The following is a 56,988-nucleotide window of genomic DNA, read 5'->3' as shown; positions in this document are numbered from 1 at the left end:
CCTCAAGCCCACAGGAGCATTGGGAAAGGGAAGGCGTTTATGAGAACAGCGATCGCTCGCACCTTTGGCGTCCATGCCCGCTGGCCGGCGCTGGCCCTAGCGGCTTTCATGGCCAGGCCCGTCTATGCCAACGACACATCCATTCTTTCTCAGATCCAGGCCGTGGACCTTAGTAGTCGCGTAGCCCACCAGGTGCCAGGAGTGACCGATCCGGTTGCGGCCGCCAAGGCGAGCGACGAAGCAAAGCTGCGCCCGCCACCGGACCTTGAAGACCTGTGGCTCACGATCCTGCTCAAGATGGCGCCAAACAGCACGCCTGCTCCACGAAGCTACGGAAGCACCTGGTACGTCAGCGTCAGCACGGGGGCTGAAAAACCTGTCGATATCCCGGCAACCGCCATCGCCAAGGCACAGATTCCGGGCATCAAGATTCTTCCGGCAAGCGCCGCGCCAAGCGGAACAGTGGTAAGCGGCGCCACGCAAGGGGACTACCACATCGGCATTGGCCTCCCGCTAAAGCGCCCGGACGGAAACTACGACGTCACGTACGGTTACTACTGCGGCGTGGTCTGCGCAGCTTCGATGACAGCCGTTATGTCTCACGATCGTTGGGGCTGGCGTATCGTTTCGAGCCGGACGAACTGGGTCTCCTGACAAAAGCGCAGAGTGTGACGGCGGGTGCGACCTGTTGAACCGCTACGGGGCCGATCGCCCGTCAGAGACGTATGGCGAGTTCCTGAAGTCGGAGGAGGGCATCGCGACCAATGTCCTTGCTTAAGGACTTCTACACGCTGACCGAGAAGGGCCTGGATCTCATCCCCGTGGTGCTCAACACGTCCTTCGGAGCGCGAAGCACGATTCGAAGTCGTACGTGGGGGCGCCAAGGAGTTCCTTTCTCGACTAAGCCGAAGCCCGATGCAGACGGCCAAAAAGGGTAAAGGCGCTGGTCCGCAATGGCGGATGTCTGTTTCCTGAGAGCCGATGAAGTGTGACCCAGATCACCTTCCTTTTGCATCGCAGCGTGCGCCACCGAACAGACATCTATACAGTTTGCCGTGCTGGTTTAGATCGATCTAAATCAGCAGGAAAATACGACACGCCATCAACGGGGTAACGCGGAACATCGCTCCGACAGCGAAGGAATTCGGAGTGCGCGTTGGGTAGTGGCGTCAGCTCATAGACAACCATCGGAGCAGGTTAATGAGTCTCAAGTCTCGGTTTAAGCGCACGCGCATCACAGCTGCTTTGCTTCTCTCGATCGCCGGATTGACCGTTTCCTCCGCATCGCTCGCCGATACCACCGGTTACATAGGCATTTTCGGCGGCGGACCGATCTACAAGAACGCCAACAACAACATCAAGGAGCTGAGCCAGTCCGGCTTTACCGAAGTCATCGTGTGGAGCGTCGAGGTCAAGGCGAATGGCGATCTCAACCTCAACGGTGAATTCCCCATCGTTTCCAACGGTGCCTATATCGGCAACCAGACGTATCCCGGCTTCGTGTCCAACCTGGCTGCCCTCAAGACCGCTGGCGTCAAGCGCATCACCTTCAGCATCGGCTCGTCGAACGTCGGCGACTTCCAGGACATCAAGGCGCTTGTGAACAGTACGGGCGCCGGTGGTGGCACGGGTACGCAGAGCACGCTCTACCGCAACTTCCAGGCGCTCAAGCAGGCCATCCCTTCGATCGATGCGATCGACCTGGATGACGAGAACAGCTACGACGCCGCGTCGACCGTGGCGTTCTCCGTGATGCTCGGCAAGCTTGGCTACCACGTCATGCCGGATGCCTACACGAACGCCTCTTACTGGAAGTCCGTGGTCACGCAGATCAACAGCCAGCGTGCCGGTACGGTCGATGGCGTGCACCTGCAGGCCTACGCCGGCGGTGCGGGTAACAGCCCCTGTTCGGGTTGGGACTTCGGCGGGGTGCCGGTCTATCCGGGAATCGGCGATTCGTCGATCGGTGGCGACACGGTGTCCAGCGCCCAAACCAAGATCGCCGGTTGGGAAGGGCAGTGCGCGATTACCGGGGCCTTCCTCTGGCTTTATGACGATGTAGCCGGCAAGACGTACAACGGTAAGACGCTCTCGGCAGCGTATGCCGGCGCGATCGATGCGGGCCTGACGCCGTAAGCGATCCTCGGGCGCACGACCTCGTGGGTCGTGCGCCCTTCTCGTTTTGAGGGGGTAGAGAACACGTTCGGACCTATCGAACGTGTTCATCGGTGTCTTGGGACGTCTTCCCCCGATCACCAGCGCAGCATGGTCAGCACTTCCCCGATGGAGTTCTGCCATGAAACCTTGGATCTATGCCGCCACCCTGTGGCTCGGTGCCTCGGCGTTGTTTTCGCCGGTGGCATCGCACGCCCAGGCTGCGCCCCTCCCGCCGGCGGCCGACCAGGCCCTTGTCCATGAAGGCAAGCAGGAGGTCAACGGCGTTCGCTATCACTACCTGATCGCCCGCGGCGGTCCCCAGGTGGTCGTGCTGCTTCACGGCTGGGGCTCGACGTCCTACATGTGGCGCTATGTCATGCCGGCGCTGGCCCACCGCGGTTACACCGTCCTTGCGCCGGACCTTCGCGGCCTGGGTGACACCGGTCGTCCCGCGGGCGGTTATGAGAAGGCCAACATCGCCCAGGACATCCACGCCCTGGTGGCGGCGCTGAAGCTCGGCCCGGACGTGAGCGTGGTCGGCCACGACATGGGCGGCATGGTGGCGTATGCGTATGCCAGCCAGTTTCCGAATGAAACGCGCACGTACACCATCATGGACGTGCCGCTTCCCGGTATCGATCCCTGGGACAAACTGATCGGCACGGATCGCGTCTGGCACTTCCACTTCTTCGGCCAGCGCGATGTACCGGAGCTGCTGGTCCAGGATCACGTCGCCGAATTCCTGCCGTGGTTCCACAACAACGAGGCCGTCAACGCCGGCGCGTTCACCAAGGAAGTCGACGACTACTACGTTCGCAAGTACAGCATGCCGGGTGCCCTGCGGGCCGGCTTCGAGTACTACCGCGCCTTCGGCCAGGACGCGAAGGACAACGCCGTGTTTTCGCGTACCCCGCTGACCATGCCGGTGCTTGCCCTGGGTGGCGCCGGCAGCTTCGGTCCGCTCATCGGCGACCAGATGAAGCATGTGGCGACCAACGTTCGCACCGTGCAGATCGAGAACGCAGGGCATTGGATCGCCGAAGAACAGCCGGACCAGGTCATCGCGGCCCTCACCGGTTTCCTTCCCGCACCCCGTAAGTAATCATCACCATCCCTCTCGGAGATACGTCATGAACCGTTTTACAGGTAAGAACGTGGTCGTCACCGGTGGCACCAGTGGTATCGGCCTTGCCGTTGCCAAGGCTTTTATCGATGAAGGCGCCACCGTGCTCGTTACGGGTCGCGATGCCGCCGGCCTCGAACGCACCGCCGCCCTGCTCGGCGAGAAAGCCATCGTCATCCGCAATGACGCGGGGGTCATCGCCGATGCCCGCGCCCTCGCCGCCAAGGTCAGTGAACTGGGCCTGGGTCTGGACGCTGTATTCATCAACGCCGGGGTGGCCAAGTTCGCCGGCCTGGCCGAGGTGGACGAGTCCCTTTGGGACCTCAGCTTCAACACGAACGTCAAGGGAGCTTATTTCCAGTTGCAGGCGCTCGCGCCGCTGCTCAACAAGGGTGCGTCGATCGTGTTGAACGGCTCGATCAACGCGCACATCGGCATGCCGGGTTCGTCGGTGTATGCGGCGACCAAGGCCGCGCTCATTTCGTTTGCGCGCACCTTGTCGGCCGAACTGATCCCGCAGGGCGCTCGGGTGAACGTGGTCAGTCCCGGTCCGATCGAAACCCCGCTGTACGGCAAGCTGGGCATGGACGAGGCCACCTTGAAGGAAACGGCGGCGGGCATCCTCGCCCAGGTTCCGGTCGGCCGCTTCGGTCGTGCGGAAGAAGTCGCCGCGGCCGTGCTGCACCTGGCGTCGCCGGAGTCGGCTTTCATCGTCGGCACGGAGATCATCATCGACGGCGGCATGAGCCAGCTCTGACCCTCGCGCTAGGCGCTGATCGGTAGCCCCTGGATCAGGCGTTTGGCCAGCCGGGGCTGCCGAAACTGCTCGACCCACCAGGCCAGCGCGCGGCCTTCGGCGTCGCCGCGCCAGGCCACGTACAGGGTATTGGGCTCGCGCGGGTCGGCCACGCGCTTCTCCACAAGTTGCCCGGCGGCGATCAGTGCCTGGGCGCGTTGCCTGGGCACCCATCCCACGCCGAGTCCCTCGCGTTGGGCAAGCACCTTGGCCCGCATGCTGGGCACGGCGAGCTTGCGTTGGCCGCCGACGGTGCCGTAGCCGCGCGAGGCGTTACGGGATGAGTCGGCGACGACGATCGCGCGATGCTTCGCGATGGTGTCGGCGTGCAACGGCTCCGCGGTCTTTGCCAGCGGGTGCCGCGGGGAGACGGCGAAGACCCATTCCATGACACCCAGCTCGTGCCAGCGAAGCGTGGGAATGGCTGGCGGCTCATTGGTCGCGCCGACAACGAGGTCCGCACGACCTTCCCGTAAGGCCTCCCAGGTACCGCCCAGGACTTCGTGGGTGAGGCGCAGCTGCACGCCGGAGTCGAGGGCGTCGAAGGCACGAAGCGACGGGAACAGCAGCTCGAACTCGAGGATCTCGTCGGTCACGATCGAGAGCCGGTCCTCCCATCCGTTGGCTACCTGCTTGACGCGTTGCGTGAGCCGGGCGTGGTCCTCCAGGAGGCGGGTGGCCTCGTTGGTGAGGAGCTGCCCAGCCGGGGTGAGCTGGAGTCGATAGCGCCGCCGGTCGAAGAGCAGGGCGTCGAAGCGCTCTTCCAGTTGGCGTGCCGCGCTGGAAAGCGTCGAGGGTGCCTTTCCGAGCTTTGCCGCGGCGCGCGAGAGACTACCGGTCTCGCGGATGGCCTCGAGGAGGGCGAGTTCGTCTTCCGAGAGCATGGCCGTTCCCCAGGGCGTCTTTGGCTGAGGCATGTTACGTCACGCTCAGGCGAGCACGAAGCGGTGATTCAAACCTTCGGTTTTGCGCCCACCACTTCGCCGTCTTCCTTGGTGAAGGGAGTAGCCAGCGGCGGAATGATCTCCAGCACCACCTCGGACGGCCGGCACAGACGCGTGCCTTTCTCCGTCACGACGAAAGGCCGGTTGATCAGGATCGGATGCGCGAGCATGGCGTCGATCACTGCCTCGTCGCTGACCGAGGGATCGTTCAAGCCCAACTCGCCGAACAGGGCTTCCTTCTGACGCGCGGCCTCACGCGGGGTGAGGTCCGCATCGACCAGAAGACGCAATAACGTGGCCCGATCCGGCGGCGTCTTCAGGTACTCGATCACGGTCGGCTCAATGCCGGCATGACGAAGGATCGCCAGCGTGTTGCGCGAGGTGCCACAGCGGGGGTTGTGATAGATCGTTGCGTTCATGCTCATGAGGTCGGTTCCACGACGGCCGCCGCGGCGGCCAGGGCTCGGGCTTCGGCGGCGCCTTTGCGCTCGCTGTAGCGGTCGACAAGATAATCGCTGCGGCCACGGACGAGTAGCGTGAACTTCATCAGTTCTTCCAGCACGTCGACCACGCGATCGTAGAACGGCGAGGGCTTCATCCGGCCGGCGGCGTCGAACTCGTTCCATGCCTTGGCGACAGAGGACTGGTTGGGAATCGTCACCATGCGCATCCAGCGGCCGAGCACGCGCAGCGCGTTGACCACGTTGAACGACTGCGAGCCACCGCACACCTGCATGACGGCAAGTGTCCTGCCCTGGGTGGGCCGCACGCTGCCATCTTCCAGCGGGAGCCAGTCGATCTGGTTCTTGAACACGCCGGTGACGCTGCCGTGCCGCTCCGGGCTGATCCACACCTGACCTTCCGACCATAAGGAAAGCGCGCGTAACTCCTGCACCTTGGGATGGCTGGCCGGCACGCTGTCGAGCATGGGCAGCTCGGCGGGGTCGAAGACGCGGGTTTCGGCGCCCAGGTGTTGGAGGATGCGCTCCACTTCGAAGGCGAGCTTGCGGCTGAAGGACTGCGGGCGCAGAGAACCGTAGAGAATGAGGATGCGCGGCGGATGACCGCCGTCGCCCTCGATGGTGAGGCGCTCCCACTCGGGCCGGGGCAGGTCGCCGGTGAGGTGGGGAAGATCGACTGGCGTCACGACGCGCTCCGGGGTTGCTCGATGACAACGATTCTATCATTCTAGAAATATCGAAACCAAGCCGTGCCCGTCATGCAAACCGCCGATGCCATCAAGGTTCTTTCCGCACTCGCCCAGGAGTCGCGGCTGGCGATTTTCCGCTTGCTCATCGAACAGGGCCCGGACGGTCTGCCGGTCGGCGTCATCGGTGAGCGCCTGGGCCTGGCCAGCGCCACGCTCTCTTTTCATCTGAAGGAGTTGCTGCATGCGGGCCTGGTCACCAGCCGCCAGAGTGGTCGCTTCATCTACTACGCGCCGGTGATCGCCGCGGTGGATGGGCTGGTCGGTTATCTCACCGAGAATTGTTGTGCGGCAAGTGGCGATCGTTGCGCGCCGGTGAGGACGACGGCCGGTCTATGATTAAGGGCGGACGCGTCGTTCGCGTGCGTCCCCGTCCCCTCATTCGCCGAGCCTTTCATGCACTCAGTCCTTTTCGCCGGTCTGCCGGCTGTCACGCTTCGTAAGTTCTCGCGACTCTCCCTGGCCCTCGCCCTGGCGCTCGCCGCCGGCACGGCTACCGCGCAGCAGCTCCCTTCCGACGACGTGCCGCCGCCGCAGGACACGCCCTACGTCGGCACCGTGACGCTTCGCGTCGAGGCCAACGACACGGTGCAGGGCATCTTCCGCGTCCACGAGTCCATACCGGTGAAGCCGGGCGCCCTGACCCTGCTGTACCCGCAGTGGATTCCCGGCGATCACTCGCCGACCGGTCCGATCGCGATGCTCGCTGGCCTCAAGCTCAGCGCCAACGGCAAGCCGCTCGCGTGGAGGCGTGACAAGTACAACGTCTACGCCTTCCATCTCGACGTGCCGGCGGACGTCTCCACGATCGACGCGGACTTCCAGTACCTGTCCGAGCGCGCGGATGACGCGGACTTCGAGATCACCGACCGCATGACGTATATGGAATGGAGCAAGGTGGCGCTCTATCCGGCGGGTTATTACACGCGCGGCATCACCTTCGCGCCCAGCGTGACACTGCCGCACGGCTGGCAGCTCGGTACCGCCCTGGAAACGGCCTCGACGGCGGGAGACACCACCACCTTCAAGCCGGTGACGTTCGACAACCTGGTCGATTCGCCGGTATACGCGGGCAAGTACTTCAAGCGCGTCGCGCTCAACCCGGGCGACAAGGCCCCGGTGTTCCTGGATGTCGTCGCCGATGAACCGAAGTACCTGGAGATGACGCCCGAGCAGGTGACGGTACATCGCAACCTGGTGACCCAGGCGACGAAGCTGTTCGGCTCGCACCACTACGACCACTACGACTTCCTGTTTTCGTTGTCGGATCAGTTGGCCGGTAACGGCACGGAGCACCACCAGTCCAGTGAAGACGGCATGGGCGCCGACTACTTCACCGCCTGGAAGGAGAACGCATCCGAGCGCGACCTGCTGGCTCACGAGTACACGCATTCGTGGAACGGCAAGTTCCGTCGGCCGGCCGATCTGTGGACACCCAACTTCAACGTCCCGATGGGCGACTCGTTGCTGTGGGTGTACGAGGGCCAGACCCAGTACTGGGGCTTCGTCCTGACCGCGCGTGCCGGCATGTGGACGCCGCAGGAGTTCCGCGACGGGCTGGCCATGGTCGCGGCGAACTACGAGCGCAACCGCGAGGGCTTCCAGTGGCGCACGCTCGAAGACACCACCAATGATCCCGTCGTCGCCCGCCGCTCGCCGCTGCCGTATCGCAGCTGGCAGATGAGCGAGGACTATTACAGCGGCGGACAGATGATGTGGCTGGCCGTGGACGCCAAGCTGCGCAGCCTGACGTACGACAAGAGCTCGCTGGATGACTTCGCACGCGCGTTCTTCGGCGTCGATAACGGCAGCTATGTGCCCAAGACCTATACCTTCGACGACGTGGTCGCCGCGCTCGATGGCGTGGCCAAGTTCGACTGGGCGAGCTTCCTGAAGGAGCGCGCGTACACCGTCAATCCGCCGCTGCAGGATGGTCTGGCCGCGACGGGCTGGAAGCTGGTCTACGACGACAAGGAAAGCGAGTTCGAGAAGCAGTACGACAGCCGCCCGGAATCGTCCCGTCACCTGTTGAACTTCACCTGGTCGATCGGCCTGACGCTGACCGGGAGCGGCAAGGTCAACGACGTGCGCTGGGATGGCCCTGCGTTCAAGGCGGGCATCAGCACGGGCGCGACCATCGTCGCGGTGAACGGTGCGGCCTATTCGAAGGATGCCCTCACCGATGCGATCACCGCGGCCAAGGGCAGCAAGACGCCGATCGAGCTGACGGTGAAGTACCAGGGGCGGTTCCGCACGGTTCCCGTCGAGTATCACGGTGGATTGCAGTATCCGCATCTGGTGCGGATCGAGGGAACGCCGGATTACCTGAGCGAGATCATCGCGGCAAAGAAGTAGCCCTCCGTCAGAATGTAGGAGCCGATGCATCGGCTCCTACAACAGAGCATCGACCGAGCTCGTGTACTGTCACCGTTGCGTCGCGCGGCCGCCTTGCAAAAGACATGACGTGAAGCCCAAACTACGCGCCACCTGGCATGGAGTCACATCGTGGTCAAACGGACTTTGCTCGCCCTCGCGATACCGCTGTACGCGACCCTGTCGCCGGCCCTGGCCGCCGATGGCTCGACCACCCTTCCAGCCCGCCAGGCACTCATTCTTTCGCTCAACCACGCGCTGGTGGTTGCGGACCTCGATGGCCTGACCACCCGGTACCAGAGCAAGGACCCGGTCGAGCACGCCCTCGCGGCGATGGCTATCGAGCGCATCCACGGTAACTTCGAGCAGTCGAGCAAGATTGCGCGGACCTGCGAGACCAGCCTGGAAGCGTCCGACCCGTTCGTGGCGCATTATTGCGCCCGCTTCGCCGCGGCCAATGTGCGCTTGATGGGCGATCGCCAGGCCTCCTCGATCGAAGAGGAGCGCATCGCCGAGCGCTACAAGGCCGCGCTGCCCGCCGACGTGCTCGGCAATCCCGACGTCACACAGGCGCCTTTGTACAAGAGCCTCCCTCCCACCACGGTAAGCGTGCCGGCGGGGATCACCAGCATTCCTCTTGGTAAGAACCCCAGGCGTTCGACCCATATCGACGTGACCATCAACGGTCAGGCGCAGCAGATGGTGCTGGACACGGGTGCTTACACCATCCTCAGCGAAGACACGGCCAGGAAGCTCGGTGTCAAAGTGCTGCTCGAGAAAGACGGCGGCATACGCGGCGCGCTCGGCGGCAGCTCCGACAAGAAACTCGGTTTCGTCGAGAAGCTGACCCTGGGTAACCTGGTTGTCGAGAACCTGCCGGTGTCCATCGTCGCGCAGGATCGAGACCTCCTCGGCATGGATGTCCTGCAGCGGCTGGGAACCTTCCAGCTCAAGCGGGATGCCCTGCTGGTCTACGGTGCTGGTGCCACCGCGCCCGGCTGCGATACGCCGCTTCTGCTGGGCACCACGTTCTGGGGTGCCCCGCCCAAGGTCCTCGAGCAGGTGCGCATCGATGGCACGCTTCAGAATGTTCCCTTCGATAGCGGCAGCAGCTTCTACCTCACCGCCATCCAGCCAAGCACGCAGGGTCCGCTGCAGCGTGGTGGACAGTTTCGCCTCCGCGACGCCAGCCACGGCAGCCAGCCGGTGCGGTTTGCCCGCCTGACGTCCCAGGTCGAGATGGCGGGCAAGAGTTACCAACTGACGTATGCGGCTATCGAGGATATATCGCTGCCCTATAAGTTCTTATTCGGCGAGGGCGCGCTGCAGGACGTCAGCCTGTTCGTCGACTTCCGCCGACAGGTGAGCTGTCTGTTGCCGCGATTCGAAGAGAAGTAACGCGCGCGGAAACTACATGCCTACGGCATCGAGCATAGGATTGCCGCTCTTTCCCGGGACCGCGCCTGCCTTGTACGCGCTGGTGAGCTTGCCGTTGCGATCGAACTCGACCACGGTCGTTTCCTGCGTCTTCTTCGCATACGGGTTCGCGGGAAGATTCATGTAGGGATAGGTCCAGACCTCCTTGCCCATGACCTCCTTCTTCTCGGGCGGCTGGCCCAGCGCGGCGACAACGTCCTCACGCGTGGTCGTCCCCTTCTTGAAGCCTGCGATCGTTTCCGGTGCGACGTACGTGCCGGTCTTGTGATCGAAAGGCGTGGCACAACCGGCAAGCGCGAACGCGGCGGTCGAGGCGACGAAAAATACGGATAGTTTGTTCATGGGAACTCCATTCGAGGGGAAGCTGCGTCCATTGCGAACGCCGCATGCATCCTTGCAGTTCCTCTATTTGGCAACAATAACGTGCCGTTGAAATTCGGCATGTTTCATGAATTTTCAGAATTATTCTATGTCGCGGTCGCTACTGCGGCAGCGTCGCGTGGCGACAAACATGATCTCGTGGACCTACGGGGGAAGGACATCGAGCATTGGATGCCTTCGCATCAACCGACGGAATCGCCTTCTCCTGCCCTCATGCGGCAGGGGCGGGCGTCGGTCGGCAGGGCGGCCGTTCAGCCGCCCTGACCGCACGCTTTACGGGTGCATGCTTGGCTGCTGCGTCTGCTGCGTCTGCTGCGGCTGTGGGACCTGCGGTTGCGGCACCGCCTGCTGCTGATCCACCTTCGCGTACTCCGCACTGCTCTGCTCGATCGGCTTTGCCACCGATTGGGCGACGTCCACCTCGGCCACACGCTTGAACGGCGAGCTAGACTCGCCCTGCATCGCATAAGCCCGCTTGCCGTCGTCACTCATCACGACGTGGTCGATCTTGGTGAGGCCTGCGTTCCTGGCTTCTGTGGCAAGTGACGCCGCGAAGTTGTTGGAAAGGTGGTCCGGCGTTCGTCCATGCTTCGCATCGATGGCCTTTACGCCCTCCAGCGCCTGCTTATAGATCGCGTTGCCCGGATGACCCGCGTCCGCAAGGCTGGCCTGCGGCGGATGCGCCGCCTTCTGCACGGCTTCCAGCGTCTTCGGTCCGGCAACGCCATCGGCGGTCAGGCCGTGTGCGCGCTGGAACTTCTCCACGGCTGCCTTGGTACCCGGACCGAAGTCGCCATCCGGATGCAGTGCCCGACCGTGGGCATCGGTAAAGCCAAGCTTGGCGAGGTCGGTCTGCAGGGTAGTGACCTTCTCACCGTGTGAGCCGTCTTTCAGCGAGCCGTGACCTGCCGCCGCATGCGCGCGGCCACCCTGGCCGATCGCCTTCAATGCTTCCTTGACGTCCGGGTCGTTGCCGGCCTTGGACGGATCGAAGTTGGCATCGCCGACCTTGGTGCTGGCGCGGTCGAGCGCGGCAGCCTTGGCCGGGTCCTTGTATGCGTTCTTGTACTGCTCGGCCAGGGCGGCGGCTTTCGGGCCGTCGTAGTACGAGTAGGTTTCCTTGATCTGGTTGGCCTTGGCGAGGACGTCGTCGTAGTTGCCGCCGTCCTGCAACACCTTCTCGAACTTCTTCATCTGCGACGGAATCTGGTTTTCCGTTTTCGCAAGGATGGCGACGGTCTCCAGGCGACGATCTTCCGGGATGTTCTTGCCGTACTTGTCCAGCGTATCCATGGCCGACTGCGTCGCGTTCTTGATCTGCGGGTAGTCGATGTTCTTGTGGATCCACTGCTGGCCTTCCTGGGAGCCAGCCCACGCGTTGATGCCGTCGCGGGTGTCCTTGTCGATGAAGTTGAGCGTCGTCCGGCCGTGCTCGCCATTGCCGTGCGTGAGCAGGTTGGCGCGCAGCTTGGCCGTGTCGTTCGTGTACGCGAGACCATGGTCCTTCGCGTACTTCGACGACTGGTCGATGATGCCGTCGACGTAGGTGGTTTCACCGGGCTTGAGCGCCGCGCCATCGGTGGCGCCGAGCGCCCAGGTGCCACGCTTGCCGAGGTCCACCTGGATGGTGCCGAGCGAGTAGCCGCTGTCCGCGATGATCTTGTTCGCGTGGCCCCAGTTCGGGTCCGAGGTGCCGGATGTTACGCCGGTGATGGACAGGTGGTACGAAGACGGACCGCCTTCGGTGCCGCGGCCCACCACGAAATAAGTGGCGCCTGCGAGTGAGTTCACATCGTGTGTGTCGATACCAGCCATGACTTCTCTCCGTGAGGCGTCGGGTTATTGGTCGTTCGCGATCGTGAGGTACTTTTCCAGGGCGTCCGCTCGCTCGGCGAGGCGGAAGATGTCGTTCTGGGTGACCTGAAGATCGGCGACCGGCTCGTCGCCATAGAGAGCGGCTTCGAAGTCGCCGTTCTTGTTGTGGTACTCGAGCCAGGCGCGCTCGGAGAGAAGGAGGTTGTCCTTGGCCTTGCCGGTGAGCTTGGCCGTGAGCGCCTTGTACGTCGTGTTGAGGCGGGTGTCCTGCACCTTCTTTTCGGTGCCGAGGCAGGCCCCTTGTGCCGTGGCATCGGAACCGGCCTTGTCGACGCAGGCATAGAACGCAGCGGTGATGCCCTTGGGCGCCTGGCGCTTGATCACCTGGCTGGTGCTGTCGGCGGCGAGCGCGCTGCTGCCGGTGACGAGAAGGGCGAAGGTGATGGCGAGCGTTTGGACCATTCTCATCGTGTAACTCCTGATCGTGCGTTTCGTCGAGGTTTCTTACGACCTCGCAGCTTGCCCAACGCGGACTCAAAAGCCAAGCGACGGGGTCTCATTCCGCGCATCTTCACGAAATCGTCAACTTCTTCCGGAATTGCGTAACGCATGGAACGTACGGCCGATGGATGCTGTCCACTCATCACCCCATGGGCATGGAACCGCCTAGCCACGGTCACATTTGCCACCTACATTCGATAGCTAGCCTTCGCCAGCACGGGAACCTGCCATGTCCACCGACTCCGATGACACACCTGTTGGCCCCGATTTCAGCCAGGGCGTTTACGCTTCCACGATTCCGCAGGACGGCGTCGTCGCCGGCCACGTGAACGGCGAGGCGATCATCGTCGCCCGCACCAGCGAAGGCATCGTCGCATTGGGCGGGGCATGCAGCCATTACAGCGGCCCGCTACGTGAAGGCCTGCGCGTAGGCGACACGATCAGTTGTCCCTGGCACCACGCCTGTTTCGACCTGAAGACCGGGCGCGCGCTCAAGGCGCCGGCACTCTCCCCCGTGGCACGCTGGAAGGTGGAAGAGCAAGGCGGCAAGGTGTTCATTCGCGAGGCCATGGCGGACGAGGCGCCGACGCCCGCGACACGGATGGCGGACAAACATTTCGTCATCGTCGGTGGTGGTGCGTCGGGCTTCGCGGCGGCGCAGCGGTTGCGCGAGCACGGGTTCGCCGGCGGCATCACGATGATCAGTTCCGACGCGGATGCGCCATACGATCGGCCCAACGTGTCGAAAGACTATCTCGCAGGCACCGCCGACCCGGCGTGGATGCCGTTGAAGGATGACGCCTTCTACAAGGAGCTGAACATCGTGTTGCGGCTGGGTACCGTGGTACGCACCGTCGATGCCGCCGCACGGACGATCACCCTGGCGTCGGGCGACACGCTTGCCTACGACAAACTGCTGCTGGCGACAGGTGCCGAGCCGATTCGTCCGTCGGTGCCCGGGTTCGCATCGCCTCACGTGCACACGCTGCGCAGCATGAAGGACGCCGAGCGTGTGATTGCCGATGTCACCGCCGAGGATGTAGTCGCCGTGATCGGCAGCAGCTTCATCGGACTGGAAGCGGCGGCTTCGCTGCGCCATCGTGGTGCGCGGGTGCATGTGATCGGGCCCGAACTGATTCCGTTGCGGAGCAAGTTCGGGCCGTCGATCGGGACGATGATCAAGGCCTTGCATGAAGCCAACGGCGTGGTCTTCCATCTGGGCCGTCGCGCCGAAGGTTACGTGGACGGCGCGGTGCAACTCGACGATGGGACGTCGGTCCGGGCGACCCGCGTGGTGCTCGGCATCGGTGTGAAGCCTCGGCTCGAGCTGGCGGAAGCCGCGGGCGTGACGATCGACCGCGGCGTGGTCGTCGACGCGTCGATGCGCTCGTCCGACCCGAATATCTTTGCCACGGGCGACATTGCCCGCTACCCCGGTGCCCACGGCGAGCCTGCCCGTGTCGAGCACTGGGTGCTGGCCGAACGTCACGGACAAGTCGCCGCCGCCGGCATGCTCGACATCGACGACCCGTTCGAAGAACCGCCGTTCTTCTGGAGCGTGCATTACGACACGACCATCCGTTATGTCGGCCATGCCGAGGACTGGGATGCGATTCGTGAGGAGGGCTCCGTGGCGGATAAGGACGCCGAGGTGCGCTACGAAAAAGACGGGCAGGTGATCGCGGTTGCGACGATCAATCGGGACATGGATTCGTTGAAGGCGGCCGAGATGCTGGGCAAACGGCGCCGACTTTAGGTCGTCTCGGCGTTAACGACATGCTGCCGATGTTGTATCGGCCTGCCAGCAGCGGTGAACTGGTGGCGCGTCAGTTCCAGCCGCCTGCACCGACGCCGTCCGATTTGCCGTTCTGGACGACGGCTGCCGCGTGGGCCGAGATCTACTGGAAGCGCGTGGCTGAGCATGCCGAGGTCAGCGAGGCATTCCGGCAGATCGCCGCCGCCAACCACGAGGCGGTCGCGCGGGCACGTGTTCGGTTTGCCCCGGAAGGGTAGGGGCCTCGCCTATCAAGGCAGCGTCGGCGTCGTCTTCTCGAGGATACGCATCGATTCTGCGTTCTTCCTGTCCCACTCTTCGGCTTCTTTCTTGCTGAGCCTTGTAATCGCCGGTGGCGGCGCCGAGGCAGGGCCCGCTATTGCGCTGCCCGGCAGATTGCTTGAGGGTAAGGCTACGGGCGGCGTCGCACGCATCACGGTGGGCGCGGGTACCGGACGCGGAATAGAGGTTTGCCGTGGGGTATGAACGACAGAAGACGCCATGTTCGTGAAAACCGACGGAATGACGACGTAATACCCGGCCAGGATTACTCCGATCGCCAGTACCGCCGCGACGATCGATGGGACGGGTGTCCGCTTGCGTCGGCTCCACGATGGATTCGATGGCTTTCTGCCGGCCATGGATGAAAGCGCTTCATCGGCGGCATACGTCGTCGGCAAGTCGCCTGTTTCCGCAAGCATGCGCCTCAGCTCGAGGCCATCGATCAATTGGATCTGCGGGAACTTCGCTGCCGCCTCCATTGCGGCGGCGCTGAACTCACCGGTGTTGACGACGATCGCGCGTGTTGCGCGTTGGGTTTGCATAACGCCGATCAGCTGGTGAACGACGTTGTGCGTGACCTGGAAGACGTTCTCCCGCTTGCACTGCACGACGATGTATTCGTCATCGCGAAACAGCTTGAGGTCGATCCCACCGTCGAACTTGAATCGTGATGCTTTCGCGCCCGTCCCCGAATGATCGACACGATAGCCCCGCACCGCGTAATGCCTCGCCATCAGCCGTTCGAACTCATCCCACGGCATGTTGGCCAGTGCATCGTCGTGGCGGAACTTGACCTTCTTGTATCCCATTGTGGGTCTGTCTTACTGGTCTTTGATCGTGGCGGTGACAGGAGGCTTATCGTTCCACTCGGCGACGACGTCGCGCGCTACCGGTGTGCCATGAACGACAACCGGATGTGCTCGCGCCGTTTCTATCGACGCCCTCATGGCGCTCGTCAGGCCGGGAAGGACAGAGGGAAGCGATGCCGCTGTCTGTGGTGGGGAGACCGTGGGTTGACGGGTCTCGAGCAGCTTCGCCATCTGTGCCTGCTGGATCTCACGAATATAGAAGGTGTAGAGCACGACCAGCGCGCCGGACATCACCAGGACGGCGGCGACGGCGGCGATGGCCGAAGCCCGATCGATCCTGGCCTGGCGGGTATTCGCATGGCGGACAGCCGGACGTGCCGTTCCGGCCCAGGCGGCGATCTCCGCGAAGGCCGGCGCGTCGTCCATCGGCTCGGGAACCGGTCCAAGCATCGCGCGGATGGTTTTGCCGTCGATCAGCTTGATATGCCGGAACTTCGCCGCCGCCTCGATGGCCACGGTGGTGAATTCACCCGAGCTGATGACGATGGCGCCGGTCGCACCGACGGTATGCATCACGCCGATGAGTTGGTGCACGTCGTCGTGCGGGACCTGGAAGGAATTCCAGTGTTTGCACTGGACGACGACGAGTTCCTGGTCGCGGGTGAGCTTGAGATCGATGCCGCCGCCGGCAAGGGTCGAACCGTCGCCCGTGCCGGTGTGCTCGACCCGATAGCCCTGTCGACGAAAGTGCTCGGCCACGAGGTGCTCGAAAGCGCCCCAGGTGACCCGGCTGAGCGCATCGTCGTGACGATGGCGAACGGACTTCATGCCGGGCCTCATCGGCGCGGCTCCAGCGGGTAAGACATCGAACGGCGCACATGGGCGCCGGGCAGGACTTCCATGATTTCCCCCATTGTTCCGAAGACGACGCGGCCCCCCGGCCACGTCGATTGGACCGACGGGAATATAGCGGGTTTTTCTGTGGATTCCTGTAGGCCGATTCCTACAACTACCCGCTATTGCCGAGCGCGGCGGGTCGGCATTCGGCTCTGTCGCCAACCGGCCGAGCCCTTGGCGCCAACCCGCCTTTTGTTCAAGATGCAGGCACTGCCGCCATCCTCCGGCAAGACGAAGGACCGCCTGTGTTCAAGAATTTACGAGTCGCCAGCGCGGCGCTGCTGCTTGCCGCGCCGCTGATGGCCCACGCCGCCAGCTTCGATTGCGCGAAGGCGGGCACGCCGAGCGAGAAGGCGGTCTGTGCGTCGCCCAAGGTCTCCGCGCTGGACGGCAAGCTGGGCGATGCCTTCCGTACGGCACTCAAGAACCACCCCGACAAGGCCGACGCCCTCAAGCTCGACCAGCGTCACTGGCTGGCCAGCCGCGACGACACCGCGTGGACATACATCAGCGGCGGCCTCGGCAAGGAGCTGGTCGACCTGATGGCCGGGCAGTACGAGCGGCGCATCGCGTTCCTGGCGGGACTGGACGCCGGAAAGCCGAAGGCGCCACTGGCCGTCGTGTCCGATGCCTTGCCGAAGCTCCCCTCCGGCTCCCGCGACATACTCAACGACCTGAAAGCGCAGGGCGCGCCGATCGTCCTCGCCAAGGAGGTGGAGATGAAAGACATCTCGGCGTTGCCGTATCAGCCGGATGCGGCGCTGAAGAAGGCCCTCGCCGGCCTCGACGACAACCTGACCGACCGGGTGCTCGCCGGCTCGCCCTTCAGCTCGGCGTACTCGATGGGCGGCACGGCGCATTGCCTTTCCGAGGCGCCGTACCGCATCGATGGAAAGAAAGCGGTCGCGATCGACGGGCCGCCGGTTTGGGGCGACGACTGCATGACGAATCACCTCGTCGCCAAGCTCGGCGACGACTACGCCGCGGTGAACGTCGATACCGGCGACGCCGACCAGCAGTCCATCGAAGCCAGTCGCTGGGCGGGCAAGGGTTTCGGGCCGGCGGAGGACTTGATCCTGCGCTTCGACCACGCGTTGAAGCTGGATGGCGCGGCGTGTGCGCCGAAGCAGTCGCCTTGCGACGAATTCGGTACGGTGGCGATGACTTACGTGGCCAAATACGACCGCAACCCGCAGGGCGGCACGCTGGACCGTGCCCTGAAGGGCAGCGAGAAGACCGCCTATGACGCGGCGGTTGCCCGCGCGAAGGCGCCGGGTGGCATCGCCGCGAAGGGCGACGCGCCAACCCTGCCGGACTTCGGTAGCGACAACCTCGCGGCCGGTTCGATGACGGGCTACGACGTCGAGGCCACGCTGTTTCCCTTGACGTTCCGCGGCGAGACGCTGGTCGGCTACATCGGCCATGGCCACGTGGGCTGGCGCGCCAACGACGACTGGATGGTCTCGGCGTGGCGCTTGAAGGACGGCAAGCTCGAGCCGGTCGCCTCCGCCTATGTGAACGTGGTGCGCGGTAGCCTGTTGCTGTCGGCACCCGTGCCGGCGCCGCCGCCCGAGTCGCACTGAACGAGGTTCTTCCATGACGACGTTTTCCACGAGCATGTCCGCGACGGTTCGCTGGCTGGCACTGACCACGGTGGCGATCCTCGTCGTCGCCTTGAGCATCCTGCTCGGCCACGATGCGGGCCGCTCGGTCGGTCCGCCGCTCGCCGGCGTGCTGGTCCTGATCCTGCTGGTGACCTACCTGGTTTCCACGCGCGAGTACGCGATCGGCGGCGGCAAGCTCGTCGTTCGCAAGGTGGTGGGCAGCAAGACGTTCGAGCTGCGCGGCGCATCGGTGGGTCGCGATGCGCAGGCCTTCCAGGGCATGGTGCGCGTGTTCGGCAACGGCGGCTTCTTCGCTTTCGACGGGCTGTTCTACTCGCGCCGCCTTGGCTTTGTCCGCAGCTACGCTCGCAATCGCGAGCACGGCGTGGTGGTGTACCTGGCCGGCGGCAGCAAGCTGGTGCTGTCGCCGGACGATCCGGAAGCCTTCGTCAGCGCCGCGTTGGCGCAGGGCGCAGTGCTAACCGCCCCCTGACGGGTGTAGGAGCCGCTTCATCGGCGAATGGGTGCTTGCCTCAATCTGGCCCGCTGCCGCGGGATCGCCGGCACAGCCGGCTCCCACATCCCAGATCCCATCCCACATCCCATCCCATCCCGCATCGCTCATGTGGGAGCCGCTTCAGCGGCGATCGGGTGCAAGCGATAACGCTGCCCGCTGCCGCGGGATCGCCGGCACAGCCGGCTCCCACATTCCATTCCACATCCCATTCCATCCCATCCCGCATCGCTCATGTGGGAGCCGCTTCAGCGGCGATCGGGTGCAAGCGGTAACGCCGCCCGCTGCCGCGGGATCGCCGGCACAGCCGGCTCCCACATTCCTCATCCCAGTCCACATCCCATCCCACATCCCACATCCCACACAAGACGCGCCCCGCGCGCTCAGGCCTTGCGACGGCGCAGGGCGTAGGCGATGCCGAGAATCGCAAACCAGACCGGGCTCGCGATCAGCGCCTTGCGGGTGTCGTCTTCCAGGGCCAGCAACACCAGCACGAAGGCGAAGAACACCAGGCATGCCCAGCACATGAAGACGCCGCCGGGCATCTTGTAGCTGGACACGGCATGCAGCTCGGGACGGTGACGGCGGTACGCGATGTATGCCGCCAGGATCAGCGACCAGACGAACATGAAGAGGATCGCCGCCAGCGTCGTGACCAGGGTGAACGCGGTGACGAGGTCGGGAATCACATAGACCAGCGTGGCGCCGCCGAGCAGGCAGATGCACGAGAACAGCAGGCCGCGCGACGGTACCGCCGCCTTCGACAGACGCTTGAACGCCGACGGGGCATGGTCTTCCTCGGCCAGGCCGTAAAGCATGCGGCTGGTGGAGAAGATGCCGCTGTTCGCGGACGAGGTGGCCGAGGTGAGCACGACGAAGTTGATCAGGCTCGCGGCGGCGGGGATGCCGGCCAGCACGAACAGTTCGACGAACGGGCTCTTGCCCGGCAGCACTTCGCGCCACGGTGTCACCGACATGATGACGACCAGGGCCAGCACGTAGAACAGGATGATGCGCACGGGGATCGAGTTGATCGCCTTGGGCAGGTTGCGCTCCGGATCGGCCGTCTCGGCGGCCGTGGTGCCGACCAGCTCGATACCGACGAAGGCGAACACGGCGATCTGGAAGCCGGCGAAGAAGCCGCCGATGCCCTTGGGGAACATGCCGCCGTCGCTCCACAGATTGCTCAGCGAGGCGACGTGGCCGTTCGGCGAATGGAAGCTCCAGGCCACCATGCCGAAGCCGGTGACGATGAGCGCGCAGATGGCGACGATCTTGATCAGCGCGAACCAGAACTCCAGCTCGCCGAAGAGTTTGACCGTGGTGAGGTTGAGCACCAGCAGCAGGATCACGCAGAGCAGGGCGGGTATCCATGGCGCGAGACCGGGAAACCAGAACTGCGCGTACGACGATATGGCGATCACGTCCGCAATCGCGGTGATGATCCAGCAGAACCAGTAGGTCCAGCCGCAGAAGAAGCCGGCCCAGGGTCCGAGCAGGTCGGTGGAAAAGTCGATGAACGACTTGTAGTCGAGGTTGGAGAGCAGCAGCTCGCCCATCGCGCGCATGACGAAAAACAGCATCACGCCGATGATCAGGTACACGAACAGGATGGACGGCCCGGCGAGGCTGATCGTCTTGCCCGAGCCCATGAACAGGCCGGTGCCGATGGCGCCACCGATCGCGATCAACTGCAGGTGCCGGTTGGACAGGCTGCGCCTGAGATGCTGTTCGGGTGGCGATTCCTGCGGATGCGACATCGGCGGTGGCTCGGTCGGGACGGAAGAACGGAACATACGGGGGTGGCCGCCTTACGGCAAGGCGAGAGGCTGCGCGTTGTCCGCGAGCGGCTTGGCGAAGACATGCTGGATTTGCCAGCCATAGTCGTAGGCGACGGTGCCGATGCTGAAATCCGGGCCCAGGGTATCGGCCGGCAGCTGCAGCAACTGGCCGTCCACGATGTAGCGCTGGTAGAGCGCTGTGATATCGCCGCCGCCCTCGGCGGCCACGGCGGCGATGAGGGCGGGACCGGGGTCGGGGCTTGCGCTGTCCACCCGCTTCAGCGCATCCGTCAGGCGCTTCCGCCCCCGCGTTGCCTCGCGCAGCCGGGCATCGATCAACCACGCGAAGAGTTCACCGCGGGCCGCCGGCAGGTCATGCATCTCGCGGATACGATCGTAATCTTCTGCGATGCGCGCATTGGGCGCACGTCGCAGCGGCGATCCGCCATAGGCATCGAGCGTCTGGTCGATGTGGCGAGCCAGCGAGGTGTTATCGAAGATGCCATTGGCGCGAAAGGCCATGGCGACACGGTAGCCGGTGACGCCTCGGCTGAACCACGCGTTGCTCGCCTTTCCTGGCGCGTCGTCGGCGCCGATCAGGTATCCCACGAGCCCGAACAGCCAGGGGTGCGATGGTTCGTATCGCGGGAGCAGCAGCGCGGCGGCGCACCCCGCCGTGGTGTACCCGCTGCCTTCGCCAGCGTTCACGATTAGCAGGTTGAGGGTCACGTCCTTCGGCTGGGTGCCCAGGGCGGTGGCGAGGACGGTGGCGATTCTGTCGACGTCCTGGGTCCGCGCACCGGTCGCCGCGACGTGGAGGGTGTGCGTGCCGCCGATCGGCCGGGTCACGCTATAGAGATCGCGGGCTGCGATGAACGATAGGGACGGCAGCTCTTCGACGGTGGTCGAGCGGTTGCCTGCTCCGCTCGCGCCATGCCAGCCCGTGGGGAGCGATACCGTCGTCGTGACACGGCGAGTGGGCGCACCCTTCGGAATGGCCAGGAAGACGCCGTCGAACGCGAAGACCTTGCCGGGCTGCGCCACGACGCTCTGCCACGCGGACAAGCTGACCGTGGGCAGCGGGGTTGGCTTGGGGCTGCGCCAGCTGAGTACGACCCCGGCGCCGGGGACGCCGCTCACGCGCCAGCGCTTGTCGGTGGAGGTATCGAGCGTGCCGCCCTCGGCATGCACCTCGGCGGGGCGTTGCGACGGTGGATCGAAGTCCACGATGCCATCGTCGCCGGTGCGCACCGTGGCGCGCACGGTGATGGCCTCGGCTTCGCCCTGGCTAACGTCCAGCCCGATCTCGTAATGCACGGGCGGTGGTTCGGTCGCGCGGACGAGCGGCACGACGCCGCACGTTGCCATGACGAAAACCCAGACCCGCTTCGATATGCCTGCCATAGCCGCTCCTCGTGGACGGGAGCGGGACTGCAAGCGACGGGCCAACGGGCGGATGTTGGAGCAGGCCCGTATCGCATCGTCGTCGACGTGTCCGCGGACGTGTGCCGCGGACACCCGGACGGGTGGTATCGGGCGGGAGGTATCGGCAGCCGGCGTCTTCCGGGTTTCGTTACTGGCGGACTGAGTGTGACTTCACTGCGTGTCTTTATGTGCGAACCGATTCGTCTGTGAGAGCCGATTCATCTGTGGGAGCCGATTCATATGTGGGAGCCGATTCATCGGCGATCGGGGTCGCGAAGGTCCCGGCTATCGCCGCTGAAGCGACTCCCACACAGAGCAGGGGGTACGCTCGCGTCACGCTGGCGCCACCGCGCACCGTGTCACGCACGCGCGGCAGGTTCATATGTGGGAGCCGATTCATCGGCGATCGGGGTCGCGAAGGTCTCGGCTATCGCCGCTGAAGCGGCTCCCACACAGAGCAGAGGGCACGCTCGCGTCAGGCCGCTCTCGTCACGCTGGCGCCACCGCGCACCGTGTCACGCACGCGCGGCAGGTTCATATGTGGGAGCCGATTCATATGTGGGAGCCGATTCATCGGCGATCGGGGGCGCGAAGGTCTCGGCTATCGCCGCTGAAGCGGCTCCCACACAGAGCAGGGGGTACGCTCGCGTCAGGCCGCCAGCGTCAGGCCGGTCGCGTCACGCTGGCGCCACCGCGCACCGTGTCACGCACGCGCGGCAGGAACGAGTGCGGGAAGATCGGGTCGATGGCACTGGCTTCGTCGAGCTTGCGTAGCTGCTCCGGGTTGAAGGTGACCTCCAGCGCGGCGAGGTTCTCTTCGAACTGCGCCGCGGTGCGGGCGCCGAGGATCGGGATGATCGTAGGGGCCTGCCTGGCAAGCAGCCATGCGATGGCAGTCTGCGCTGGCGTGTGACCCACGTCTTCGGCGACGACCTTGAGCGCGTCGACGATATCGAGGTTGTGATCGCTCAGCGAGCCCATGCCGGAAGCGACGGCGGCGCGGCCACCTTCGAACATGTCCTTGCCTTTGTGCGCTTCGACGTCGGCACGGCTGTACTTGCCCGAGAGCACGCCACTGCCCAGGGGCGACCAGGCGAGCACGCCGAGGCCGAGTTCCTGCGCCATCGGCAGCAGGTCGTGTTCCACCGTGCGTTCGATCAGGCTGTGCTCGATCTGCAAGGCGACGAGAGGCGCCCAGCCGCGGAGGTCGGCCAGCGTCTGCATGCGTGCGACCTGCCAGGCCGGCGTGTCGGAGATGCCGGCGTAGACGATCTTGCCGCTGCGAACGAGGTCGTCGAAGGCGCGCATGATTTCGTCGACCGGCACCAGGCCGTCCCATACGTGCAGGTAGTAGAGATCGATGTAGTCGGTATCGAGACGGCGCAGGCTGTCTTCCACGGCGCGGACCATGTTGCGGCGATGATTGCCCGACGCGTTGACGTTGCTCGGATCGGTCGTCAGCGAGTACTTGGTCGCGATCACCGCGCGGTCGCGACGGCCGGCGAGGAACTTGCCGAGCAAGCTTTCGGCGGTGCCGCCGGTATAGAAGTTGGCGGTGTCGATGAAGTTGCCGCCGCGTTCCATGTAGGTATCGAGCATGGTGCGCGCTTCGGCTTCGCCGGCACCCCAGCCCCATTCTTCGCCGAAGGTCATCGTGCCCAGCGAGACGGGGCTGACGCGCAGGCCGGAGCGGCCGAGCGTGATGTAGTCGTTCAGGCGCTTGCTCATGGGGATACTCCGTGGAGGGATGCGGCAAACGATAGTCCTGCGATTGCCTATGGATAAATCGGTGATCGGGTCATAGGCTTTGAAGCCTGGCTTCACAATGGAGGCGACCATGCCGCCGGACCTGCTCCCTGCGATCTCCGCGTTCGCCCGTGTTGCCCACCACGAGAGCTTTACCCGCGCGGCTCGCGAACTGGGGGTCTCGCCCTCGGCCCTGTCGCAGACTGTCCGTACGCTGGAGAGTCGGCTAGGCGTCCGCCTGCTCGACCGGACCACCCGGCGGGTCGGCGTGACCGAGATCGGCCGCCGTTTCCTGGACGAGGCGCAGACCGGCCTGACCGCGATCGCCAAGGCGCTGGACGCCGTGGACGAGTCGCGCGAGGCACCGGCCGGCGTGCTGCGCATCAACCTGTCGCGGGTCGTCGCAGACCTCGTGGTGATGCCTCACCTGGGCCGATTCATGGACAGCTATCCGGATGTGGTCGTGGAGCTGCACTGTGACAACCGCTTCAAGGATCTGATCGCCGGCGGCTTCGACGCGGGGTTCCGCCTGGGCGAGAGCCTGGCCAACGATGTCGTCGCGGTGCCCATCGGTGGGCCCCACCGTCTGGCGACCTTCGCCTCGGCGGCGTATCTGCGGCGGCACGGCATGCCGCGGACGCCGGCGGACTTGCTCGCACACCGGTGCGCCTGTATTCGCCTGGACCAGGAACGCAGCCTGATGCGCTGGGACTTCGCGCAGGACGGCCGGCTGATCGAGGTGGAGGTCACCCCATCGATGATCAGCAACGACGGCGAGCTGCTGATCGAAGGCGCCCGGCAGGGTATCGGCATCGGTTGCCACTTCGAGGCGCTGGTCCGTCCGGATCTCGACAGCGGCCGGCTCCTGCCCGTGCTGGAAGATTTCTGGCCCACGTTCGGCGCCTTCCATCTGTACTATCCCAGCCGTATTCACGTGCCGCGCAAGTTGCGCGTGTTTATCGACTTCTTCCGCGAATGCCACGATCCATCACTGACCAGGGACCCGCGACCATGATCGACGCCGCACGCCACGCCCTCATCGACGCCTATATCGACGCATACAATCACTTCGACATCGACCGCATGCTGGCCCTGGTCACGGACGACGTCCGCTTCGAGCACCACACCGGCGACGAGTTGAGCGTGGCGACGAACGGCAAGGCCGAGCTGGAGAAGCTGGCCCGGGTCGGCGCGGCCCTGTTCGCCTCGCGTCGGCAGACGCTGCTGAAGATGCACGAGGAAGGCACCGTCGTGATCGCCACCATCGACTTCCACGGCGAGATCGCGGAGGACATTCCGGATGGTCCGGGGGCGGGAAGTATCGTCGAGTTGCAGGGCACGTCGGAGTTCGGTTTCGACAACGGCAAGATCAACCGGATCATCGATCGCGGGTGAGCCCGACAAGCAACGATTCACCCTCCGTGTGGCAAGCTCCGCGCCATCAACGATGAGGATTCCCGCCATGCCCAGGATATGGAAGCGCGCCGCGATCGCCTGTGTGGTGGTGTCGCTTGCCGGGTGCGCGGCGGCGCTGCCCCCGAGGGATACGCCGCAGTCGGAGAAAGTGATCAAGCAGAACTCCGACGACAAGGAAGTGGCTGACGGCCTCGCCCTGATCCAGGCCGGCAAGCCGCAGGCGGCGATCGATGGTCCGCTGTCGGATGTCGCAAGCCGCCTCGAACGACAGTACGCGAAGAGCGACGACCAGATCTATTCCCCTCGCGGCCAGGCGTTGACCGTCGCCTATTCGGCCTATTCCGGGCATGACGTCGGCGACAAGAAGCACCCCGGAACCGGCAAGCGCGTCATCAACATCGGGCCGGCCTGGGCCATGGCCTATTGGGCGCGCGGGTATGCCTATAGCGACATGGGTCGTTACAAGGAAGCCGAAACCGAGTTGGCCAAGGCGCTTGCACTGTCGCCGAAGGATTCGCAATACCTGGGCGAGCTGGCCTATGTGAACCAGCGCGAGGGCCGTTACGACGACTCGTTCAAGCTCTACCGCGCGGCGATCCGCAACATCGATCTGATGGATGTATGGCCGGATGCGCAGAAGAACGATTTCCTGTGCCGTGCCTATGGCGGCCAGGGCTTCGACCTGGTGCAGTTGAAGCGGTATGACGAGGCCGGTAAAGCGTACGGCGCGTGCCTGAAGTTGAAGCCGGACGACGCCAAGTCGAAGGCCGGGATGGAGGGGCTGCGGGGGATGAAGGCGTCTGCCGCGGGGGCGGGGCCGGGGAAGTAGTTCGTCGGGCGTCGGGCATGTCGTTCAGGTCTGGCGAGCACCCATCGCCGCTGAAGCGGCTCCCACACAGAGCCGGCTGTTGGCTCTCACAGGCGGCCGGCTCTTGGCTCCCACAGGCGGCCGGCTCTTGGCTCCCAAAGGAGACCGGCTGTTGGCTCTCATAGGAGACCGGCTCTTGGCTCTGTGTGGGAGCCGCTTCAGCGGCGATGCTCTTCGATCAGCCAGCGGAACCGCTCAAGCGGCAATATCCCGCACCGCCGCCAGCAGCGATTTGCGATCATACGGCTTGGCCAGGTAGGCCATGCTCGCCTGCAGCCAGCCGTGCTGCTCCTTCGCCTCGCCGGATGTCACCAGCACGTTCATGTCGCTATGCCGGGTGGCGAGGTCCTGCCCGGAAATCTTGCCGGGCATGCGCACGTCGGTGAAGAGCACGTCGGCCTTGCCGGTTTCCAGCCACTTTTCCGCCTCGTCGCCGTTGGCGACGGTATGCACGGTCATGCCCGCATCCTCCAGGATCATCGCGGAGATCTCCCGGATGGACGGTTCGTCTTCAACGAGGAGGACGAAGATGGGCTTTTCTGTGGTCATGGGAGGCACTTCACGGGGTTATCGACAAGATTATCGGCGAGGCAGATAGCGGGTTCGGTGTGAATCCGACGTCAACGCGCGGGTCGTGCCAGGCACTATTCCATTGCCATCGGCTGGGCCGCATCATAGTGGTTTTCAGGGGATGACCATGACAGCACTCAGCCAGCAGACGATCGACGCCATCCGCAAGAGCGAGACCCATCTGCTGGCCAGTTGGCAGGCCAACCTCGATGCGAGCGGCGCTTCCCGCGACGCGCGCATCAACCATGCCGAATTCGAAGCGCAGACGCGGGAGTTCCTTCGTCTGCTCGCCGGCGTCAACGCTAGCGACAGCGGCAACATCGGCGACGCCGCCTGGTCCGACGCGCGTGGCTTCCTCGATGGTCTTTCCCGCAGCCGCGCACTCCAGGGCTTCGACTCGCAGGCCACGGCGAACTTCATCTTCTCGCTGAAGCGTCCGTTGTTCGAGTTGCTACAGGCGGAGTACGCGACCAACCCGGCCGAACTCGCCGCGCAGATCTGGGCGGTGACCGAGCTGCTCGACGCTCTCGGCATGCACACCGTGCGCGCCTTCCAGAAGTCCCGCGAGGAAGTGATTTCCCGTCAGCAGGAGGAGCTGCTCGAGCTGTCCACGCCCGTCGTCAAGCTCTGGGATGGCGTGCTCGCCCTGCCGATGATCGGCACGCTGGACTCGCAGCGGACCCAGGTCGTGATGGAATCGCTGCTCCAGCGCATCGTGGAAACGGGCTCGGAAATCGCCATCATCGACATCACCGGCGTGCCCACGGTCGACACCCTGGTCGCACAGCACCTGCTCAAGACCGTGACCGCCATCCGCCTCATGGGCGCCGACGCGATCATCAGTGGCGTGCGTCCGCAGATAGCGCAGACCATCGTGCACCTGGGCCTGGACCTGCAGGGCATCGTGACCAAGGCGAACCTCGCCGACGCGCTGGCGCTGGCGCTGAAGCGCTCGGGCCTCACCGTGACCAAGGCGAGCTGACGTGGAGCGCATCCCCATCCTGCGCATGGGCGACTTCCTGCTTGTCACCATCCAGGTGGACATGCACGACGAGCTCGCCATGACGCTGCAGGACGACCTCTCCGAGCGGATCAGCAAGACCTCCGCGCGTGGCGTGCTCATCGACATTTCCGCGCTGGATATCGTCGACTCCTTCATCGGTCGCATGATCGGCACCATCTCCGGGCTTTCCCGGATCATGGATGCGCAGACCGTGGTGGTCGGCATGCAGCCGGCGGTCGCGATCACCCTGGTCGAACTGGGCCTGACCCTTCCCGGTGTCATCACCGCATTGGATGTGGAGCGCGGGATGAAGCTCCTGCGCGAGCGCGTGCAAGCGGAATGAACATCCTCAAGAGTGGCTCCCAGGCGGTTCGCATCGAACAGGACGTGGTGCTGGCGCGACAGACGGCGCGCAAGCTCGCCGTCGAGGCCGGCTTGCGCCTGGTCGACCAGACCAAACTGGTGACGGCGGCCAGCGAGCTGGCGCGCAATACCGTGGTCTACGGCCGCGGTGGCGACATGGACTGGGAGATCGTCGAGGAAGAACGTCGCAAGGGCCTGCGCCTGACCTTCCGCGACCAGGGCCCCGGTATCGCCGACATGAAACTGGCGATGACCGACGGCTGGACCTCGGGCAGCGGCCTGGGGCTGGGCCTTACCGGCGCCAAGCGCCTCGTCGACGACTTTTCGGTGGAGAGCGCGCCCGGCGAAGGCACCCGGGTGATGATCTGCAAATGGACGTAACGTTTGCCGGGGAGCCCACGGTGGTGCTCCCCGTGGAAGACAGCAGTCAGATCGGTCATGCGCGCCGTGTGGCCCTGAAGGAGTCGGCACGCGCCGGCCTGGACGAAACGGACGCGGCACGCGTCGCGCTCATCGCGACCGAGCTGGCCACCAATGTACTCAAGCATGCGCGCACCGGCGAGATCCACGTCGCGGTGGTTCCGGGACAGGGTACGCGTGGCGTGGAACTCCTCGCGGTGGATCGTGGCCCGGGGTTCAACCTTGCCGACTGCCTGCCGGATGGCTATTCCACGGGTGGTACCCGGGGCGAAGGGCTGGGCGCGGTCAAGCGTGCGGCCGACGTCTTCGATATGTATGCCGACCAACGCGGTTCGGTGCTGCTTGCACGTATCTATCCGAAGGGATGCAGCCGCGCCGACCTGCGCTTTGGCGCCACCTGCCATCCTTTACGCACGGAAGTCGTCTCCGGTGACGGCTGGGCCATGAGCGTGAGCGATGGCGCGATCGGGGCGATGGTGGTGGACGGCCTCGGCCATGGGCCACAGGCGCGTGACGCGGCGGCGGCGGGTACCGAGGCATGGGTTTCGGATGCCCAGGCCGAACCGACGGCCGCTCTCGCGGCGATGGACGCCGCGATGCATGGCACGCGCGGCGGCGCCGTGGCCGTAGCCCGCTTCGACCGCGCGGCCGACACGCTGCGCTTCGCCGGCATCGGCAACATCGCCGGTAGCCTGCAGAGTCCGGAAAGCTCACGCGGCCTTGCCTCGCATCCCGGCATCGTGGGCATACAGGCACGACGCAGCCAGCCGTTCGACTTCTCGCCGGCGCAGGGGCTTTTGCTCATCCTGCACAGCGATGGGCTGCAGTCGCGCTGGAACCTGCGCGACTATCCTGGCCTGGTGACCCGCCACCCGGCCGTCGTGACCGCCTTGCTGCATCGGGATTACTCGCGCGGCCGCGACGACGCGACCGTGCTTGCGATCCGACTGGAGACTTCCCTATGAGTGGCGCCGACGACATCGACAGCCTCCGTGCCGAGAACGACGCACTGCGCGCGGAGCTGGACGAGACGAACCAGGGCGTGCTCGCGCTGTATGCCGAGCTGGACAACCAGGCCGAGCAGCTGCGCCAGGCGTCCGAGTTGAAGAGCCGGTTTCTCTCGTACATGAGCCACGAGTTCCGCACGCCGCTGGGTTCCATCCTCAGCATGACGCGCCTGCTGGACGACGAGCTGGACGGCCCGTTGACCGAGGAACAGCACAAGCAGCTGGCTTTCGTAAGCACGGCGGCGCGCGACCTCAGCGACATGGTCGACGACCTGCTCGACCTGGCGAAGATCGAGGCGGGGCGAATCACCATTTCGCCGGCCTGGTTCGAGCTGATGGACCTGTTCTCCGCCCTGCGCGGCATGTTCCGCCCGATCGTGGATGCAACCGAGGCGGACCTGATCTTCGAAGCACCCGAAGGCATGCCCCGGCTGTATACCGACGACAAGAAGCTTGCGCAGATCCTGCGTAACTTCATTTCCAACGCGCTCAAGTTCACGCCGCGTGGCGAAGTGAGGGTTACCGCAGGCATGGAAGGCCCCGACCACGTCCGCTTCGCGGTGAGCGACACCGGCATTGGCATTCCACAGGAGTTGCAGAGTGTGCTGTTCGAGGATTTCGCCCAGATCGACTCGCCGCTGCAGAAGCGCTTGCGCGGTACGGGACTCGGCCTGTCGCTATGCCGCCAGTTCGCGCACCTGCTCGGCGGCGAAGTAGGCCTGGAGAGCGCGGCCGGTGTGGGCTCGGTCTTCCATGTCGTGCTTCCGTTGAAGGTCGCCGAAGGAGACGCCGATGCCGCGCACTAGCCGGCTGCTGATCGTCGACGACAACGCGGCGACGCGCTATGCGATGCGTCGCACCGTCGAGCGCCACGGCTACACCGTGCTCGAGGCGGGCACCGGCTCCGAAGGGCTGGCCATGATCGCCGCGAACGAGTTCGCCGGTCTCATCCTGGACGTGAACCTGCCGGACATGAGCGGCTTCGACATCGTGCGCAAGCTGCGTGAGTCGCCGGAAACCTCGCTACTGCCCGTGATCCACGTGTCCGCGGCATCGATCGAAACCGGCGACATGATCACCGGCCTGGACAACGGTGCCGACGCCTACCTGATTCATCCGGTCGATCCGGACGTCCTGCTGGCGACGATACGCACGCTGTTGCGCGTGCGCGAAACCGAAGATGCGCTGCGCGAATCCGAAGCGCGCTTCCGCGAGATCTTCATCAATATCGCCGCGCCGATCGGCGTGGTCGATGGTCGCCTCAAGGTGATCGAGGCCAACGACGCCTTTCGGCGCCTGGCCGGCGACGCCGGTTGCGACGATGGCCTCGACGAATGCTTCGAGCCCGGCCAGGAAGACCTGCTGGAAGAAATGCGGCAGAGCCTGGCGACACGTCGCCGCTGGCGCGGCGACCTGCACATGCGCAGTTCCATGGGGGTGCGCGAGACGGAGTGGCGCGTCACGCCGTATCGCAACGACGCGGGCCTGGTCTTCATCGACGACGTGACCGAACAGCGGCACCGTGAGCGCGCGCAGTTGGAGCAGATCGATACCGCGACGACCCAGCTGGCGATCGAGATCGCCGAGCGCGAACGCAGCGAATCGCAGCTGTTGCAGGCGCAGAAAATGGACGCGCTGGGCAAGCTTACCGGCGGCATCGCGCACGACTTCAACAACCTGCTGACCAGCATCATCACCGGCATCGACCTGATCAATCGCCAGGTGGAATCCGGCAGGACCGACGGCGTGCAGCGCTTCGCCGATGCCGCGCTGGGGTCCGCGCGTCGCGCTTCGTCGCTGACCCATCGGCTGCTTGCTTTCGCTCGCCAGCAACCGCTGGACGCCCAGGCGACGGATGTGAACGAGCGCGTGCGCTCGCTGGAAGACATGCTGCGGCGGACCATCGGCGAGCACATCTCGCTGGCGCTCGACCTCTGCGCATCGCCGGCGATCGCCAATGTGGATGCGAACCAGCTCGAGAACGCGGTGATCAACCTGGTCATCAATGCGCGCGACGCGATGGACAGCGAGGGCCTGATTCGCATCGCGACATCGCGGGCGCGCATCGAGCGCGACGCCGAACTCGCCGACGGCGACTACGTGATGCTTACCGTGTCCGACAACGGCGGCGGGATCGGGCCGGATATCCTCGACAAGGTGTTCGAACCGTTCTTCACCACGAAGCCGCTGGGCCAGGGCACCGGCCTTGGCCTGTCGATGATCTACGGCTTCGCCAGGCAGTCGGGTGGGCAGGCACGTATCGTCAGCACCGTGGGCGAGGGCACCGACGTATCGCTGCTGTTGCCGGTGGGGCAGGGCGACGTGGCACCCGTGGTGCAGCGTGCGGCACCCATCGATGGCGGTCGCGGCGAGCGCATCCTCGTCGTCGAGGACACCGACTCGCTTCGCCTGATGACCCAGGCCATCCTCGAGCGCGCCGGGTACGAGTGCATCGCGACCGGCGATATCGAGCACGCCTTGCGCATCTTGCGCGGCGACGACGGTCTCGATCTGTTGCTTACCGATGTCGGCATGCCTGGCATGAACGGCCGCGACCTGGCGGACGTGGCGCGAGCCTGGCGGCCGACCTTGCCGGTGCTGTTCATGACCGGCTACGCCGAGAGTGCCATGCAGCGCTCGCGCTTCCTCGGCGTCGGCATGGACATGATCACCAAGCCCTTCGAGATCGACGGCTTGCTGGCCAGTGTCCATGCCATGTTGCTCGACTAGACCGCCGATCGGCCGAAACCTGCCTAAAAAGCCGATATCTTCCGGCCGCTTATCCCCCTATGATGCGCCCACGATCGGCAGGCGGTTCAGGGGAACGGGATGTCGGAAGCGAAGACAGGCACGCTGCTGGGCGACCGTCGGTTCGCCGCGGAAATGGATGCCTTGCAGCGGTTTGGATCACTGGAAAGGGATGCCCAGCTCGGCGACGTGCAGGCCCAGTTCCGCGTGGCCACCATGTATTTCGAGGGCGAGCACATCACCCAGGACCGCTCGCGGTCCGTGCACTGGTTTCGTCGGGCCGCCGAGCAGGGGCACCTGGAAAGCCAGTGCCGGCTCGCCACGCACTATGCCGAGGGCACGGGCGTGCCACGCGATCCCTTCGAGGCGGCCGGCTGGTTCCGGCGTGCCGCGGAGGCCGGTTTCGCCGAGGCGCAATGCGCACTGGGTACGCTTTACGCGCGCGGTCTTGGCGTCAATGCAGACCGCGTGCAAGCCCTGCATTGGTGGGGGCTGGCGGCCGACCAGGGCCATGTCCAGGCTTGCGTGAACCTCGGTGTTTCCCATTATTTCGGTCGAGGCGTGCCGCGCGATGCCGAACTGGCGTTCGCGTTCTACAGCAAGGCCGTGGAGCGCGGACAGCCGGATGCACGCGGATTCGGCGACGCCCTGTGCAGCCTCGGGCGCATGTATGTGGACGGCATCGGCGTGGCCCGCGATACGGCCATGGGCGCTCATCATTTCCGCCGCGCGGCCGAGTTGGGCAATAGCATCGCCCAGTTCACCCTCGGCAAGATGTACCTCGAAGCCAGCGATCTCCCGGGCGACCGGGAGCAGGCGCGCCTGTGGCTGGGTCGTGCCGCCGAGCAGGGCGACAGCGAAGCGAAGCAGCGCCTGGCCGGGATGGGTGTCGAGGCCGGGAACGTTTCCGCCGGCACCGAGCGCCTCAGCCAGATCGGTCCGCAGGACCCGCCGGCCCAGTTCCTGCTCGGCCAGCGCCTCGCCTCGGGCGATGGCGTCGCCCGCAACGAACCGGAGGCCGTGCGCTGGCTGGCCTTGGCCGCGGACCGCGGCCACGTGCCCGCGCAATACGCCTTGGCCCAGATGATCGACAACGGCCGCGGCGTACCGCGCAACCTCGATGAGGTCGTGCGCCTGTACCGCGCCGCCGCCGGCAGCGGCCACGCGGATGCCCAGTTCGAACTGGGCCTCCTGCACGAGCGCGGCGAAGGCGTACCGCGCAACGCCGCCATTGCCCGGGCCTGGTACCGCAAGGCCGCCAAGCGCGGTCACCTCAAGGCCCTCCGGCGTTTGGAAAAACGCAGCTGGTGGCGCCTCTGGTAACCGAGGGCCCCCTGTGGGACCTGATGGCGCCTCTGGTAACCGCGAGCCCCCTGTGGGAGCCGCTTCAGCGGCGATGCTCCTCCAACCGCAAGATCCTGCGCCCATGACTTCCGGCGCTTCTCCAGCGCAACCGGGTGCCCCAGCATCGAAGCAATCGACTCAGCCGGAGCTGCCGGCCGGGCGACGTACTCCCGGGATCCCCTCACATGCGTACACCTCTCGTCTCCGCGATCGCGTTCGCGCTCGCCGGCCTGACCACGGCGGCGTTTGCCGCTCCGGCCGCTGAAAACAACGACCCGCTCGCCACCACCCAGCTTCCGCGCGGCGTCCGCCCGACGCATTACGACGTATCCGTCGTGCCGCATGCCGACAAGCTGGCCTTCGATGGCAAGGTCGCGATCACCGTGGACGTGCTGGACGCGACTTCGTCCATCACGCTCAACGCCGAAGACATGACGTTCGCCAACGTCACCCTGATGCCGACCACGGGCAAGGCGAAGTTCGCCGCGCCGAAGGTGGCCATCGACGCCGCCGCGCAGACGGTGACCTTCACCTTCGACCACGCGATTCCAGCTGGCAGCTATCGCCTGGCCATGGATTACACCGGCAAGATCGGCACGCAGGCCAACGGCCTGTTCGCGATCGATTACGACACCAAGACCGACGGCAAGAAGCGCGCGCTCTACACGCAGTTCGAGAACTCCGATGCCCGTCGCTTCGTTCCCTCATGGGACGAGCCGGCGTACAAGGCAACCTTCACCCTCGACGCCACCGTGCCGACCGCCGACATGGTGGTGAACAACATGCCGATCGCGTCGAGCAAGGATCTCGGCAATGGCCTGAAGAAGGTCACCTTTGCAAAGACGCCGAAGATGTCGACGTACCTGCTGTTCTTCGGCGCAGGTGAGTTCGAACGCGCGACCACGATGTCCGACGGCGTCGAGATCGGCGTGATCACCCAGAAGGGACTGACCTCGCAGGCGCAGTTCACACTCGACTCCGGCAAGGCCGTGCTGCAGGAATACAACGCGTATTTCGGCGTGCCGTACCCCTTGCCCAAGCTCGACAATATCGCATCGCCGGGGCAGAGCCAGTTCTTCAGCGCGATGGAAAACTGGGGCGCCATCTACACGTTCGAGTACGCCTTGCTGCTCGATCCATCCATTTCCACGCAGACGGACAAGCAGGAAGTCTTCAATACCGCCGCCCATGAGATGGCGCACCAGTGGTTCGGTGACCTCGTCACCATGCGCTGGTGGGACGACCTCTGGCTCAACGAAGGCTTTGCCTCGTGGCTCGCTTCGCGCACCACGGAGCGGTTGCACCCGGAGTGGCATACCAACCTGGACGCCGTGCGCACGCATGAGATCGCGATGACGCGCGACGCCGTCGCGACCACGCATCCCGTGGTGCAGAAGATCGACACGGTGGAGCAGGCCAGCCAGGCCTTCGACGAGATCACCTACTCCAAGGGCGAATCCGTCATCCGCATGCTCGAAGCTTATGTCGGCCCGGACGCATGGCAGAAGGGCGTGCAGGCGTACATCAAGGCGCATGCGTACTCGAACACGGTGTCGAACGACCTGTGGACGGCCATCGATGCGGCGGCCGGCAAGCCGGTGAGCACGATCGCACACGATTTCACGCTGCAGCCGGGTATTCCGCTGGTCCGCGTGGAGTCGGCGACGTGCGCCAACGGCTCGACCACGCTGAAGCTGTCGCAGGGTGAGTTCACGCGCGACCGTCCCGACAAGAAGCCGCTGACCTGGCACGTGCCGGTGATCGCGAAGACGATCGGCGGCGCCACCTCGACCACCTTGCTCGAGAACGGCGCGGGCACGATGACGGTTGCCGGTTGCGCGCCGGTGCTCGTGAACGCGGGCCAGAGCGGCTACTTCCGTACGCTGTACCAGCCGGCGCAGGTCAAGGCGCTGACCGGTTCGTTCGCCAAGCTCGAGCCGATCGACCAGCTCGGCGTGTTCGCCGATGTATGGGCACTGGGCATGGCGGGCCTCCAGCCGGCTTCCGACGTGCTCGACCTGATCAAGGTCGCGCCGCTGGATGCCCCGCCGCAGCTTTGGGACGGCATCGCCCGCGACTTCACCGCGCTGGATGCGTATTACCAGGGCGATGCCAAGCGTCAGGCCGTGCTGCGCAAGTACGCCATCGCTCGCCTGTCGCCGAAGTTCGCGCAGGTGGGTTGGGAAGCGAAAGCGGGCGAAGAGGCGCCGGTCGCGATCCTGCGTTCGACCCTTATCAGCTCACTCGGCGGCCTTGGCGATGCCAAGGTGATCGCGGAGGCGCGTCGTCGCTACGAGACCGACCAGATGCCGGCCGAGTTGCGCAAGGTGATCCGCACCGTGGTCGCACAGCACGCCGACGCGGCGACCTGGGACAAGATGCACGAAGCGGCCAAGGCGGAGAAGGCGCCCCTGGTGAAGGACAGCCTCTACGGCTTGCTCGCGCAGACGGACGATGAAGCCCTGGCCAAGCGTGCGCTCGACCTCGCCCTGAGCGGCGAAGCCGGTGAAACGAACAGCGCCATGCTGATTTCGACCGTCGCCCGCCATCATCCGGAGTTGGCCTTCGACTTTGCCGTGGCCCACAAGGACAAGGTCGACACCTTCGTCGACACGACCTCCGCCGCGCGCTATTACCCGCTGCTCGCTTCGGGCTCCCTCGAGCTCTCGACGATCGACAAGCTGCGGGCCTTCGCCGAGAAGAGCATCGCTCCGACCTCGCGTCGCGACGCCGATACCGCCGAGGCCACCATTCGCTACCGCAACATGGTGCGCACGCAGCGCCTACCGGCGGTCGACGCATGGCTGAAGAAGAACGGCTGATCGGCCGTTCGTGGTCACCGAACCGCCGGCCTTCGTGCCGGCGGTTTTTTTTGCGTAAGCGGATAGCCGCCACGCAGCCCGTGTCCAAGCGGCTCCGCCGCACCCGTAGCGAATGGCTCGTTGTGGGAGCCGCTTCAGCGGCGATGAGGTGCTGGCGACAACGTAACGGTAGGCTTGTCCGTTTAAACTTCCCCATACCGACTGTCGGAACCACGCAATGAAGCACGCGTTCGCCCGCAATGCCCTAGGGACCGTTCTAACGATTACCGTTGGGGTAACGGCCTGCGCTGCGGACAACATCCCGGTCCACCCCTTCCGCGTCGTACATACCTATCCCCACGATCCGACCGCCTTCACCGAAGGCCTCTTCTATGAAGACGGCTATTTCTACGAAAGCACCGGTGAGTTCGAAGGGGCCGGGGTGCGCAAGGTGAAGCTGGAGACCGGCGAGGTGGTCCAGCGACGCGACACGCCGGCGGGCTACTTCGGTGAAGGCATCATCGCCTCGAACCAGCGCATCTTGCAGCTGTCCTGGCAGCAGGGTGTCGGCTTCATCTACGACAAGGCTACGTTCAAGCTCATCGACACGATTCGCTACCCGGGCGAAGGCTGGGCGATGACACGCGACGCCGACCACATCTACATGAGCGATGGGACGCCGGTCATTCGCATCCTGGATCCACAGACGTTTGCGCAGACCGGATTGATCGACGTGACGGAGAATGGTGTGCCGTTACAGCAGATCAATGAGCTGGAGTGGGTGAAGGGGAAGATTTACGCCAATGTCTGGCAGACGCCGCGGATTGCGCAGATCGATCCGAAGACCGGGCATGTCGTGGGGTGGCTGGATATGACGAAGCTGGTGCAGGCGCAGAAGGTGGGCGACCCGGAGAACGATGTTCTGAACGGGATCGCTTATGACGCGGCACATGATCGCCTGTTCGTTACCGGAAAGCGGTGGAAGTCGGTTTATGAGATCAGGGTTGAGCGGTAGTTGGATGCGGGGAGGAGAGCATCGCCGATGAATCGGCTCCCACAGTAGGCCTTGGCATTCCAGAGGCCTTGGCACACCAGAGGTCAGGACATACCAGAGGTCAGGGTGTTCCGGAGGTCGGGGTGTTCCAGAGGTCAGGGCACACCAGAGGTCAGGGCACACAGAGGTCAGGGCACACCAGAGGTCAGGGCATGCCAGAGGTCAGGGCATGCCGGAGGTCGGGGCACACCAGCGAGGTCATGCCAGGCAGGCGGCGGTCAGCGCGTCGCGGAAGCAGGGGGCGTCGACCAGTTTGGCGGCCAGGGTGCCTTTGAACGCGTCGCCGAGGCCGCAGGAGCCGGCGCGGTAGACGTCCGCGCTGTCGCCGTGGCGATCGGTGCCGTGGGAGACCAGGCAACTCTTGTCGAGCGAGACCACCACCGTGCCGGCGCAGAGGCGGCGGGCGAGGGCGTTGATGGTGGTGTCGTCCATGCCGGTCACGGTCGCCGGGGTGATGTCGATGGAGAGGAAGCGCCCGCAGCAGCGCGCGAACTCATGCAGGCTCAACAGCAGGACATCCGTGCTGGCGAACTCGCGCACCGACAGGGCGGGCGGCAGCGGGCCCGGATCGAGAACGCGCAGGAGCCGCTTCGAACCGGCGAGTTCCAGCGTCGCGGCGACGGTATCGATGTTCGCTTCGGCGGAGATTAACAGCACCTCGGCCGCATCGAAAAGATCCGACTGCGTCGCCACGAATTCCATGGAAAGTTGGGCGTTGGCGCCCGACGACAACGCCGAGATGGTCTGTCCCTTCGCATCGACGATCAAGGCCGTCCGTCCGGTACGTACGCCCGGTGTCATCTGCCAGCGCGCATCGACCAACGGCGGTAAGCCGGACGGATCGATCACGTCGTCGCCGATCGCGGCGATGAGACCGACGGCGACCCCCGCATGCGAGGCGGCGACCGCCTGATGAAACGCCTTGCCGCCGGGCCGGCGCTCGAAGGCGTCGGCATAGGCGGGTTCGCCGTTGCGCGGAAGCTGCGCCGTCTGCCAGCGCTCTTCTTCGCTGTAACCGCCGACGACGATAAGACGTACGGCGGTCATTCCTCAGAACTGCTCGAGCACACCGGCGATGGTCGCCGTCATGAAGGTGGCGATGGAGCCACCCAGCACGGCGCGAAGGCCGAGGCGGGCGAGGTCGCCACGACGGTTCGGGGCGAGGCCACCGATGCCGCCGATCTGGATGGCGATGGACGAGAAGTTGGCGAAACCGCACAGCGCGTACGTGGCGATGAGGCGGCTCTGCGGCAGCAGCTGGTCGAGATGCTTGGCGAGGTCGGCATAGGCGACGAACTCGTTGATGACGACCTTCTCGCCGATGAAACTGCCGACCAGCGTCGCATCCTGCCAGGGCACGCCGATCAGCCACGCGACCGGCGAGAGCACCCAGCCGAAGATGGTTTCGAGGCTGAGCTTTACGTCGTGGCCATTGAGCGCGGTAAGCCAGGCATTGAGGCTGTGCTCGCCGCCGAGCGTGCCGACCCACTGCACCGGGCCGTTCACCAGCGCGATGAGCGCGATGAAGGCGAGCAGCATGGCACCGACATTCATGGCCAGCTTGAGGCCGTCGCCCGCGCCGGTGGCGGCGGCATCGATGATGTTGGCGGTGGTCTTCTCGACCTCGATCTTCACGGTGCCGCGGGTGAGCGGCTCCTGCGTTTCGGGCACGAGGATCTTGGCCAGCACCATCGTCGCCGGAGCGGCCATGACCGAAGCGGTGAGCAGGTGCTTCGCGTAGAACATGCGTTGCGCCGGATCGTCGCCGCCGAGCATCGCCACATACGCGGCCATCACCGAGCCGGCGATGTGCGCCATGCCGCCGATCATGACGGTCATGAGCTCGGCCTGGGTCATGCGCTCGATGTAGGGCTTGATGGTCAGCGGGGCTTCGGTCTGGCCGATGAACACGCTGGCGCAGACGCTGGTGGTTTCCGCGCCGGACACCCGCATCACCTTGGTGATGACCCAGGCCATGCCCTTGACGATCTGTTGCATCACGCCGATGTGGTAGAGCACGCCGGTGAGGGCGGCGAAGAACACGATGGTCGGCAGCACCTTCACGGCGAAGATCACGCCGAATTTGGAGCTGTCGAGCAGGCTGCCGAAGATGAAGCGCGAACCGACGTCGACGTAGTCGAGCAGGTGCACGAAACCGGTGGCGATGGCATCGAAGATGTCGCGGCCGAGCGGCACCTTGAGCACGATCGCGGCGAAGGCGATCTGCAGCGTGATGCCGGTGGCGACGAGCTTCCAGTCGACCACGCGCTTGTTGTTCGAGAAGCAGAAGGCGATGGCGAGCAGCATCGCCAGACCGAACAGGCCAAACCCTACGTGGCCCAAGAGACCCAACATCGTGACTTACCCCTTTGAAGGCCGGGGGTAGCCCCGTGACCGCATCGTGAACACGTTTAAAGACGGGAGGTTACGGGAGGTGGACTTATCGGGCAAGGTAGGCCGCGAAATTGGCGCCGGGACGTGGCTGGGCTACCCTTCCGGCATGAGCCTCTTCCTGACCATCGCCCTTGTCCATATCGTTGCCCTGATCACGCCGGGGCCCGACTTCTTCTTCGTGTCGCAACTGGCGGCCAGCCGTTCCCGGCGCGAGGCCCTGGCCGGGGTGATCGGGATCGCCCTGGGTGTGGCCGTCTGGGCCGCGCTGGCCTTGCTCGGGCTGCACGTGCTGCTGCAACGACTGGCCTGGCTGGAGCGGGGCATCGCCATCCTTGGTGGCGCCTACCTGTGCTGGATGGGCTTTCAGATGCTGAGGGCGGCCTGGCGGGCCAAGCCCGACGCCGTCGCCCCGACGGTGGACGTGCGCGGGTCCAGCCCCTGGAAGGCCTTGGTGCGCGGCCTGGCGACGAACCTGGCCAACCCGAAGGCGGCGATCTACTTCGCCTCGATCTTCTCGGCCTTCGTCGGCGACGAGATGACCGGCGGCGCACGTTGGGGCCTGTGGGCGATGATCACGCTGGAAACCGCGCTCTGGTTCGCCGTGGTCGCCGGGATCTTCGCCCTGCCGGCCATGCGCCGTGGCTACGTGCGGGCCAGTCGCTGGATCGACGGCGGGGCAGGGGCGATCTTCTCCCTGTTTGGGCTATACCTGATCTTCGGTCGCCGCGCGGCCTAGTCTTTCTCGAGGTTTCGGGTGACCTGGGCGAGGCTTTCCGCAAGGACGGCCAGGTCCGGTGTGCCGACCCCTTCGAGTGCGCTCCGTGCGAGGTCGGCGACCAGGGCACGAACCCGCTCGGCCATGCGCTTGCCGGCCACGGTCAGGCCGATGTCGACCAGGCGGCGGTCGGCTTCGTTGCGCACGCGACGCATCAATCCGCGTTCGATGCCCGCGTCCACGGCATGGGTGACCGTGCTGGCGTTGACGCCGCACGCGGATGCCAGTTCGGTCGAGATCATGCTGCCGCGGTTGGCCAACAGCAGGAGCATGTCGCTCTGCAGGGCGGTGATGCCGAACTCGCGCTGGGCGCGCCGGCCCACGGCGTCGCGCAGCCGCGAGCCGGCCAGCATGAGGTCGCGGCCAAGGTCGAGTGCCGCCCCACTAGTGTCTTCGTCGTCGCCGCTCATGATCCTGCCGGTACCGCGGTCATACGTGTAGGTTCCCGTTAGTCGGCCGAACGACGCCACGCGCCCGGTGGCATGCCCACTGTACGGGTGAACACGCGAGTGAAGTGGCTTTGCTCGGCGAAGCCGCAGGCCAGCGCGATATCCGCCAGCGAGAGATGGTTGATCCGGAGCATTTCCTGCGCCCGCCGGATGCGCCGGTCGAGCAGCCAGCGATGCGGCGGCTTGCCGATGCTGCGGCGGAACGCCCGCGAGAAATGGTTGACCGACAGGCCGCAGGCCGCGGCCACGTCGGCGACGGGAAACGACTGGTCGAGGCGGTCTTCCATATAGGCGATGGCCCGGCGCTCCTGCCAGGTGGCGAGGCCGCCGCGAAGCGCGCCGGGGTCGTCCCGGCCGGGGGGGCCGGGAAGGATGGCCCGCAACGCGAGCGCCACGTGGGCGAGCAAGGGCGTGTTCGGCGCGTCGGCACGAAGGCTGTCGAACAGCACCTGGGCCAGCGTGTGGACCGCCGATGGATGGGCCGCTTCGGGCCCGGCCGGACGCTGCCGGCGGAACAGGATGGCGCCGCTGCCCTGGTCGGTCGGCCGGCTGGCGCGGTAGACCAGGAGCAACTCGTCCTCGAGGCCGTCGACGGCCTCCAGCAGGATCTCGGTGACTTCGTCACGTTGGCGCAGTTCGTCGAGCAGGCTGTGTCGTCCCTTCGGTCCGTCGCCGCGATCGAGCGCGGCGGAACGCTGCGCAAGGTCGACAATGACCGTGGAGGTGCGCGGTGACGTGGCGAGACAGGCTGCTTCGGCGCGATACATGGGCCGATCCTCGATAGGAAATCGGATGTGAATCGAAGCATTGCGCATGCAAGGATCGCCGACCACCCTCTAATGGGGTATGTCACGTTTGATACATGGTGTGCTCACCCCCCGTCGACCTCTTTCCGCTTGAGGATGTAGCCCAGGCCGCCTTCGCGGAACCAGCGGTAGCCATAGGGTTCGAGCAGGATCCGGTGCCTGCCGTGGCCGTCCGGCTCGCTGTGATCGTCCGACAAAACGTTGATCAGGCGCTCGGGCAGGGTGAAGGCCGCCTCGCACGGCGCATCGGACAGGTTGTGCAGGAACAGCACCGTGTTCCCGCGCCAGGTGTAGCGCATCATCAGGATCGCGTTGTCGTCGAGCGGCAGCACGTCGAAGTCGCCCCAGGACACCTCGAGGATCTCCTTGCGCATGCGAATGACACGTTCCATCCAGTTGAGCAGCGAGCCGGGGTCGCGCCGCTGTTCGGCCACGTTGACGTGCGCGAAGCCGAAGGGCCCATCGCCGATGACCTTGCTCACGGCACGGCGGGCGTCGGTGAATCCGGCCAGCCGTTCCGTCGACCATTGCATCGGCGTGCGCGCGCATTCGCGCTCGGGCAGCGAGAGATCGTCGCCCATGCCGATCTCGTCGCCATAGCGGATCACCGGGGTGCCCGGCAGGGTCAGCATCAGGCTGTAGGCGAGCTCGAGCCGGCGCCGGTCGTTACGCAGCATCGGTGCCAGTCGCCGGCGAATGCCGCGGCCGTAGAGCTGCATGGTCTTGTCGGGCCCGAATTCGGCAAAGACCCGCTCGCGCTGGCGTTTGGTCAGCCGGCCCAGGTCGAGCTCGTCGTGGTTGCGCAGGAACATCGCCCACTGCGCCGTGGCCGGTCGCGGCTTGGTCTTTTCCAGCGCACCGACCAGCGGTCGCACATCGGCCGCGGCGAGGGCATAGAACAGGTTCTGGTTCACCTGGAAGTTGAACATCATCTGCAGCCGGTCGCCGTCGTCGCCGAAATATTCCAGGTCGTCCTTGGGCAGCACGTTCGCCTCGCCCAGGATGATCGCGTCGCCCTTGCGCCACTGCAGTAATTCGCGGAACGAGCGCAGCATGTCGAACTGTTCCTCTGGCTTCCTGACCTCCGGGCCCTTGGTCGAGATGACGAAGGGCACCGCGTCCATGCGGAAGCCGGACACGCCCAGCTGCGTCCAGAAACCCATGATCTTCAGGATCTCGGCCTGTACGTAGGGGTTGGAGGTATCCAGGTCCGGCTGGAAGTCGTAGAAGCGGTGGAAGTACCAGGCCTTCGCGCGTTTCTCGTAATTCCATGTGCTTTTCTGCACGCCGGGAAACACCATGCCTTCGTTCGCGTTGGCGGGCTTCGTTTTCGACCAGACGTACCAGTCGCGGTATTTCGAGTCCGGATCGCGACACGCTTCACGGAACCAGGGGTGCTGGTCCGAGGTATGGTTCACCACCAGGTCGATCAGAACGCGCATGCCGCGTTGCTGCGCCGCGTGGGTGAACTCGACGAAGTCGCCGAGGGTGCCGTAGCGGGGGTCCACGTTGTAGTAATCGCTGATGTCGTACCCACCGTCCTTGCATGGCGAGGTCTGGAAGGGCATGAGCCAGACTGCGGTCACGCCGAGGCCCTGCAGGTAGTCCAGCCGGCGGCCGAGCCCCTGGAAATCGCCGATGCCGTCGCCGTTGGAATCCTGGAAGGTCCCGACCGAGAGGCAGTAGATGATCGCGTTCTTGTACCAGAGGTCGTTGATCATGACGGCACCGGAGGCACGAGGGAGAGCAAGAGCCTACGAGGTGCGACGTGAAGGCGTTCCCTACACATTCCTCCTGCTTCTGTATGACGGGGTCGACAAGGCACGGGCATGACACAACGTTTGTGGTGGCAGGACGGCGTCATCTACCAGATCTACCCTCGCTCGTTCGCCGATGCCAACGGCGACGGCATCGGCGATCTCGAAGGCATCCGCGGCAAGCTCCCCTACCTCGCGGAGCTTGGCGTCCGCGCGCTGTGGATCTCACCGATCTTTCCCTCGCCGATGGCCGATTTCGGCTACGACGTCAGCGACTATCGCGGCATCGATCCCCTGTTCGGGGATATCGAGAGCATGGACGGCCTCATTGCCGATGCCCATGCCCTCGGACTGAAGATCATCCTCGACTTCGTGCCGAACCACACCTCCGACGAACACCCCTGGTTCCGCGAGAGCCGCCGTTCCCGCGACAGCGCGTTCCGCGACTGGTACCTCTGGCGCGATCCCGCGCCGGGTGGCGGTCCGCCGAACAACTGGCTGTCGAACTTCGGCGGGAGCGCCTGGACGTTCGACCCGCCGACCGGGCAGTACTACCTGCATCTCTTCCTCGACAAACAGCCCGACCTCAACTGGCGCAATCCCGTCGTCCGCCAGGCGATGTACGACGCCATGCGCTTCTGGCTGCGCCGCGGCGTGGACGGCTTTCGCGTGGACGTGCTCTACCACGTCATCAAGGATGCGCAATTCCGCGACAACCCGGTCAATCCTGCCTACCGTGAAGGCATCGACTCGGCAGCGAACCGCTTTCTTCCGGTGCACACGGCCGACCTGCCGGAGGTGCTCGGCGTCGTCACCGCCATGCGCGAGGTGATCGACGAGTTTCCCGAGCGGGTGTTGATCGGCGAGCTTTACCTGCCGCTCGACCGGATCGTCGCCTACTACGGCGAAAACCTCGACGGCGCCAACCTGCCATTCAATTTCCTGCTGATCGGCGCGCCGTGGGATGCACGCTATATCGCCAGCCTGGTGGAACGCTACGAAGCCGCGCTGCCGGCGGGCGGCTGGCCCAACTGGGTGCTCGGCAATCACGACAAGCCGCGCATCGCCTCGCGGGTGGGCGACCGGCAGGCCCGCGTTGCCGCCGTCCTCCTGCTGACGCTGCGCGGCACGCCCACCATGTATTACGGCGACGAGATCGGCATGCACGACGTGCCGATCGCGCCGGGCCAGGTGCGCGATCCGTTCGAGATCAACGAGCCCGGCAAGGGACTTGGTCGCGATCCGCAGCGCACGCCGATGCGATGGTTTCCGCGCGAAGGAGCGGGTTTCACCCGGGGGGTGCCATGGCTGCCTGTCGGCGATCGCGTGGCGACCTGCAACGTCGCCAGCGAGACGGAGGACCAGGCGTCCCTGCTGACGCTATACAAGACGCTGCTGCACCTGCGCCGCGACAGCCGGGCACTGAGCGTGGGTGCCTTCCGGCTGCTGGCCGTGGATGACGCGGTCATGGTGTACGAACGCAGCGATGGCCATGAGCGCTACATCGTCGCCCTCAACTTCACCGAGGCGGAAAGCCGGCTGCCGGTGCCTGCCCCTGGCGTGTTGCTGCTTTCGACCGTAGCTGGCGCGTCGCCGGATGTGCTGCTCGCCGGGGAGGCTCGCATCTATCGCGCCTGATCCGGGCTGCTCAGTCGCCGATACGCGAGGTGTTCTTCAGTTCTTCGAGGATCTCGGGCCCGCGTACGTCGATGTGATCGAGGTTGTCGACGTAGAAGCGCACGAAGGGTTTCTCGGCATCCTTCGGCATCCAGGGCCTGGCCCAGACGAAGACGACACAGTAACCGCCCGCCTCCGCGATGACCTTGTCGAGCCTGGCGCGCAGGAGTTTGCGCACCGGGTAGGCGTCGATGTCCTTCGCGGTGAGCGTGATGGTCGGCTTCAGCTCGGCGTCGTCATGCCGGAACGGACGTGAGAAGCGCAGGTAGTAGCCACCTTCCTTCGTCGCACGCAACGACGCCGTGCCCCACCACACCGCACGCGTGTTGAGCTGATCCGCCACTTTCTGCCGGAAGATATTGCGGAACAGCGCTTCGTAGGTGGTGGTGTCCCCACCGATTTCCACCGTGGCTTCGGCGAGGTCCTTGTCGCGGCGGTGCTCGAGAAACTTCTGCACCAGAGAGGACAGCCGGTAGTAATGACTGGGCCGTGGCTTGAGCCCCGCCGCCATGACCGTTGCCCGGTTTTTCTCTGGAGGAGCCGATTCATCGGCGATACGGTGCTGGCCAGGCCCCGCCCCGGCAGCGGAATCCCTCTTGGACACGGCGGGAATCGACCGAAAGTGATCGGCCGGCCGCTCCGCTTCGAAAATGTCCGGGCGTTTTACGGCTTTCGTCTCGCCCTTGCCATGCGCGACCTCGCACGTGGGTGCATGGTCTTCGATGCGGCGCGAACGGAAGTAGGGGCGGATGCGCAGGTTCTGTTCGGGTTTGTCCAGGCAGGCGCAGATGAGTGCCGCCGTGCAGTCGTGGCCGATGCAGGCGAACGTGGGCGCCGTACCGAGCAGGTCGGCCCAGTAGAGCTCGTAGGCGCGTTCGGCGGTGAGGCGTTCGTTGCGTTCGGCGATGAATGCTTCTTCGATCGACACGGTGGGGGTCCTGCTTCCCTGGCTGGTTCACACTCTACCGCGAGCACCCATCGCCGATGAATCGGCTCCCACACGGGGCGATGAGTCGGCTCCCACACGGGGCGATGAGTCGGCTCCCATACGGGGCGATGAGTCGGCTCCCACACGGGGCGATGAGTTGGCTCCCACACGGGGCGATGAGTCGGCTCCCATACGGGGCGATGAGTCGGCTTCTACACGGGGCGATGAATTGGCTCCTGCACGGGAAGAGGGGTTATCAGAACGCGCCGAAGCCTGCCGGCATTTCCAGGCCGAGATCGACCTTCACCCCGCGCAGGAAGGCGAGGACCTCCTCGTACCGTCCGGAGGCCACCAGGACCTCGGCGGTCTGCAGGCCGAGGCGCTCGATCGGGTCGTTGCGGTACCAGGCGATACGGCGGCCTTCGTCCGGCTCGACGCGCGCGGCTTCGCGCAGCACCTGCCAGGCATGGGACTTCCGCGCCGGGCCGTCGGCGGCAGAACGAATATCGACAATTCGTGCGTGCGACATAGCAATAACCTCGCCTATACGACCAGCGTGCCTATCTTTCCCTTCCCGATTCTTTCGCAGCGGAGTTTCCCCCATGGCAAAAGTCCTCGTTCTCTACTACTCGGCCTACGGCCATATCGAGAAAATGGCCCATGCCGTGGCCGAAGGTGCGCGCGAAGCCGGAGCGCATGTCGACGTCAAGCGCGTGCCGGAAACCGTTCCCGACGATGTGGCGAAACGCTCGCATTACAAGCTCGACCAGCCCGCTCCCATCGCACGCGTCGACGAACTGGAATCCTACGACGCGATCATCGTCGGCACCGGTACCCGCTACGGCCGCATGACCTCGCAGATGGCGGCCTTCCTCGACCAGACCGGTCCGCTGTGGGCGCGTGGTGCGCTCAATGGCAAGATCGGCGGCGCCTTCGCCTCGACGGCGACGCAACACGGCGGCCAGGAAACGACGCTCTTCTCGATCATCGCCAACCTGTTTCACCTCGGCCTGATTCCGGTAGGCCTGCCCTACAGCTTCCAGGGCCAGATGAAGCTGGACGAGGTCACGGGCGGATCGCCGTACGGAGCTACGACCATCGCCGCCAGCGACGGTTCCCGTCAGGTCAGCGAAAACGAACTGGCTGGTGCACGCTTCCAGGGCAAGCTCATTGCCGAGGTCGCGACGAAGCTTTTCGGTTGACGTTTACGCTTCCTGCCACTGCGACCGCCGCCAATGACTCGGACTCTGTCCGACCAGACGGCGGAACAGGTTGCACAGGTGGGCCTGGTCCGAGAGGCCGCAGGCCAGGGCGATCTGGCTGAGCGGCTCGCGGGTCTGCAGCATCAGGGTCTGCGCACGTTCCACGCGGCGACGCATGATGTAGGCGTGCGGCGGATCGCCGAAGGTGTCCTTGAAGGCCCGACAGAAATAGCTGCTCGACAGCCCGGCGATCGTGGCCAGGTGGTCGATGGTGATGGCGAAGCCGAGGTTTTCCTCGACATGGCTCGCCACGCGGCGGGCCTGCCACGGCGCCAGTCCGGCGCCGACACGGCGGCGCGCCACCGGCGCGGCTTGCGGCTGGCTCTCTTCGCGATCCAGCAGGGCGGCCACGCGTGCCACGCAGGCGCGGGTCGTGGCGAGGTCGGTCTCGACGGCCGTCAGGGCCTGTTCGAGCAAGCGGGCGACAGTCGGCTCCTGCTCGGAGGCGGGGGTGTCGATCGCGAAGGGCGCCAGGGCATGCATGGCACCGGCGGTGCGCGCACCGCCGGTGCCGGCGAAGGTATGGGTTTCGTATCGCATCAGCGTGAGCTCCACGGCAAGGGCGTGGGCGTTCTGCCCACCCTTGCAGACTAGACGCGATGCAGGGGTGTACTGAATTCTACAAAGGGACTGTAAAGCTCATACCAAAGGGTTAACCCGGGCTGTTCTGGAATATCTTGTAGCTGTCGTGCCGTAACGGTCAAAAACCATCACCGGCGTGCAAGACGGTGTGACCTCATTCGGACACGCTTCAGGCCGAATCTGCACAAGACAAACACACCGAGCCAAACCGCGATGCCACCTTACCGACCCCTGCAAGCCAGTGCCGGCGGCTCACTCGTCGGGCCACGCCGGGCCGTGGCCGGACTGTTGATGACGGCCGGCGCCCTGCTGGCGCTGGCCGTGTTCCTGGTCGATACGTTCACCCCACTTCAAGGCGCGGTGGCCGTGGTGTACCTGGTCGTCGTCCTGTTGGTGGCCGCCAGCGGCAGTCGTCGCGCGATCGGCGGCGCGGCGTTCGGCTGCATGGGGTTGACCATCGTGTCCTTCGTCCGTGGCCACGGCTTTCCCGCCCTGGATGCGGCCATGCTGCGTTGCCTGGTGAGCCTTGCCGCCATCGCGATCACGGCGGTGCTCTCGTTGCGCGCGCGCGACCGCCTGGCGACCATCGCCGGGCAGGCCCGGCTGATCGAGCTGACCCACGATTCGATCTACGTGCGCGACATGGACGATGTGATCGTGCTGTGGAATACCGGTGCCGAGCAGCTCTACGGCTGGACGGCGAGCGAGGCCATGGGGCGGCGCGCCCTCGACCTGCTCGGCACCGCGCTGCCCGGTCATCACACCTGCGTGGATGCGGCGCTGTTCAGTACGGGACGCTGGGAAGGCGAGGTGACCCAGCGACACCGGGACGGACGCCTCGTGGTCGTTGCCGCGCGTTGCGCGCTGTTACGCGACGATCGCGGCAAGGCCCGGGTGATTCTCGAAGCCGGCACCGACGTGACCGCCCGCCGCGCGGCGGATGCCGCGCTCAGTGACAGCGAGCGCCGCTATCGCAGCATGTTCGAGAAAGCCCGCTTTTCGTTCTGGGAAGAGGACTGGACCCTGGTCATGGCGCGCATCGCGACGCTGCGCGAGGAGGGCGTCGCCGATCTTGCCGCCTATCTGCAGGCCAACCCGGCCTTCGTCCGCGAATGCTGCCACTTGACCCAGGTCACCGACGTCAACGATGCGACTGTGCGCATGCTCGGTGCCGGGTCCCGCGAGGCCCTGCTCGGCCCCCTCGACCGGTTCCTGCCCGCCTCCGATACGACCTTCGGCCGGGTGATCCTGACCATTGCGCAGGGGGGCGGGGTGGCGGAGGGCGAGACGCATATCGTCAACCTGAAGGGCGAACGGCTGACCGTGTTGTTTGCCCTGAACATGCCGCTCGGTCCGACGCGCGTCGACCGCGTGCTGGTCAGCGTGGTCGACATCACCGACCGCAAGCGCGCCGAACGCGCCCTCATGGCCGTGCAGTCGGAACTGGCCCAGGCCGCGCGTATTACGGCACTGGGCGAGATGAGTGCCTCGATCGCGCATGAGGTGAACCAGCCGCTGGCCGCCATCGTCACCCATGGCGAGGCCAGTCTGCGCTGGCTGCGCCGTCCCTCGCCGGACCTGCTCGAAGCCTGCCACGCCATGGAGCGGGTGGTTCGCGACGCCCGTCGGGCCAGCGAGGTGGTGCACCGGGTGCGCAGCCTGGCCAGCAAGGAGCCGCGGCAGCACGTGCGCTTCGACCTGGCCGCGCTGATCGCCGAATGCGCGTTGCTGCTGGACGGCGAGATGGCCCAGCATCACGTCATGCTGAGTGTCGATATAGCCCCCGAAGCACCCTTGCCCCGCGGCGATCGCGTGCAGTTGCAACAGGTGGTACTGAACCTCATGGGTAACGCCATCCGTGCGATGTCGTCGGTGGATGGTCCACGCTCGCTGATCGTGCGTGCCCGCCCGGACGGTGACGACGGCATCCTGATCGAGGTCGAGGACAGCGGAACCGGCATCGCCGAGGATATCGCCGCGCATCTGTTCGATGCCTTCGTCACCTCGCGTGGCGGCGGCATGGGCATGGGTCTTGCCATTTGCCGGTCCACGGTTGAATCTCATGGCGGACGCCTCTGGGCCACGAACCGACCGGAAGGCGGGGCGACCTTTCATTTCACGCTGCCCGTCGCGGTGGCCGAGGAGGCTGGCGCGTGACCCGAATGCCTCCCCCCCTGACCCCGGCACAGGCGCCGGTGGTCTGCATCGTCGACGACGATGCAGCGGTGCGCGAAGCGCTGGATTCCTTGTTCCGTTCGGTCGGCCTCAATGTGGCCGCCTTCGGCAGCGCGGCGGATTTCCTGGCCCGCGAGAACGCCAACGCCCCTGGCTGCCTGGTCCTGGACGTACGCCTGCCCGGCGTGAACGGCCTGGATTTCCAGGCCCAGCTGGCGGCCATGGACAACCCGCTGCCGATCGTTTTCATGACCGGTCACGGCGACATCCCCATGTCGGTGCGGGCGATGAAGGCGGGCGCGCTCGACTTTCTTTCCAAGCCGTTCCGCGACCAGGACATGCTCGACGCGGTGAGCATGGCGATCGAGCGTGACGCCGCCGGTCGCCGCGATGCCGACGCGATCGGCGCCCTGCGCCAGGCTTATGCGTCGCTGACCCCGCGCGAGCGCGAGGTCATGCACCACGTCACCGCGGGCCTCATGAACAAGCAGGTGGGCGGCTTGCTGGGGCTGTCCGAAATCACTGTGAAGATCCACCGCGGCAACGTGATGCGCAAAATGGCCGCCCGTTCGCTGGCCGAGCTGGTGCGCCAGGCCGAGGCGCTCGCCAGCCACCCGTAACACCAAGGGTGTGACATACCGCACACCTCCGTATGATTCCCATCGGGGGGCGAGGGGTGCACTGTAAGCCCGCACGATGGTGCTGGATGAGGACGACAGCTTGGCCGCGAACAGGATTGTGGCGATCGTTGACGACGACGAGGCGGTCCGCCTGGCGACCGCCAGCCTCGTGCGATCGCTGGGACATGAAGTGCGAGGCTTCGCGTCCGCCGAAGATTTCCTCCGCCCCGGCGGCGACGAAGGGGTCGACTGTCTCGTCACCGACGTCCACATGCCGGGCATCGATGGCACCACGCTCCAGCGCCGGTTGATCGAACGCGGCCGCACCTATCCGATCGTCTTCGTTTCCGGTTTCCTCGACGACGCCGTGCGTGAGAGCGTGATGGCCGCCGGTGCCTTCTGTTACCTCGGCAAGCCATTCCAGGGCGATACCCTGGTCACCTGTCTGGAGCGCGCCCTCTCCAGCGGCAACCCGCCCACCGCCGCCTCCACACCCCTGTAGGAGCCGATTCATCGGCGATCCCGCGCTAGCGGGCAAGGTTGTCGCGAGCACCCTATCGCCGATGAATCGGCTCCTACAGGGAGGGGGCTGGCAGGGTGGAGAGGTCACTCGCATCCGGTTACGCTCGGCGCCATGACACTCATTATCTTCCTGCTGCTGCTCCTCATCGCGCTGATCCTGCTCTGGCGCCGTCGTCCGGGCGCCGGCTCCGCATGGCTGGGCCTTGGCATCGCCTGGCTGTTCTTTGCCGGCTGCGGTCCGCTCACCGGAATGCTCCTTGGCAACCTGCAATCCGGATTCGCACCGGATGTCGCGCAGTGGGGCCAGCGCAACGTCATCATCCTGCTCGGCGCGGGCACGGTGCGCAGTGGGGCCGGCGCGATCGAGCCGAGCCTCTATGCCAACGGGCGAATTCTGCGTGCGGCCGAGCTTTACCGCTCGTGCAAGGTCACCGGTGGCGACTGCAAGGTTGAGGTGAGCGGTGGCGACGCCATGAAGCTCAAGCAGGCCGAGGCCGATGTGTATGCGATTTCGTTGGATCGACTCGGCGTGCCGCGCAGCGACATGATCCTCGAAACGCAGAGCATGAACACCTTCCAGAATGCGCAGTTCACCAAGCCTTTGCTGATGACCTACGGCGCCGACAAGGTCGTGCTGGTCTCCTCGGCCGTGCACCTGAAGCGAGCGGTGCTGTACTTCGCCCACTTCGCCATCCACGGTGAGCCGGTGCGTGGCGACTACGTCACGGCCCGCTACGACTGGCTGCCCGGCTCGGACAATCTCTCCTACGCGGACTTCGCCCTCCACGAATACATCGGCATCGCCCGGTACCACTTCTACAATGCGATGGGCTGGAACGTTCCGAAGATTCCTGAAGAAAGCGTGACCGCGCAGACACATACGTAACAATCGCAGCTTTATGCTGCTTCACCGTCCGCCACGGACAGCGAACCCCAGGAGATGCCCGTGAAGTCTCGTTACATCCTCGCCGCACTGCTTGCCACCGCCGCTGTCGCCCCGGCCGCCGTTTTCGCCCAGCAGGCCGCTCCGGCCCCGGCCGCCCAGCCCGCTCCGGCCGCCAACCCGGCGTCGCAGATTCCCCCGGCCGACAAACAGGCCATCCAGAACTACAACCTCAACGACGACGTGTTCAGCCGCATCGTCAAGGTCTCGCAGGAAGCGAAGAAGGAAGGCATCAAGCCGAAGGACGCCAAGACCGATTTCTCGAAGATCCATTCGCTCGACGATCTCGCCGCGCAGATCACCGCCGCCGATCCGCGCATCGAGCCCCTGATCAAGAAGTACGGTTTCACCCCGCGTGAGTTCCTCCTCGCCAACCTGGCGGTGACCAATGCGGCCATCGCCTCGGAAGCGAAGAACAATCCGCAGATGGCGGCCTACGTGGACCAGTCGAAGGTAAACCAGAAGAACGTGGCCTTCTATGAGTCGCACAAGTCGCAGATCAATGCGCTGATGAACGAAGACGCCACCGGCAACTGAATGCGGCAGCCGGTTATCGCCGGCGACTCGGCAAACGAAAAAGGGCGAGACCTTGCGGTCCCGCCCTTTTTCACGCCTGAAGGTTTAATGCGTACCGGTGTCAGTGCGTACCGTGCAGCGCGTGCTTGAGGTCGCGCATCTGGTCGTGGCCGCTCTTCACCGAGACATAGGCCTCGTTGATCAGCGAACGGGTACCCGCGGTGACGTCGGTGTCCTTCAGCGCGTCTTCGTACTTCGCCTTGATGTGGTCTTCGCCGCGCTCGACTTCGTCGACGATGGCGGTGTCGTCCTTCGAGCTCATCTTGGCGCGCAGTTCGACGAACATGCGATGCGCCTTGGCCAGGACGGTGCCATCGTCTTCCGGCTTGCCGCCGAGCGAGCTGACCTGCTGCTGCAGACGCTGGGCAACCTGGCGGCGTTCGGCAGCACGGCTCTGGAACGACGCCGCATAACGGGTGTTCTCGGCGTCCTTCGCCGCCTCGCCATAGCCTTCGGCGCTGTCGATCGTGGTCTCGATGAGGCTGTTGAGAACCTTGATGTCGTGGTCGGTGCTGGTCATGGTGGTGGCTCCTTGTGTGACTCACGATGAGTCGTTTGGGGACGTCAAGCTTCGCCGCGCAGGGGTGCACGGATTCGTGAAATGGACGTCGCGCGCATCAACACACGGTGGGCACGGTTCATGGTCCGACGGTGCATACTCGATCTTCACGACATACTTGGAATCACGTTCATGGCATCGAATCGTCGTCGCGCGCTCGTCACCGGCGCATCCGCCGGCATCGGCGAAGCGTTCGCCCGGGAACTGGCCCGCCGCGGTCACGACCTCGTCCTCACCGCGCGCCGTGCCGATCGTCTCGAAACGCTCGCGACCGAGCTGCGCGATCGCCACGGTATCGAGGCCATCGTCGCGCCGCTGGATCTGTCGCGAACCGATGGTCCCGAAGCCCTGGTGGCTGCCCTGGAAGCGCAGGGTCTGGCAATCGACGTGCTGATCAACAACGCCGGCTACGGCGTTACCGGCTATCTCGAAGAACAGCCCTGGGCGACGCATGCGGCCTTCATCCAGGTGCTCATGACGGCACCGACCGAGTTGGTCTATCGGCTCATTCCCGGCATGAAGGCGCGTGGCTACGGTCGCATCGTCAACGTCGCTTCGCTGGCCGGCCATGTGCCGGGGTCGGCAGGCCACACGCTGTATGCGGCTTCCAAGGCGTACCTGATCAAGTTCTCGCAGTCGCTGGCGCTGGAAGGAAAGGCCAGCGGCGTGCACACCACGGCGGTGTGCCCGGGTTTCACCTATTCCGAGTTCCACGATGTCACCGGCTCCCGCGACCTGGTCTCGAAGATGCCGGGCTTCATGTGGATGGACGCCCCGACCGTGGCCCGGCAGGGCCTGGACGCCGTGGAAGCGGGCAAGGCGGTATACGTGAACGGAGCGGTGAACCGGGCGATCAAGGCCATGTTCAAGCTGTTGCCGGACGGCCTGGCCCTGAAAATGATCGAGCGGCAGGGCAAGCGTTACCGTTCCGGCCCGCATTCGGGATAACCCCGGCCTGTTCGGTCGACCCGTGACCTCTGGCATAGGCCGCGCGCCCCTTCGGGGGCTAGCCTCGTCCGGTTTGCGGCGCTTTCCGCGCCGCCCTGCCGTCACGGGGACCATCGATGTCGATTTCACGCAATGCGGCGCTTTCCGGCGCCGTCCTCCTCAGCCTGATCGGGGCCAACGCCTCGGCCCAGACAGTCACCACCGACGATTACCGCCGCGCGGACTCGTTCCTGGCCACCAACACGGCACCGCTGGTGGACCACTCGGTCACCAAGGTCACCTGGACCGACGACAGCCACTTCTGGTATCGCGACCACGACAAGGATGGCGATCAGTTCATCATGGTGGATGCCTCCACCGGCCAGGCCACGCGCGCCTTCGATCGCGACAAGGTCGCGGCAGCGCTCTCCACGGCGACCGGCAAGAAGGTCGACGCGGCCAAGTTGCCGGTCACGACCTTCGTCGTCCGTCCGGACGGCGGCCTGGATATCACCTCCCGCGGCAAGCACTACCTCTGCGACAAGGCCGTCGACAAGTGCGAGCGGGCCGCGGCGAAGAAGGATGCCAACGGCAAGGCTTACGGTGAAGAGCCGGGTCTGGTTTCGCCGGACGGCAAGTCCGAAGCCTTCGTCCGCGACTGGAATCTCTGGGTGCGCGACGTGGCCAGCGGTGCGGAAACGCAGCTGACCACCAACGGCGTCAAGGACTATGGCTACGCCACCGACAACGCCGGCTGGAAGCACACCGACGAAGCCATCGGCGTGTGGTCGCCGGACTCGACCAGGTTCGCGACCTTCCAGCAGGACCAGCGCAAGACCGGTGAGATGACCCTGGTCAGCACCAACGTCGGTCATCCCAAGGTCGACACCTGGAAGTACCCGCTACCGGGCGACAAGGACGTGACCATGATCGAGCGCGTCGTGATCGACGTGCCGACGAAGAAGACCGTGCGCTTCAAGATGCCCGCCGACCAGCATCGCTCGACGATCTGCGACGACGTGTCGTGCAGCCCGGGCCTGTGGGACGACGTGCGCTGGGCCGCCGATGGCAAGAGCATCGCCTTCGTCTCCACCTCACGCGACCACAAGCAGGAATGGTTCCGCGTGGCTAACCCGGAAACGGGCGACGTGCGCGAGGTGTTCGGCGAGAAGGTAAAGACGTACTTCGAAAGCGGCAATGAAATGGTCAACTGGCAGTACGTGCCCGAGACCGACCAGGTGATCTGGTTCTCCGAGCGGAGCAACTGGGGCCACCTGTACATGTACAGCCTGAAGACCGGCAAGCTCGAGCACGCGATCACCACCGGCGACTGGAACGTCACCCAGGTGCTGCGTATCGATCCGAAGACGAAGACCATCTGGTTCCGCGGCGTCGGTCGCGAGAAGGGCGTCGATCCGTACTACCAGTCGTTCTACAAGGTGGGCTTCGACGGCAAGGGCCTGACCCTGCTCACCCCGGAAAAGCTCGACCATTCGGTGTCGATGTCGAAGGACGGCACTTACTTCTTCGATGCGTACTCCACGGTCGATACGCCCCCCGTCGCCGTGGTTCGCCGCGCCGACACCGGTGCGACGGTGAAGGAAATCGCGCGTGCCGACATCTCGCGCCTCAAGGCCACCGGCTGGGTCCCGCCGACATCGTTCACGGTGAAGGCGCGTGACGGCAAGACCGACCTCTACGGCCAGATGTTCAAGCCGACCCGTTTCGATCCGTCGAAGAAGTATCCGCTCATCGTCTACATCTATCCGGGTCCGCAGGTCGGTTCGGTGCGTACGCGCAGCTTCCTGCCCTCGCATGGCGACAACCAGGCGCTGGCCGAACTCGGTTTCGTGGTGATCGCGGTGGATGGCATGGGCACGCCGCTTCGCTCGAAGGCGTTCCACGATGCCTACTTCGAGAACATCGGCGACAACACGTTGCCCGACCAGGTCGCCGCGGTGAAGGAACTGACGAAGAAATACAGCTGGCTCGACGCCGACAAGGTCGGTATCTGGGGCCATTCCGGCGGCGGCAACGCCACGGCCACCGCGATGTTCCGCTACGCGGACGTGTTCAAGGTGGGTATCTCGGAGTCCGGCAACCATGACAACCGCAACTACGAAGACGACTGGGCCGAGAAATGGCAGGGTCTGCTGGTCACCGACAAGGACGGCAAGTCCAACTACGACGACCAGGCCAACCAGAAGTGGGCCGCGGGCCTGAAGGGTCACCTGATGATCGCCCACGGCACGTTCGACGATAACGTGCCGCCGTACGAGTCCTTGCTTGTCGTCGACGCGCTGATCAAGGCGAACAAGGACTTCGACCTGGTGATGATTCCGAATGCCCATCACGGCTACGGCGCCGCCACCACGTACATGACCCGCCGTCGCTGGGACTACTTCGTCCGCAACCTCGCCGGCGGCACGCCGCCGAAGGAATACCAACTGACGCCGATGACGCCACCCGGCGGTTGATGTTCGGTCTCCGCGCTTGAACGACGAAAGCCCCGCTGCGAAGCGGGGCTTTTTTTCGGTTACAACGAAAAATGCCGGGGACGCCGAAGGCATCGGTTCACTCAGCGGCTGATGCCGCGGCGAGCGCAGACGTGGCGGCGCAGAGCCTTCGGTGCCCACCCTCGCTGCTCAGACAGGTCCTCCGCGTTCGGTGCGGAAGGCCGCTTCGCGGCCGGTGTCTTATATGGCCTGCGGCCGCTCACTTGTGCGGAACTCGCCTCGAGGGTGGGCACCGAAGACTCTCCCGAGCCGTGAGGTTCGCGTGGGTCGAGCCAAAGCGCGCGGCAGCATCACCAGCAAGCACGCCGACACACGCGCGACGAAGGTATTGGGCAACCGGGTACCAGCAACCGCGTCCGC

54 protein-coding genes are annotated in these 56,988 nt (G+C 65.2%); 33 read left to right on the top strand and 21 right to left on the bottom strand.

The window, feature by feature from the left end:
* Nucleotides 1-39: 39 nt before the first annotated feature.
* The 4 genes from VM621_RS12505 to VM621_RS12490 all read left to right on the top strand — a co-directional run bounded on the left by VM621_RS12505 (nt 40) and on the right by VM621_RS12490 (nt 4,037).
* Nucleotides 40-654: a hypothetical protein gene (locus VM621_RS12505; RefSeq protein WP_325469290.1), complete on the top strand. Its 615-nt coding sequence runs from the start codon at nt 40-42 to the stop codon at nt 652-654.
* Nucleotides 655-1,266: 612 nt separating this feature from the next.
* Nucleotides 1,267-2,136, top strand: coding sequence for a hypothetical protein (locus VM621_RS12500; RefSeq protein WP_325469289.1), 870 nt, complete (start codon nt 1,267-1,269; stop codon nt 2,134-2,136).
* Between the two features lie 160 nt (nt 2,137-2,296).
* Nucleotides 2,297-3,259: an alpha/beta hydrolase gene (locus VM621_RS12495; RefSeq protein ID WP_325469288.1), complete on the top strand. Its 963-nt coding sequence runs from the start codon at nt 2,297-2,299 to the stop codon at nt 3,257-3,259.
* Nucleotides 3,260-3,287: 28 nt separating this feature from the next.
* Nucleotides 3,288-4,037, top strand: a complete 750-nt coding sequence (locus VM621_RS12490) for an SDR family oxidoreductase (RefSeq protein WP_325469287.1) — start codon at nt 3,288-3,290, stop codon at nt 4,035-4,037.
* An 8-nt stretch (nt 4,038-4,045) separates the two neighbouring features.
* Here VM621_RS12490 and VM621_RS12485 read toward each other — a convergent pair whose 3' ends face one another.
* The 3 genes from VM621_RS12485 to arsH all read right to left on the bottom strand — a co-directional run bounded on the left by VM621_RS12485 (nt 4,046) and on the right by arsH (nt 6,167).
* Nucleotides 4,046-4,960, bottom strand: a complete 915-nt coding sequence (locus VM621_RS12485; protein ID WP_325469286.1) for a LysR family transcriptional regulator — start codon at nt 4,958-4,960, stop codon at nt 4,046-4,048.
* A 68-nt stretch (nt 4,961-5,028) separates the two neighbouring features.
* Complete coding sequence (gene arsC / locus VM621_RS12480; RefSeq protein ID WP_325469357.1) at nt 5,029-5,439, bottom strand: arsenate reductase (glutaredoxin); 411 nt, start codon at nt 5,437-5,439, stop codon at nt 5,029-5,031.
* A gap of 2 nt (nt 5,440-5,441) precedes the next feature.
* Nucleotides 5,442-6,167 (bottom strand): arsenical resistance protein ArsH, encoded by a 726-nt coding sequence (gene arsH / locus VM621_RS12475; protein ID WP_414674530.1) that lies wholly within the window; start codon nt 6,165-6,167, stop codon nt 5,442-5,444.
* 72 nt (nt 6,168-6,239) lie between these two features.
* Between arsH and VM621_RS12470 the strand changes: the two genes are divergently transcribed.
* The 3 genes from VM621_RS12470 (at nt 6,240) to VM621_RS12460 (ending at nt 9,998) form a co-directional block, all read left to right on the top strand.
* On the top strand, nt 6,240-6,566 hold the full coding sequence (locus tag VM621_RS12470; RefSeq protein ID WP_325469285.1) for a metalloregulator ArsR/SmtB family transcription factor: 327 nt from the start codon (nt 6,240-6,242) through the stop codon (nt 6,564-6,566).
* Nucleotides 6,567-6,623: 57 nt separating this feature from the next.
* The gene (locus tag VM621_RS12465) at nt 6,624-8,582 is read left to right on the top strand and encodes a peptidase M61 (protein WP_325469284.1); all 1,959 of its coding nucleotides are present in this window, start codon (nt 6,624-6,626) and stop codon (nt 8,580-8,582) included.
* 150 nt (nt 8,583-8,732) lie between these two features.
* Nucleotides 8,733-9,998, top strand: a complete 1,266-nt coding sequence (locus VM621_RS12460) for a retropepsin-like aspartic protease (protein ID WP_325469283.1) — start codon at nt 8,733-8,735, stop codon at nt 9,996-9,998.
* A gap of 12 nt (nt 9,999-10,010) precedes the next feature.
* Here the strand turns inward: VM621_RS12460 and VM621_RS12455 are convergent, their stop codons facing one another.
* The 3 genes from VM621_RS12455 to VM621_RS12445 form a co-directional block, all read right to left on the bottom strand.
* Nucleotides 10,011-10,379, bottom strand: a complete 369-nt coding sequence (locus tag VM621_RS12455; protein WP_325469282.1) for an outer membrane protein assembly factor BamE — start codon at nt 10,377-10,379, stop codon at nt 10,011-10,013.
* A gap of 312 nt (nt 10,380-10,691) precedes the next feature.
* Nucleotides 10,692-12,233, bottom strand: coding sequence for a peptidoglycan-binding domain-containing protein (locus VM621_RS12450; protein WP_325469281.1), 1,542 nt, complete (start codon nt 12,231-12,233; stop codon nt 10,692-10,694).
* Nucleotides 12,234-12,257: 24 nt separating this feature from the next.
* Complete coding sequence (locus VM621_RS12445) at nt 12,258-12,701, bottom strand: lysozyme inhibitor LprI family protein (RefSeq protein WP_325469280.1); 444 nt, start codon at nt 12,699-12,701, stop codon at nt 12,258-12,260.
* 262 nt (nt 12,702-12,963) lie between these two features.
* Between VM621_RS12445 and VM621_RS12440 the strand changes: the two genes are divergently transcribed.
* Nucleotides 12,964-14,490: an FAD-dependent oxidoreductase gene (locus tag VM621_RS12440; protein WP_325469279.1), complete on the top strand. Its 1,527-nt coding sequence runs from the start codon at nt 12,964-12,966 to the stop codon at nt 14,488-14,490.
* A gap of 20 nt (nt 14,491-14,510) precedes the next feature.
* The gene (locus tag VM621_RS12435; RefSeq protein ID WP_325469278.1) at nt 14,511-14,747 is read left to right on the top strand and encodes a hypothetical protein; all 237 of its coding nucleotides are present in this window, start codon (nt 14,511-14,513) and stop codon (nt 14,745-14,747) included.
* A 12-nt stretch (nt 14,748-14,759) separates the two neighbouring features.
* Here the strand turns inward: VM621_RS12435 and VM621_RS12430 are convergent, their stop codons facing one another.
* Together VM621_RS12430 and VM621_RS12425 are read right to left on the bottom strand one after the other, a co-directional pair.
* Nucleotides 14,760-15,599, bottom strand: a complete 840-nt coding sequence (locus VM621_RS12430) for a restriction endonuclease (RefSeq protein WP_325469277.1) — start codon at nt 15,597-15,599, stop codon at nt 14,760-14,762.
* A 12-nt stretch (nt 15,600-15,611) separates the two neighbouring features.
* Nucleotides 15,612-16,427, bottom strand: a complete 816-nt coding sequence (locus VM621_RS12425) for a restriction endonuclease (protein ID WP_325469276.1) — start codon at nt 16,425-16,427, stop codon at nt 15,612-15,614.
* 314 nt (nt 16,428-16,741) lie between these two features.
* Here VM621_RS12425 and VM621_RS12420 point away from each other — a divergent pair, with 314 nt between their 5' ends.
* Complete coding sequence (locus VM621_RS12420; protein ID WP_325469275.1) at nt 16,742-18,079, top strand: lysozyme inhibitor LprI family protein; 1,338 nt, start codon at nt 16,742-16,744, stop codon at nt 18,077-18,079.
* 13 nt (nt 18,080-18,092) lie between these two features.
* Nucleotides 18,093-18,593 carry a PH domain-containing protein gene (locus VM621_RS12415; protein ID WP_325469274.1) on the top strand — a complete coding sequence of 167 codons (501 nt, stop codon included), beginning with the start codon at nt 18,093-18,095 and terminating at the stop codon, nt 18,591-18,593.
* Nucleotides 18,594-18,997: 404 nt separating this feature from the next.
* On the opposite strand, the gene cycA is transcribed toward VM621_RS12415, so the two are convergent.
* From cycA to VM621_RS12400, 3 genes are all read right to left on the bottom strand, one after another.
* Entirely contained in the window at nt 18,998-20,374 is a 1,377-nt protein-coding gene (cycA, locus tag VM621_RS12410) for a D-serine/D-alanine/glycine transporter (RefSeq protein ID WP_325469355.1), read from the bottom strand.
* 51 nt (nt 20,375-20,425) lie between these two features.
* A complete protein-coding gene (locus VM621_RS12405; protein WP_325469273.1) occupies nt 20,426-21,799 on the bottom strand; it encodes a hypothetical protein in 1,374 nt (457 codons plus the stop codon).
* A gap of 684 nt (nt 21,800-22,483) precedes the next feature.
* Entirely contained in the window at nt 22,484-23,554 is a 1,071-nt protein-coding gene (locus VM621_RS12400; protein WP_325469354.1) for an aldo/keto reductase, read from the bottom strand.
* A 103-nt stretch (nt 23,555-23,657) separates the two neighbouring features.
* Here VM621_RS12400 and VM621_RS12395 point away from each other — a divergent pair, with 103 nt between their 5' ends.
* From VM621_RS12395 to VM621_RS12385, 3 genes are all read left to right on the top strand, one after another.
* Nucleotides 23,658-24,581, top strand: a complete 924-nt coding sequence (locus tag VM621_RS12395) for a LysR family transcriptional regulator (protein ID WP_325469272.1) — start codon at nt 23,658-23,660, stop codon at nt 24,579-24,581.
* Nucleotides 24,578-24,961 (top strand): nuclear transport factor 2 family protein, encoded by a 384-nt coding sequence (locus VM621_RS12390; RefSeq protein WP_325469271.1) that lies wholly within the window; start codon nt 24,578-24,580, stop codon nt 24,959-24,961. Before VM621_RS12395 ends, VM621_RS12390 begins: the two co-directional genes overlap by 4 nt.
* Before the next feature lie 67 nt (nt 24,962-25,028).
* Nucleotides 25,029-25,811: a tetratricopeptide repeat protein gene (locus VM621_RS12385; RefSeq protein WP_325469270.1), complete on the top strand. Its 783-nt coding sequence runs from the start codon at nt 25,029-25,031 to the stop codon at nt 25,809-25,811.
* Nucleotides 25,812-26,045: 234 nt separating this feature from the next.
* Here the strand turns inward: VM621_RS12385 and VM621_RS12380 are convergent, their stop codons facing one another.
* Complete coding sequence (locus VM621_RS12380; RefSeq protein ID WP_325469269.1) at nt 26,046-26,399, bottom strand: response regulator; 354 nt, start codon at nt 26,397-26,399, stop codon at nt 26,046-26,048.
* 148 nt (nt 26,400-26,547) lie between these two features.
* Here VM621_RS12380 and VM621_RS12375 point away from each other — a divergent pair, with 148 nt between their 5' ends.
* From VM621_RS12375 to VM621_RS12335, 9 genes are all read left to right on the top strand, one after another.
* The gene (locus VM621_RS12375) at nt 26,548-27,402 is read left to right on the top strand and encodes an STAS domain-containing protein (protein ID WP_325469268.1); all 855 of its coding nucleotides are present in this window, start codon (nt 26,548-26,550) and stop codon (nt 27,400-27,402) included.
* A gap of 1 nt (nt 27,403) precedes the next feature.
* Nucleotides 27,404-27,766, top strand: coding sequence for an STAS domain-containing protein (locus VM621_RS12370; protein WP_325469267.1), 363 nt, complete (start codon nt 27,404-27,406; stop codon nt 27,764-27,766).
* A complete protein-coding gene (locus tag VM621_RS12365) occupies nt 27,763-28,167 on the top strand; it encodes an anti-sigma regulatory factor (protein ID WP_325469266.1) in 405 nt (134 codons plus the stop codon). The genes VM621_RS12370 and VM621_RS12365 overlap by 4 nt, the downstream gene beginning before the upstream one ends.
* Complete coding sequence (locus VM621_RS12360) at nt 28,158-29,171, top strand: ATP-binding protein (protein ID WP_325469265.1); 1,014 nt, start codon at nt 28,158-28,160, stop codon at nt 29,169-29,171. The genes VM621_RS12365 and VM621_RS12360 overlap by 10 nt, the downstream gene beginning before the upstream one ends.
* Nucleotides 29,168-30,019 carry a sensor histidine kinase gene (locus VM621_RS12355; RefSeq protein ID WP_325469264.1) on the top strand — a complete coding sequence of 284 codons (852 nt, stop codon included), beginning with the start codon at nt 29,168-29,170 and terminating at the stop codon, nt 30,017-30,019. The genes VM621_RS12360 and VM621_RS12355 overlap by 4 nt, the downstream gene beginning before the upstream one ends.
* Nucleotides 30,006-31,943, top strand: coding sequence for a response regulator (locus VM621_RS12350; protein WP_325469263.1), 1,938 nt, complete (start codon nt 30,006-30,008; stop codon nt 31,941-31,943). Before VM621_RS12355 ends, VM621_RS12350 begins: the two co-directional genes overlap by 14 nt.
* A 99-nt stretch (nt 31,944-32,042) precedes the next feature.
* Nucleotides 32,043-33,284 carry a tetratricopeptide repeat protein gene (locus VM621_RS12345; protein WP_325469262.1) on the top strand — a complete coding sequence of 414 codons (1,242 nt, stop codon included), beginning with the start codon at nt 32,043-32,045 and terminating at the stop codon, nt 33,282-33,284.
* 206 nt (nt 33,285-33,490) lie between these two features.
* The gene (locus VM621_RS12340) at nt 33,491-36,127 is read left to right on the top strand and encodes a M1 family metallopeptidase (protein ID WP_325469261.1); all 2,637 of its coding nucleotides are present in this window, start codon (nt 33,491-33,493) and stop codon (nt 36,125-36,127) included.
* Nucleotides 36,128-36,344: 217 nt separating this feature from the next.
* Nucleotides 36,345-37,121, top strand: coding sequence for a glutaminyl-peptide cyclotransferase (locus VM621_RS12335; protein WP_325469260.1), 777 nt, complete (start codon nt 36,345-36,347; stop codon nt 37,119-37,121).
* A 237-nt stretch (nt 37,122-37,358) separates the two neighbouring features.
* Here VM621_RS12335 and VM621_RS12330 read toward each other — a convergent pair whose 3' ends face one another.
* Both VM621_RS12330 and VM621_RS12325 read right to left on the bottom strand, forming a co-directional pair.
* A complete protein-coding gene (locus VM621_RS12330; protein WP_325469259.1) occupies nt 37,359-38,207 on the bottom strand; it encodes a PfkB family carbohydrate kinase in 849 nt (282 codons plus the stop codon).
* 3 nt (nt 38,208-38,210) lie between these two features.
* Nucleotides 38,211-39,515, bottom strand: a complete 1,305-nt coding sequence (locus tag VM621_RS12325; protein ID WP_325469258.1) for a NupC/NupG family nucleoside CNT transporter — start codon at nt 39,513-39,515, stop codon at nt 38,211-38,213.
* A gap of 145 nt (nt 39,516-39,660) precedes the next feature.
* Here VM621_RS12325 and rhtC point away from each other — a divergent pair, with 145 nt between their 5' ends.
* Complete coding sequence (gene rhtC, locus VM621_RS12320) at nt 39,661-40,290, top strand: threonine export protein RhtC (RefSeq protein WP_325469257.1); 630 nt, start codon at nt 39,661-39,663, stop codon at nt 40,288-40,290.
* Here rhtC and VM621_RS12315 read toward each other — a convergent pair.
* The 3 genes from VM621_RS12315 to VM621_RS12305 all read right to left on the bottom strand — a co-directional run bounded on the left by VM621_RS12315 (nt 40,287) and on the right by VM621_RS12305 (nt 43,305).
* A complete protein-coding gene (locus VM621_RS12315) occupies nt 40,287-40,739 on the bottom strand; it encodes a MarR family winged helix-turn-helix transcriptional regulator (protein WP_325469256.1) in 453 nt (150 codons plus the stop codon). The two genes, rhtC and VM621_RS12315, sit on opposite strands and share 4 nt — an antisense overlap.
* Before the next feature lie 38 nt (nt 40,740-40,777).
* The gene (locus VM621_RS12310; RefSeq protein ID WP_325469255.1) at nt 40,778-41,545 is read right to left on the bottom strand and encodes an AraC family transcriptional regulator; all 768 of its coding nucleotides are present in this window, start codon (nt 41,543-41,545) and stop codon (nt 40,778-40,780) included.
* A gap of 104 nt (nt 41,546-41,649) precedes the next feature.
* Complete coding sequence (locus VM621_RS12305) at nt 41,650-43,305, bottom strand: alpha-amylase family protein (protein WP_325469254.1); 1,656 nt, start codon at nt 43,303-43,305, stop codon at nt 41,650-41,652.
* 108 nt (nt 43,306-43,413) lie between these two features.
* On the opposite strand from VM621_RS12305, the gene VM621_RS12300 reads away from it, so the two are divergent.
* The gene (locus tag VM621_RS12300; protein WP_325469253.1) at nt 43,414-44,979 is read left to right on the top strand and encodes an alpha-amylase family glycosyl hydrolase; all 1,566 of its coding nucleotides are present in this window, start codon (nt 43,414-43,416) and stop codon (nt 44,977-44,979) included.
* A gap of 10 nt (nt 44,980-44,989) precedes the next feature.
* Here VM621_RS12300 and VM621_RS12295 read toward each other — a convergent pair whose 3' ends face one another.
* The gene (locus VM621_RS12295) at nt 44,990-45,946 is read right to left on the bottom strand and encodes a hypothetical protein (RefSeq protein ID WP_325469252.1); all 957 of its coding nucleotides are present in this window, start codon (nt 45,944-45,946) and stop codon (nt 44,990-44,992) included.
* Nucleotides 45,947-46,202: 256 nt separating this feature from the next.
* A complete protein-coding gene (locus VM621_RS12290; RefSeq protein ID WP_325469251.1) occupies nt 46,203-46,475 on the bottom strand; it encodes a hypothetical protein in 273 nt (90 codons plus the stop codon).
* Nucleotides 46,476-46,548: 73 nt separating this feature from the next.
* Here VM621_RS12290 and wrbA point away from each other — a divergent pair, with 73 nt between their 5' ends.
* A complete protein-coding gene (wrbA, locus tag VM621_RS12285; protein WP_325469250.1) occupies nt 46,549-47,148 on the top strand; it encodes an NAD(P)H:quinone oxidoreductase in 600 nt (199 codons plus the stop codon).
* A gap of 3 nt (nt 47,149-47,151) precedes the next feature.
* Here wrbA and VM621_RS12280 read toward each other — a convergent pair whose 3' ends face one another.
* Nucleotides 47,152-47,748: an AraC family transcriptional regulator gene (locus VM621_RS12280; protein WP_325469249.1), complete on the bottom strand. Its 597-nt coding sequence runs from the start codon at nt 47,746-47,748 to the stop codon at nt 47,152-47,154.
* A gap of 255 nt (nt 47,749-48,003) precedes the next feature.
* On the opposite strand from VM621_RS12280, the gene VM621_RS12275 reads away from it, so the two are divergent.
* The 5 genes from VM621_RS12275 to VM621_RS12255 all read left to right on the top strand — a co-directional run bounded on the left by VM621_RS12275 (nt 48,004) and on the right by VM621_RS12255 (nt 52,587).
* Nucleotides 48,004-49,947, top strand: coding sequence for a PAS domain-containing sensor histidine kinase (locus VM621_RS12275; RefSeq protein WP_325469248.1), 1,944 nt, complete (start codon nt 48,004-48,006; stop codon nt 49,945-49,947).
* 5 nt (nt 49,948-49,952) lie between these two features.
* Complete coding sequence (locus VM621_RS12270) at nt 49,953-50,585, top strand: response regulator transcription factor (protein WP_325469353.1); 633 nt, start codon at nt 49,953-49,955, stop codon at nt 50,583-50,585.
* 118 nt (nt 50,586-50,703) lie between these two features.
* Entirely contained in the window at nt 50,704-51,087 is a 384-nt protein-coding gene (locus VM621_RS12265; protein WP_325469247.1) for a response regulator transcription factor, read from the top strand.
* A 150-nt stretch (nt 51,088-51,237) separates the two neighbouring features.
* Complete coding sequence (locus VM621_RS12260; protein WP_414674532.1) at nt 51,238-51,993, top strand: YdcF family protein; 756 nt, start codon at nt 51,238-51,240, stop codon at nt 51,991-51,993.
* A gap of 60 nt (nt 51,994-52,053) precedes the next feature.
* Nucleotides 52,054-52,587, top strand: a complete 534-nt coding sequence (locus VM621_RS12255; RefSeq protein ID WP_325469245.1) for a hypothetical protein — start codon at nt 52,054-52,056, stop codon at nt 52,585-52,587.
* A gap of 100 nt (nt 52,588-52,687) precedes the next feature.
* On the opposite strand, the gene VM621_RS12250 is transcribed toward VM621_RS12255, so the two are convergent.
* The gene (locus tag VM621_RS12250) at nt 52,688-53,146 is read right to left on the bottom strand and encodes a PA2169 family four-helix-bundle protein (protein ID WP_325469244.1); all 459 of its coding nucleotides are present in this window, start codon (nt 53,144-53,146) and stop codon (nt 52,688-52,690) included.
* A 171-nt stretch (nt 53,147-53,317) separates the two neighbouring features.
* Between VM621_RS12250 and VM621_RS12245 the strand changes: the two genes are divergently transcribed.
* The gene (locus VM621_RS12245) at nt 53,318-54,133 is read left to right on the top strand and encodes an SDR family oxidoreductase (protein WP_325469243.1); all 816 of its coding nucleotides are present in this window, start codon (nt 53,318-53,320) and stop codon (nt 54,131-54,133) included.
* 116 nt (nt 54,134-54,249) lie between these two features.
* Nucleotides 54,250-56,589 (top strand): S9 family peptidase, encoded by a 2,340-nt coding sequence (locus VM621_RS12240; RefSeq protein ID WP_325469242.1) that lies wholly within the window; start codon nt 54,250-54,252, stop codon nt 56,587-56,589.
* The last annotated feature ends 399 nt before the right edge of the window (nt 56,590-56,988 follow it).

Source organism: Luteibacter sp., assembly GCF_035539195.1.
Lineage (GTDB): Bacteria > Pseudomonadota > Gammaproteobacteria > Xanthomonadales > Rhodanobacteraceae > Luteibacter.
This window is presented reverse-complemented; position numbering and strand designations above follow the sequence as displayed.

Bases quoted from the DNA above. Each gene is read 5' to 3' on its own strand.
- VM621_RS12505 (WP_325469290.1), top strand. From the start codon at position 40: ATGAGAACAGCGATCGCTCGCACCTTTGGCGTCCATGCCCGCTGGCCG.
- VM621_RS12495 (WP_325469288.1), top strand. From the start codon at position 2,297: ATGAAACCTTGGATCTATGCCGCCACCCTGTGGCTCGGTGCCTCGGCG.
- VM621_RS12490 (WP_325469287.1), top strand. From the start codon at position 3,288: ATGAACCGTTTTACAGGTAAGAACGTGGTCGTCACCGGTGGCACCAGT.
- VM621_RS12485 (WP_325469286.1), bottom strand. From the start codon at position 4,960: ATGCTCTCGGAAGACGAACTCGCCCTCCTCGAGGCCATCCGCGAGACC.
- arsC (WP_325469357.1), bottom strand. From the start codon at position 5,439: ATGAACGCAACGATCTATCACAACCCCCGCTGTGGCACCTCGCGCAAC.
- VM621_RS12470 (WP_325469285.1), top strand. From the start codon at position 6,240: ATGCAAACCGCCGATGCCATCAAGGTTCTTTCCGCACTCGCCCAGGAG.
- VM621_RS12465 (WP_325469284.1), top strand. From the start codon at position 6,624: ATGCACTCAGTCCTTTTCGCCGGTCTGCCGGCTGTCACGCTTCGTAAG.
- VM621_RS12455 (WP_325469282.1), bottom strand. From the start codon at position 10,379: ATGAACAAACTATCCGTATTTTTCGTCGCCTCGACCGCCGCGTTCGCG.
- VM621_RS12450 (WP_325469281.1), bottom strand. From the start codon at position 12,233: ATGGCTGGTATCGACACACACGATGTGAACTCACTCGCAGGCGCCACT.
- VM621_RS12445 (WP_325469280.1), bottom strand. From the start codon at position 12,701: ATGAGAATGGTCCAAACGCTCGCCATCACCTTCGCCCTTCTCGTCACC.
- VM621_RS12440 (WP_325469279.1), top strand. From the start codon at position 12,964: ATGTCCACCGACTCCGATGACACACCTGTTGGCCCCGATTTCAGCCAG.
- VM621_RS12435 (WP_325469278.1), top strand. From the start codon at position 14,511: ATGCTGCCGATGTTGTATCGGCCTGCCAGCAGCGGTGAACTGGTGGCG.
- VM621_RS12430 (WP_325469277.1), bottom strand. From the start codon at position 15,599: ATGGGATACAAGAAGGTCAAGTTCCGCCACGACGATGCACTGGCCAAC.
- VM621_RS12425 (WP_325469276.1), bottom strand. From the start codon at position 16,427: ATGAAGTCCGTTCGCCATCGTCACGACGATGCGCTCAGCCGGGTCACC.
- VM621_RS12415 (WP_325469274.1), top strand. From the start codon at position 18,093: ATGACGACGTTTTCCACGAGCATGTCCGCGACGGTTCGCTGGCTGGCA.
- cycA (WP_325469355.1), bottom strand. From the start codon at position 20,374: ATGTCGCATCCGCAGGAATCGCCACCCGAACAGCATCTCAGGCGCAGC.
- VM621_RS12405 (WP_325469273.1), bottom strand. From the start codon at position 21,799: ATGGCAGGCATATCGAAGCGGGTCTGGGTTTTCGTCATGGCAACGTGC.
- VM621_RS12395 (WP_325469272.1), top strand. From the start codon at position 23,658: ATGCCGCCGGACCTGCTCCCTGCGATCTCCGCGTTCGCCCGTGTTGCC.
- VM621_RS12390 (WP_325469271.1), top strand. From the start codon at position 24,578: ATGATCGACGCCGCACGCCACGCCCTCATCGACGCCTATATCGACGCA.
- VM621_RS12385 (WP_325469270.1), top strand. From the start codon at position 25,029: ATGCCCAGGATATGGAAGCGCGCCGCGATCGCCTGTGTGGTGGTGTCG.
- VM621_RS12380 (WP_325469269.1), bottom strand. From the start codon at position 26,399: ATGACCACAGAAAAGCCCATCTTCGTCCTCCTCGTTGAAGACGAACCG.
- VM621_RS12375 (WP_325469268.1), top strand. From the start codon at position 26,548: ATGACAGCACTCAGCCAGCAGACGATCGACGCCATCCGCAAGAGCGAG.
- VM621_RS12365 (WP_325469266.1), top strand. From the start codon at position 27,763: ATGAACATCCTCAAGAGTGGCTCCCAGGCGGTTCGCATCGAACAGGAC.
- VM621_RS12360 (WP_325469265.1), top strand. From the start codon at position 28,158: ATGGACGTAACGTTTGCCGGGGAGCCCACGGTGGTGCTCCCCGTGGAA.
- VM621_RS12355 (WP_325469264.1), top strand. From the start codon at position 29,168: ATGAGTGGCGCCGACGACATCGACAGCCTCCGTGCCGAGAACGACGCA.
- VM621_RS12350 (WP_325469263.1), top strand. From the start codon at position 30,006: ATGCCGCGCACTAGCCGGCTGCTGATCGTCGACGACAACGCGGCGACG.
- VM621_RS12345 (WP_325469262.1), top strand. From the start codon at position 32,043: ATGTCGGAAGCGAAGACAGGCACGCTGCTGGGCGACCGTCGGTTCGCC.
- VM621_RS12340 (WP_325469261.1), top strand. From the start codon at position 33,491: ATGCGTACACCTCTCGTCTCCGCGATCGCGTTCGCGCTCGCCGGCCTG.
- VM621_RS12335 (WP_325469260.1), top strand. From the start codon at position 36,345: ATGAAGCACGCGTTCGCCCGCAATGCCCTAGGGACCGTTCTAACGATT.
- VM621_RS12330 (WP_325469259.1), bottom strand. From the start codon at position 38,207: ATGACCGCCGTACGTCTTATCGTCGTCGGCGGTTACAGCGAAGAAGAG.
- VM621_RS12325 (WP_325469258.1), bottom strand. From the start codon at position 39,515: ATGTTGGGTCTCTTGGGCCACGTAGGGTTTGGCCTGTTCGGTCTGGCG.
- rhtC (WP_325469257.1), top strand. From the start codon at position 39,661: ATGAGCCTCTTCCTGACCATCGCCCTTGTCCATATCGTTGCCCTGATC.
- VM621_RS12315 (WP_325469256.1), bottom strand. From the start codon at position 40,739: ATGAGCGGCGACGACGAAGACACTAGTGGGGCGGCACTCGACCTTGGC.
- VM621_RS12310 (WP_325469255.1), bottom strand. From the start codon at position 41,545: ATGTATCGCGCCGAAGCAGCCTGTCTCGCCACGTCACCGCGCACCTCC.
- VM621_RS12305 (WP_325469254.1), bottom strand. From the start codon at position 43,305: ATGATCAACGACCTCTGGTACAAGAACGCGATCATCTACTGCCTCTCG.
- VM621_RS12300 (WP_325469253.1), top strand. From the start codon at position 43,414: ATGACACAACGTTTGTGGTGGCAGGACGGCGTCATCTACCAGATCTAC.
- VM621_RS12290 (WP_325469251.1), bottom strand. From the start codon at position 46,475: ATGTCGCACGCACGAATTGTCGATATTCGTTCTGCCGCCGACGGCCCG.
- wrbA (WP_325469250.1), top strand. From the start codon at position 46,549: ATGGCAAAAGTCCTCGTTCTCTACTACTCGGCCTACGGCCATATCGAG.
- VM621_RS12280 (WP_325469249.1), bottom strand. From the start codon at position 47,748: ATGCGATACGAAACCCATACCTTCGCCGGCACCGGCGGTGCGCGCACC.
- VM621_RS12275 (WP_325469248.1), top strand. From the start codon at position 48,004: ATGCCACCTTACCGACCCCTGCAAGCCAGTGCCGGCGGCTCACTCGTC.
- VM621_RS12270 (WP_325469353.1), top strand. From the start codon at position 49,953: ATGCCTCCCCCCCTGACCCCGGCACAGGCGCCGGTGGTCTGCATCGTC.
- VM621_RS12250 (WP_325469244.1), bottom strand. From the start codon at position 53,146: ATGACCAGCACCGACCACGACATCAAGGTTCTCAACAGCCTCATCGAG.
- VM621_RS12245 (WP_325469243.1), top strand. From the start codon at position 53,318: ATGGCATCGAATCGTCGTCGCGCGCTCGTCACCGGCGCATCCGCCGGC.
- VM621_RS12240 (WP_325469242.1), top strand. From the start codon at position 54,250: ATGTCGATTTCACGCAATGCGGCGCTTTCCGGCGCCGTCCTCCTCAGC.